Source organism: Nitrobacter sp. Nb-311A (assembly GCF_000152905.1).
Lineage (GTDB): Bacteria > Pseudomonadota > Alphaproteobacteria > Rhizobiales > Xanthobacteraceae > Nitrobacter.
In genome coordinates this window covers 52,850-110,520 of sequence record NZ_CH672419.1, presented here as the reverse complement: position 1 = coordinate 110,520, position 57,671 = coordinate 52,850, and the positions used below count along the sequence as shown (strand labels likewise).

The 57,671-nt window shown below is 59.8% G+C and carries 52 protein-coding genes (1 of these 52 cut by a window edge); 26 read left to right on the top strand and 26 right to left on the bottom strand.

Going from position 1 to position 57,671, the window contains the following annotated elements; genetic code table 11:
- Together sufB and NB311A_RS15355 are read right to left on the bottom strand one after the other, a co-directional pair.
- Positions 1-274 carry the start of a Fe-S cluster assembly protein SufB gene (sufB, locus tag NB311A_RS15360; RefSeq protein WP_009799539.1) on the bottom strand. The gene continues 1,208 nt to the left of window position 1, outside the view, so only the first 274 of its 1,482 coding nucleotides appear in the window; it begins with the start codon at positions 272-274; the stop codon falls past the left edge of the window.
- 81 nt (positions 275-355) lie between these two features.
- Positions 356-1,516, bottom strand: coding sequence for a cysteine desulfurase family protein (locus NB311A_RS15355; protein WP_040675609.1), 1,161 nt, complete (start codon positions 1,514-1,516; stop codon positions 356-358).
- A gap of 199 nt (positions 1,517-1,715) precedes the next feature.
- Between NB311A_RS15355 and NB311A_RS15350 the strand changes: the two genes are divergently transcribed.
- A complete protein-coding gene (locus NB311A_RS15350; protein WP_040675523.1) occupies positions 1,716-2,363 on the top strand; it encodes an alpha/beta hydrolase in 648 nt (215 codons plus the stop codon).
- Positions 2,364-2,474: 111 nt separating this feature from the next.
- On the opposite strand, the gene NB311A_RS15345 is transcribed toward NB311A_RS15350, so the two are convergent.
- Complete coding sequence (locus NB311A_RS15345) at positions 2,475-3,572, bottom strand: anhydro-N-acetylmuramic acid kinase (protein ID WP_040675607.1); 1,098 nt, start codon at positions 3,570-3,572, stop codon at positions 2,475-2,477.
- Between the two features lie 150 nt (positions 3,573-3,722).
- Here NB311A_RS15345 and tyrS point away from each other — a divergent pair, with 150 nt between their 5' ends.
- Entirely contained in the window at positions 3,723-4,979 is a 1,257-nt protein-coding gene (gene tyrS / locus NB311A_RS15340) for a tyrosine--tRNA ligase (RefSeq protein WP_009799544.1), read from the top strand.
- Positions 4,980-5,063: 84 nt separating this feature from the next.
- Here the strand turns inward: tyrS and NB311A_RS15335 are convergent, their stop codons facing one another.
- Positions 5,064-8,696: a DUF3971 domain-containing protein gene (locus NB311A_RS15335; protein ID WP_040675519.1), complete on the bottom strand. Its 3,633-nt coding sequence runs from the start codon at positions 8,694-8,696 to the stop codon at positions 5,064-5,066.
- A 202-nt stretch (positions 8,697-8,898) separates the two neighbouring features.
- Between NB311A_RS15335 and NB311A_RS15330 the strand changes: the two genes are divergently transcribed.
- The 4 genes from NB311A_RS15330 (at position 8,899) to NB311A_RS15320 (ending at position 13,406) form a co-directional block, all read left to right on the top strand.
- The gene (locus NB311A_RS15330; protein ID WP_009799546.1) at positions 8,899-9,555 is read left to right on the top strand and encodes a peroxiredoxin; all 657 of its coding nucleotides are present in this window, start codon (positions 8,899-8,901) and stop codon (positions 9,553-9,555) included.
- Positions 9,556-9,655: 100 nt separating this feature from the next.
- Positions 9,656-11,017, top strand: a complete 1,362-nt coding sequence (locus tag NB311A_RS15325; protein ID WP_040675516.1) for a M23 family metallopeptidase — start codon at positions 9,656-9,658, stop codon at positions 11,015-11,017.
- Positions 11,018-11,234: 217 nt separating this feature from the next.
- Positions 11,235-11,408, top strand: coding sequence for a hypothetical protein (locus tag NB311A_RS22100; protein WP_009799548.1), 174 nt, complete (start codon positions 11,235-11,237; stop codon positions 11,406-11,408).
- Between the two features lie 117 nt (positions 11,409-11,525).
- The gene (locus tag NB311A_RS15320; RefSeq protein WP_009799549.1) at positions 11,526-13,406 is read left to right on the top strand and encodes an ABC-F family ATP-binding cassette domain-containing protein; all 1,881 of its coding nucleotides are present in this window, start codon (positions 11,526-11,528) and stop codon (positions 13,404-13,406) included.
- 129 nt (positions 13,407-13,535) lie between these two features.
- On the opposite strand, the gene NB311A_RS15315 is transcribed toward NB311A_RS15320, so the two are convergent.
- The 3 genes from NB311A_RS15315 to NB311A_RS15305 all read right to left on the bottom strand — a co-directional run bounded on the left by NB311A_RS15315 (position 13,536) and on the right by NB311A_RS15305 (position 16,183).
- Positions 13,536-14,066 (bottom strand): hypothetical protein, encoded by a 531-nt coding sequence (locus NB311A_RS15315; RefSeq protein ID WP_009799550.1) that lies wholly within the window; start codon positions 14,064-14,066, stop codon positions 13,536-13,538.
- Between the two features lie 168 nt (positions 14,067-14,234).
- A complete protein-coding gene (locus NB311A_RS15310) occupies positions 14,235-14,687 on the bottom strand; it encodes a DNA polymerase III subunit chi (protein WP_009799551.1) in 453 nt (150 codons plus the stop codon).
- Positions 14,684-16,183 (bottom strand): leucyl aminopeptidase, encoded by a 1,500-nt coding sequence (locus tag NB311A_RS15305; RefSeq protein ID WP_009799552.1) that lies wholly within the window; start codon positions 16,181-16,183, stop codon positions 14,684-14,686. The genes NB311A_RS15310 and NB311A_RS15305 overlap by 4 nt, the downstream gene beginning before the upstream one ends.
- Before the next feature lie 360 nt (positions 16,184-16,543).
- On the opposite strand from NB311A_RS15305, the gene lptF reads away from it, so the two are divergent.
- The 7 genes from lptF to NB311A_RS15270 all read left to right on the top strand — a co-directional run bounded on the left by lptF (position 16,544) and on the right by NB311A_RS15270 (position 25,560).
- Positions 16,544-17,716, top strand: a complete 1,173-nt coding sequence (lptF, locus tag NB311A_RS15300) for an LPS export ABC transporter permease LptF (protein ID WP_009799553.1) — start codon at positions 16,544-16,546, stop codon at positions 17,714-17,716.
- Positions 17,713-18,810, top strand: coding sequence for an LPS export ABC transporter permease LptG (gene lptG / locus NB311A_RS15295; protein WP_009799554.1), 1,098 nt, complete (start codon positions 17,713-17,715; stop codon positions 18,808-18,810). Before lptF ends, lptG begins: the two co-directional genes overlap by 4 nt.
- A complete protein-coding gene (locus NB311A_RS15290; protein WP_009799555.1) occupies positions 18,810-21,305 on the top strand; it encodes an LPS-assembly protein LptD in 2,496 nt (831 codons plus the stop codon). Before lptG ends, NB311A_RS15290 begins: the two co-directional genes overlap by 1 nt.
- Positions 21,306-21,388: 83 nt before the next feature.
- Positions 21,389-22,348 (top strand): peptidylprolyl isomerase, encoded by a 960-nt coding sequence (locus NB311A_RS15285; RefSeq protein WP_009799556.1) that lies wholly within the window; start codon positions 21,389-21,391, stop codon positions 22,346-22,348.
- A 128-nt stretch (positions 22,349-22,476) separates the two neighbouring features.
- The gene (gene pdxA, locus NB311A_RS15280) at positions 22,477-23,535 is read left to right on the top strand and encodes a 4-hydroxythreonine-4-phosphate dehydrogenase PdxA (RefSeq protein ID WP_245257012.1); all 1,059 of its coding nucleotides are present in this window, start codon (positions 22,477-22,479) and stop codon (positions 23,533-23,535) included.
- Complete coding sequence (rsmA, locus tag NB311A_RS15275) at positions 23,532-24,386, top strand: 16S rRNA (adenine(1518)-N(6)/adenine(1519)-N(6))-dimethyltransferase RsmA (RefSeq protein WP_009799558.1); 855 nt, start codon at positions 23,532-23,534, stop codon at positions 24,384-24,386. Before pdxA ends, rsmA begins: the two co-directional genes overlap by 4 nt.
- 289 nt (positions 24,387-24,675) lie before the next feature.
- Positions 24,676-25,560, top strand: a complete 885-nt coding sequence (locus NB311A_RS15270; RefSeq protein WP_009799559.1) for a hypothetical protein — start codon at positions 24,676-24,678, stop codon at positions 25,558-25,560.
- A gap of 102 nt (positions 25,561-25,662) precedes the next feature.
- Here the strand turns inward: NB311A_RS15270 and gmk are convergent, their stop codons facing one another.
- The 7 genes from gmk to fabD form a co-directional block, all read right to left on the bottom strand.
- Positions 25,663-26,322 (bottom strand): guanylate kinase, encoded by a 660-nt coding sequence (gene gmk, locus NB311A_RS15265; RefSeq protein WP_009799560.1) that lies wholly within the window; start codon positions 26,320-26,322, stop codon positions 25,663-25,665.
- 3 nt (positions 26,323-26,325) lie between these two features.
- Positions 26,326-27,213: a YicC/YloC family endoribonuclease gene (locus tag NB311A_RS15260; RefSeq protein WP_009799561.1), complete on the bottom strand. Its 888-nt coding sequence runs from the start codon at positions 27,211-27,213 to the stop codon at positions 26,326-26,328.
- A gap of 350 nt (positions 27,214-27,563) precedes the next feature.
- Positions 27,564-28,778, bottom strand: a complete 1,215-nt coding sequence (gene mltG, locus NB311A_RS15255) for an endolytic transglycosylase MltG (RefSeq protein ID WP_009799562.1) — start codon at positions 28,776-28,778, stop codon at positions 27,564-27,566.
- 127 nt (positions 28,779-28,905) lie between these two features.
- Positions 28,906-30,171, bottom strand: a complete 1,266-nt coding sequence (gene fabF, locus NB311A_RS15250) for a beta-ketoacyl-ACP synthase II (RefSeq protein ID WP_009799563.1) — start codon at positions 30,169-30,171, stop codon at positions 28,906-28,908.
- Between the two features lie 94 nt (positions 30,172-30,265).
- A complete protein-coding gene (locus tag NB311A_RS15245) occupies positions 30,266-30,505 on the bottom strand; it encodes an acyl carrier protein (RefSeq protein WP_009799564.1) in 240 nt (79 codons plus the stop codon).
- 275 nt (positions 30,506-30,780) lie between these two features.
- The gene (fabG, locus tag NB311A_RS15240) at positions 30,781-31,518 is read right to left on the bottom strand and encodes a 3-oxoacyl-[acyl-carrier-protein] reductase (RefSeq protein ID WP_009799566.1); all 738 of its coding nucleotides are present in this window, start codon (positions 31,516-31,518) and stop codon (positions 30,781-30,783) included.
- Positions 31,519-31,536: 18 nt separating this feature from the next.
- On the bottom strand, positions 31,537-32,496 hold the full coding sequence (gene fabD, locus NB311A_RS15235; protein ID WP_040675511.1) for an ACP S-malonyltransferase: 960 nt from the start codon (positions 32,494-32,496) through the stop codon (positions 31,537-31,539).
- 376 nt (positions 32,497-32,872) lie between these two features.
- On the opposite strand from fabD, the gene rpsF reads away from it, so the two are divergent.
- From rpsF to rplI, 4 genes are all read left to right on the top strand, one after another.
- Entirely contained in the window at positions 32,873-33,292 is a 420-nt protein-coding gene (gene rpsF / locus NB311A_RS15230; protein WP_009799568.1) for a 30S ribosomal protein S6, read from the top strand.
- A 5-nt stretch (positions 33,293-33,297) separates the two neighbouring features.
- Positions 33,298-33,537: a 30S ribosomal protein S18 gene (gene rpsR / locus NB311A_RS15225; protein ID WP_009799569.1), complete on the top strand. Its 240-nt coding sequence runs from the start codon at positions 33,298-33,300 to the stop codon at positions 33,535-33,537.
- A gap of 128 nt (positions 33,538-33,665) precedes the next feature.
- Entirely contained in the window at positions 33,666-34,652 is a 987-nt protein-coding gene (locus NB311A_RS15220) for a DUF2232 domain-containing protein (protein ID WP_009799570.1), read from the top strand.
- 30 nt (positions 34,653-34,682) lie between these two features.
- Entirely contained in the window at positions 34,683-35,288 is a 606-nt protein-coding gene (rplI, locus tag NB311A_RS15215) for a 50S ribosomal protein L9 (protein ID WP_009799571.1), read from the top strand.
- Between the two features lie 225 nt (positions 35,289-35,513).
- Here rplI and NB311A_RS20745 read toward each other — a convergent pair whose 3' ends face one another.
- The 3 genes from NB311A_RS20745 to clpS all read right to left on the bottom strand — a co-directional run bounded on the left by NB311A_RS20745 (position 35,514) and on the right by clpS (position 39,144).
- Positions 35,514-35,810 (bottom strand): YdeI/OmpD-associated family protein, encoded by a 297-nt coding sequence (locus tag NB311A_RS20745; protein WP_245257017.1) that lies wholly within the window; start codon positions 35,808-35,810, stop codon positions 35,514-35,516.
- A gap of 360 nt (positions 35,811-36,170) precedes the next feature.
- On the bottom strand, positions 36,171-38,579 hold the full coding sequence (gene clpA / locus NB311A_RS15205) for an ATP-dependent Clp protease ATP-binding subunit ClpA (protein ID WP_009799573.1): 2,409 nt from the start codon (positions 38,577-38,579) through the stop codon (positions 36,171-36,173).
- A 232-nt stretch (positions 38,580-38,811) separates the two neighbouring features.
- Positions 38,812-39,144, bottom strand: coding sequence for an ATP-dependent Clp protease adapter ClpS (gene clpS / locus NB311A_RS15200; protein ID WP_009799574.1), 333 nt, complete (start codon positions 39,142-39,144; stop codon positions 38,812-38,814).
- A 362-nt stretch (positions 39,145-39,506) separates the two neighbouring features.
- Here clpS and NB311A_RS15195 point away from each other — a divergent pair, with 362 nt between their 5' ends.
- Entirely contained in the window at positions 39,507-41,360 is a 1,854-nt protein-coding gene (locus NB311A_RS15195) for a pilus assembly protein (RefSeq protein ID WP_245257011.1), read from the top strand.
- 192 nt (positions 41,361-41,552) lie between these two features.
- Here NB311A_RS15195 and NB311A_RS15190 read toward each other — a convergent pair whose 3' ends face one another.
- Positions 41,553-41,891 (bottom strand): phasin family protein, encoded by a 339-nt coding sequence (locus NB311A_RS15190; protein ID WP_009799576.1) that lies wholly within the window; start codon positions 41,889-41,891, stop codon positions 41,553-41,555.
- A gap of 366 nt (positions 41,892-42,257) precedes the next feature.
- Between NB311A_RS15190 and NB311A_RS15185 the strand changes: the two genes are divergently transcribed.
- The gene (locus NB311A_RS15185; protein WP_009799577.1) at positions 42,258-44,006 is read left to right on the top strand and encodes a serine hydrolase; all 1,749 of its coding nucleotides are present in this window, start codon (positions 42,258-42,260) and stop codon (positions 44,004-44,006) included.
- A 221-nt stretch (positions 44,007-44,227) separates the two neighbouring features.
- Here the strand turns inward: NB311A_RS15185 and NB311A_RS15180 are convergent, their stop codons facing one another.
- The 3 genes from NB311A_RS15180 to NB311A_RS15170 all read right to left on the bottom strand — a co-directional run bounded on the left by NB311A_RS15180 (position 44,228) and on the right by NB311A_RS15170 (position 46,617).
- Positions 44,228-44,953 (bottom strand): DnaJ domain-containing protein, encoded by a 726-nt coding sequence (locus NB311A_RS15180; RefSeq protein ID WP_009799578.1) that lies wholly within the window; start codon positions 44,951-44,953, stop codon positions 44,228-44,230.
- Between the two features lie 87 nt (positions 44,954-45,040).
- The gene (locus NB311A_RS15175; RefSeq protein ID WP_009799579.1) at positions 45,041-45,820 is read right to left on the bottom strand and encodes a hypothetical protein; all 780 of its coding nucleotides are present in this window, start codon (positions 45,818-45,820) and stop codon (positions 45,041-45,043) included.
- 386 nt (positions 45,821-46,206) lie between these two features.
- Positions 46,207-46,617 carry a cupin domain-containing protein gene (locus NB311A_RS15170; protein ID WP_040675593.1) on the bottom strand — a complete coding sequence of 137 codons (411 nt, stop codon included), beginning with the start codon at positions 46,615-46,617 and terminating at the stop codon, positions 46,207-46,209.
- 134 nt (positions 46,618-46,751) lie between these two features.
- On the opposite strand from NB311A_RS15170, the gene pxpB reads away from it, so the two are divergent.
- From pxpB to NB311A_RS15155, 3 genes are read left to right on the top strand one after another with little or no spacing between them, the layout of a single operon-like run.
- Positions 46,752-47,486: a 5-oxoprolinase subunit PxpB gene (gene pxpB / locus NB311A_RS15165; protein WP_009799581.1), complete on the top strand. Its 735-nt coding sequence runs from the start codon at positions 46,752-46,754 to the stop codon at positions 47,484-47,486.
- Complete coding sequence (locus NB311A_RS15160) at positions 47,483-48,520, top strand: biotin-dependent carboxyltransferase family protein (RefSeq protein ID WP_009799582.1); 1,038 nt, start codon at positions 47,483-47,485, stop codon at positions 48,518-48,520. Before pxpB ends, NB311A_RS15160 begins: the two co-directional genes overlap by 4 nt.
- A 26-nt stretch (positions 48,521-48,546) precedes the next feature.
- Positions 48,547-49,314 (top strand): LamB/YcsF family protein, encoded by a 768-nt coding sequence (locus NB311A_RS15155; RefSeq protein WP_009799583.1) that lies wholly within the window; start codon positions 48,547-48,549, stop codon positions 49,312-49,314.
- A gap of 8 nt (positions 49,315-49,322) precedes the next feature.
- On the opposite strand, the gene NB311A_RS22095 is transcribed toward NB311A_RS15155, so the two are convergent.
- The 4 genes from NB311A_RS22095 to pcsA form a co-directional block, all read right to left on the bottom strand.
- On the bottom strand, positions 49,323-49,469 hold the full coding sequence (locus NB311A_RS22095) for a hypothetical protein (protein WP_009799584.1): 147 nt from the start codon (positions 49,467-49,469) through the stop codon (positions 49,323-49,325).
- A gap of 178 nt (positions 49,470-49,647) precedes the next feature.
- Complete coding sequence (locus NB311A_RS15150) at positions 49,648-50,622, bottom strand: quinone oxidoreductase (protein WP_009799585.1); 975 nt, start codon at positions 50,620-50,622, stop codon at positions 49,648-49,650.
- Between the two features lie 95 nt (positions 50,623-50,717).
- Positions 50,718-51,443, bottom strand: a complete 726-nt coding sequence (locus tag NB311A_RS15145; protein ID WP_009799586.1) for a TerC family protein — start codon at positions 51,441-51,443, stop codon at positions 50,718-50,720.
- Positions 51,440-52,174, bottom strand: a complete 735-nt coding sequence (gene pcsA / locus NB311A_RS15140; protein ID WP_009799587.1) for a phosphatidylcholine synthase — start codon at positions 52,172-52,174, stop codon at positions 51,440-51,442. The genes NB311A_RS15145 and pcsA overlap by 4 nt, the downstream gene beginning before the upstream one ends.
- 150 nt (positions 52,175-52,324) lie before the next feature.
- Between pcsA and NB311A_RS15135 the strand changes: the two genes are divergently transcribed.
- Positions 52,325-53,545 carry a UbiH/UbiF family hydroxylase gene (locus NB311A_RS15135; RefSeq protein ID WP_040675589.1) on the top strand — a complete coding sequence of 407 codons (1,221 nt, stop codon included), beginning with the start codon at positions 52,325-52,327 and terminating at the stop codon, positions 53,543-53,545.
- Between the two features lie 233 nt (positions 53,546-53,778).
- Positions 53,779-54,111 carry a heat shock protein HspQ gene (hspQ, locus tag NB311A_RS15130; protein WP_009799590.1) on the top strand — a complete coding sequence of 111 codons (333 nt, stop codon included), beginning with the start codon at positions 53,779-53,781 and terminating at the stop codon, positions 54,109-54,111.
- A gap of 69 nt (positions 54,112-54,180) precedes the next feature.
- Here the strand turns inward: hspQ and NB311A_RS15125 are convergent, their stop codons facing one another.
- Positions 54,181-54,918, bottom strand: a complete 738-nt coding sequence (locus NB311A_RS15125; protein ID WP_009799591.1) for an invasion associated locus B family protein — start codon at positions 54,916-54,918, stop codon at positions 54,181-54,183.
- Between the two features lie 451 nt (positions 54,919-55,369).
- Here NB311A_RS15125 and NB311A_RS15120 point away from each other — a divergent pair, with 451 nt between their 5' ends.
- Positions 55,370-57,163: an extracellular solute-binding protein gene (locus NB311A_RS15120; RefSeq protein WP_009799592.1), complete on the top strand. Its 1,794-nt coding sequence runs from the start codon at positions 55,370-55,372 to the stop codon at positions 57,161-57,163.
- A 4-nt stretch (positions 57,164-57,167) separates the two neighbouring features.
- Positions 57,168-57,671: class I adenylate-forming enzyme family protein (locus NB311A_RS15115; protein ID WP_009799593.1), on the top strand; the 504-nt coding region annotated here is incomplete at its 3' end.

Here is a 57,671-nt window from a genome sequence, read left to right as displayed (position 1 = left end):
GCGCGGCGTAATAATAAAGATCCTGGTAGTCGATCTTCGGGTAGTCCACACGCGCCCAGGTCGGCTCCTGCATGGTGAGCCAGCGGCGGTAGGCCTCGAGCCTCCACTCCAGCATCCATTCAGGCTCGTTCTTCTTCGCAGAAATAAACCGGATGGTGTCTTCGGATAGTCCCTTAGGGGCTTTCTCGGACTCGATGATCGTCTCGAATCCATACCGGTATTGATCGACGTCGATCTGGCGAACCCGATCGACCGTCTCTTGTACGGCTGCCATCACTTACCTCCGCTCGCGGTTTCAAGGACCACGGTGGATTGAATTCTTGGCGCTTGCTGCAATTCTAAGGAAGAAACCGTCTTAGAATGGTTCAAGCCCTGTTTCGTCTCTCCTTAGTAGTGCACCTGAAAGCTTTCGCCAAGTCTTAATAGTTCGATCGATGTCCGCCTCCGTCGTCTCCCAGCCCAGCGAAAATCGTATGGCGCTCCTCGTTATTTCCGGACCGTATCCCATTGCCTTTAGGACATGCGAGGGCTGCACTTTGCCCGACGAGCATGCGGAACCTGACGAGACAGACACCCCTTCAAGGTCGAATCTGATCACGGCCGTCTCCGCTTTCAAGGTAGGAACTCCGAAAAGTGTCGTATTGGGCAGGCGCGCAATCTCCTGTGAGAAGATCACGCCGCCTTGCGTCTGCCCCAAGCCCTCCTCAAGCCGGTTGCGCAGGGTCTGAATTCGGGCCATATCAGTGACGCGGCTTGCTTCCGCAGCCATCACAGCGGCCCCAAAACCTACGATGCCGGGTACATTCTCGGTGCCGGCACGCCCGCCGCGCTCCTGACCGCCTCCTCGTATCAACGCACTTGGACGCATCTGGTTCTCTGCGAGGACCAACGCGCCCATCCCTTTCGGGCCGCCGACTTTGTGCGCAGACAGCGATAGAAAATCTGCATTTAATGCATTGATATCAATAGAAATCTTTCCGATTGCCTGAACCGCGTCGACATGCAGCAGACCACCTGCTTCGCGGATCAGGTGAGCGGCTTCGGCGACTGGCTGGATGGCGCCGGTTTCATTATTGGCCAGCATGATCGAGACCAGGACCGGAGGTCCCTGCGCAAGCATCGTCCGCAAGGCATTGAGATCCACCAATCCTGAGCGGTGGACAGGCAAATACCTAACTCGATCCGGCGCAAACCGTCCTCCTGCCAGGGCCGACGCGTGCTCTATGGATGAAATTATAATATTATCAATGTCTTGATTTGATTTTCTAACAATAGGAGTTAATGCCAGGGCGTTGGCCTCTGTTCCACCCGAGGTAAAGATAACGTTGCGGGGTTCGCCTCCTACAGCCTCCGCGACGATAGTCCGCGCTTCTTCTATCAGCCCCCGCGCTCGCCTGCCTTCCGCGTGAATGGATGAAGGGTTACCGAAGACCTCCCATGCCGCAGCCATTGCCGCGCGTGCCTCGCGCCGAAGCGGTGCGGTTGCATTCCAGTCGAGATAAGTTCGTTTCTGCATGTGGTTGCGACTATACGACATTTTCGGCGGATGCAGACAAAGTCGCGCAAGATGCTTGCTTTTCGCCCCTCGCCCTATGCTAGAACGCGGCGGTATTCACTGGCCACTTTCTGGACCGCCGTGCGGTAGGCATGATGCCCTCTCGTCAGGCTGTGAACAGAACCCGCCCGGTGAGCGGCCCGATTTGCCAAGGATTCCGATGCCTGAAGTCATATTTACTGGTCCCGCCGGCCGTCTCGAAGGCCGCTATCACCCGGCGAAGCAGAAAAATGCCCCAATAGCGATGGTCTTGCATCCCCACCCCCAATTCCGGGGCAGCATGAACCATCCGATCGTTTATCAGGTCTACTATGCTTTCGTGGCGCGCGGTTTTTCCGTGCTGCGTTTCAATTTTCGCGGCGTGGGCCGCAGCCAGGGCTCGTTTGACCACGGCACCGGCGAATTATCGGACGCTGCGGCGGCGCTCGATTGGGCGCAGACCATCAACCCGGAGGCGCGGGCTTGCTGGGTTGCCGGGTTTTCCTTTGGGGCCTGGATCGGAATGCAGTTGCTGATGCGCCGGCCCGAGGTGGAAGGCTTCATCTCGATCGCGCCGGAGCCCAACCGCTATGATTTCTCGTTTCTGGCGCCATGCCCGTCGTCAGGCCTCATCGTCCACGGCGAGAAGGATATCGTCGCGCCCGCCAAGGATGTCACGACGCTGGTCGAGAAATTGAAGACCCAGAAGGGCATTGTGATCGATCAGCAAACCATCGCCGGTGCAAACCATTTCTTCGAGGACAAAATGGAGCCGTTGATGGAAACGGTCACCAGCTATCTGGATATGCGGCTCGCCAACATCCGCTAGCGTGTGCGGTATTCATGCCGCATCGCGTCCAGGGCATAACATCGCAGACGAGGCTAATAACTTGCGCGTACTCTGATCGCAAAACCGGCATCCATTTTTGCGGAGTGCGCGCTAGGGCCGCACGATCACGCCGCCGGTCATCGGCACGGGCACCCCGGTGGTCGCAGGATAACTCAGCGGCAAGCCTTTCAGTCCTCTCGCCGCGAGATAGCCGAAGGCTTGCGCCTCCATCGCATCAATCGACCACCCGAGCGCATCCGCGGGCTCGACTGTTGCCGGCGCCACCCTTTCCCGCAGCGCCTCGAGCATGATCGGGTTGCGGGCCCCGCCGCCTGCGACGATCCATCTTTCTGGTTTCTTCGGCAGCAGCGGAACGATCCGCGCGATGGCCGCAGCGGTGAAGGCCGTCAGGGTGGCGGCACCATCGGCCGGCGTCATGTCGCGCGGGACAAGCGAGGCGAAATCGTTGCGGTCGAGAGACTTGGGCGGGGGCAGCGCGAAGAACGGGTGCTTCAAGGCGCGCGCGATCCAGTCCGCGTCGGGGCGGCCCTGCGCCGCCAGCCTGCCGTCGCGATCGAACGGTTCGCCCGTCACGCGCAGCATGAAATCATCGAGCAGCGCATTACCCGGGCCGGTGTCGCAGGCGATCAGTGAGTCGGCACCATCGATATAGGTGACATTGGAAACCCCGCCGATATTGACGACGCAGATCGGACCGCCGCCGAGCAACTGCGCCAGCGCGCGATGATAGACAGGGACGAATGGCGCTCCCTGCCCGCCGGCGGCGACGTCAGCCGCGCGAAAATCGTGCATCACCGGAACGCCGATTGCTTCCGCCAACGCAGCCGCATTACCGATCTGCACGGTCAGCCGCTGCGCCGGCCGATGCAAAACCGTCTGGCCGTGAAAGCCGACGATATCGAGATCCTCACGCCTGATGCTGTTCCGCGCGATGAAGGCCGCAACAGCTTCGGCGTGCGCCAGGGTCACGACGTGCTCGGCATCGCCGATCGCGTCCGGCCGCGCGTCGCGCTGCGAAAGGTTGACGGCCTCCGCGAGAGCCTCGCGCAACAGAATGCGTTCGCGATCCGTGTAGGAGCGGTAGTCGGTCGGCCCGAACGCCCCTACCCGCTCACCGTCGGTTTCGATCAAGGCGATATCGATGCCGTCCAGAGAGGTGCCGCTCATCAGACCGATCGCCTTCATCATCGCCTTGCTGTCTCCAGTGGTTGCCGGCTTGTGCAGAATGCGCACTTCTTATAATGGCACACAGCGAAGCCTGGCGGCGGCGTCCGGCCATGATGCACCGGAATCGCGTTTGCGACAGAGCCTAACAAGAACGATCAGGGTCCTATAGCCATGTCGGCCTTCAAGTCCGATTTTCTCAACATCCTTCAGGAACGGGGCTTCATCCATCAGTGCTCCGACTTCGCGGGTCTTGATGCATTGGCGGCAAAAGGCGAGGCAACGGCTTACGTCGGCTACGATTGCACCGCGCCGTCACTGCACATCGGCAACTACCTGACCATGATGATGCTCTACTGGCTGCAGCAGAGCGGCAACAAGCCGATCACACTGATGGGGGGCGGCACCACCATGGTCGGTGATCCCTCCGGCAAGGATGAATCGCGCGCGATCCGCAGCGTCGCGGAGATCGAGGCCAACAAGGCCAGCATTCGCGGCGTGTTCGACAAGGTGCTGCGTTACGGTTCGGGCCCGAACGACGCGGTGATGCTGGACAATGCCGAATGGCTGACCAAGCTCAACTGGATCGAGACGTTGCGTGACATCGGCCGGCATTTCTCGGTCAACCGGATGCTGACGATGGACTCCGTTCGCCTCCGCCTTGAGCGCGAACAGGAGATGAGCTTCATCGAGTTCAACTACATGGTTTGCCAGGCTTATGATTTCGTCGAACTATCGCGCCGGGTCGGCTGCCGGTTGCAGATGGGCGGTTCGGACCAGTGGGGTAATATCGTCAACGGCGTCGATCTCGGCCGTCGCATGGGAACGCCTCAGCTGTTCGCCCTGACGACGCCGCTGCTGACGACGGCGTCAGGCGCGAAGATGGGAAAGACCGCGCAAGGCGCGGTCTGGCTCAATGCGGATGCCTTCAGCCCTTACGATTTCTGGCAGTACTGGCGCAACGTCGAGGATGCCGACGTTGGCAGATTCCTGAAGCTGTTCACGATCCTGCCGATGAGCGAGATCGCGAAGCTCGCCGCGTTGCGAGACGCCGAGATCAACGAGGCCAAAAAGGTGCTGGCGACGGAAGCGACCGCACTTCTGCATGGGCGCGACGAGGCCGAGAAAGCCGCCGACACTGCGCGCACCACTTTCGAGCAAGGCTCGATCGCGGAGAGCCTTCCAACGGTGGACATTAAGCATGACGAACTCGAAAGAGGCATCGGCGTGCTTGTCGCCTTTTCCGAAAGAGCACGCCTCGTCGCCTCGAACGGCGAAGCGCGCCGCCAGATCAAGGGCGGTGGCCTTCGCGTCAATGATGTTGCCGTCGCCGATGAAAAGATGATTCTGACTCCAGACCATCTTACACCCGAAGGCGTGATCAAGCTCTCAATGGGCAAGAAACGCCACGTATTGCTGCGGCCTGCATAGAGTGTGCCCCAGCACCCGTGGCGCTGCGGATCAAAACGACCGGCGTTTCACCGCATGCGCTCGCGCGGCCAACCCGGCAAGCGATCAATTGCCGATCGGTGATGGAAACTCGATCTGGTTAGCCGATCGGCCGGTCTGGAATTCGAAGATCTTTCGCACCAAGCCAGGCGCCATGGCCGAGATCGGGTTGACGCGCAGTTGCGGTTGTCCCGGAGTTCCCACCACCTCATAGGTCACGCCGATCAATCCCTCGTCACTACCGCCACCAAGGATAAGCCCGACGACCGGAAGCTGTCCAAAAATGTTATTGAGTCCGTACATAGGGACGAACGTGCCACTCATGCGAACTTCGTTGGCGGGATAGTCGATCTGGCCTTCGATGGTCGCGCCGATTATCGGCCCCTTGACGACGCCGTCGCGGACGGTGAGTTGTCCGTTCTGCCGGGTGAACTCAGCGCGCAGACGCGAAAATGAAATACCGTTCTGAGCGGTCCGAGGGCCACTCGCCGCGGCGCGATCCAGAGCTGCCTCGCCCTTGATCGTAAAATCGCGAACGTTGATCAGCCCCTGCTTGGCGCGGGGCTCGGCGGTCGGCGGATCCATGGCTAGCGCGAGTTGACCGCCAAACATTTTTCCGTAGGTATCGGTAAAGCGGAAGAACGCGCCCGCGTCGTTGGTCTCGATCAGAATGACGTCGCGACCCTGCGGTCGCCCGCGCAGATCGCCCGAGAGGGATGTATTACGTCCGATTTTGCCGCTCATGGTGAAACTACGGACCGACCCGTTACGCCGGGCCATTTTCACGTCCGCGCTGCGAATGGCTTCGCCGTAAAATCCGGCGACGGCGCCGATCTTCAGGTCGATGTCGAAGTCGATGCTCTTGGCCTTGCTTTTTGCGTCGGCCTGCTTGCCTGAGATTGCTGATCTGAGAAAGCCGCGGCCGTCGAATACGTCGCCGCGCATGACGACCTTTAACACGCCGTCAGAGTTTCGCTCCGCCTTCAGAGTAGCTCTGTCGCCTTCTGACGGCGCGTAAACCGGAAAATTCACATTCAACAGATCGCCGTTCTGATCGATCTCCAGCGATCCCTTTATCATGACGCCGCTGCCGTCGATAACGATGTCCTCCAGCCGCGTGGACTGCGCTTTCTGCACAACATTAAACATCGCGTGTCCCGACTTTCCCGGTAACTTAACCCAACCGGGCAGAATATTGTCGAGTTTCAAGGATGTCAGATCGGCATCGATAGCGAACTTGTTATCCTTGTCGCCGCCAATCTTCCCGGCCAGCTTGATGGGAATCGAACCGGTCGCTCCCGCGCCGAGATCGATTCCCAGCTTTGCGCGGCTCGCATCATCCAGCGTGGCCTGCAACTTGATGTCTGCATCGCCATCGGCCGGCTTGCGGTAGTCCAGCGAAGCAGGTTGACCGTTGATCTTGACGTCGCCCTTGACCTGGTATCCTGCATTGTTGGCGGTCACTTTCAGCGTATTGGCTTCAAGCTTCTGATTCATGACGAGCCGATCGGCGGCGAAGCCCGTGAGATCGGCGGTGATGGAATAAGTCGTGTCCTCCTTGGTGATCTGTCGCGTGATCGGCAGGCCCAAAGCGATCTGCGCCGTAACCGTTCCCTTGCTGGAATTCGGGTCGATAAGATTATCGCTGAATTCGCTGAGGCGATCGGAGGCGAGAATTTCGGCGGCTGCGGGCACGGGAGCGTCAACCCTGAATTTTACTCTTGCGGGCGCCGGTTTGGGGGCCAAATCCGGCACTTCGAAAACGACGTCGGAAATGTTGAGCTTGCGGCTCGACGGGGTATCGGCAACGGCCTGCCCGATCGTTACCGTCGCCGTTCTTCCTGTCACCCGCGCCTTTAAGTCGGCATCGTGGACCGATGGCAATTCATCAACGGGATGCAGGGTCACATTGCGGGCAAGGATGTCAACCGAAAGCCCGTCATCCGGCATTGGCGGCCCGCGTCTCGACAGATTGTGAAGCGGCGAATTCACGCCGACTTCAATGCGCTGGAGAAAGCCTCGATCAATTCGCTGGATGACCCATTCGCGCAACTCCGGCACGATCAGAGCCGGCCACATACTCTTGAGGGTGCCGGCGGACATCGGCGTTCCGGCAAAGCCGAGTTTCAGCCGTGGCGCATCCGAATAGTCGATGCTGCCGGTGCCTGCGACGCCGATCTCGCCGTTGCTGATGTCGGCTTGAGTCAGAACGACCTGTCTGTGCTCGGTGTCGAAACGCAGGTTGATCGAAATGCGGTTGAAGATCAGAGGCGCCTCGCCGTCGAAGCCGGCGAGCACGATTGTGCCGCCGCTCAACCCCAACTGCCAGTCCGGAACATTGCCATTCGGCGGCTGGAGACGGGCAAGCAGCGTAAATCTATTCTCGCCGGACACGATCTTGAATGGCGCTACCAGAACACGCCGCCCCGAATCCCATTCCATGTTCATTTCGATCTGATCGATCGCCATGGGATAATCCGGCGTGTCAGAATCGATGATTGTGCCTTTGCCGGCGAACAGACTGCCGCGCAAATAGGTGGGCAAGCCGTCGCGACCGATTTCGCCCTTCAGCTCGCCGCTCAGCGGCATGTCGGCGCTGTAAGTGAGATCCTTGATGCGCAGAGCCAGCAAAATGTTCTTTGCGGGAATACCGGCGGCCTGGAGATCAACCGGACGGACACCATTCGCGGGCGGTCCGACCGTGAGGTGAAGCGACCACCCCTTACTGCCGCCTTCGCTGACAGTGAATGAAACGCCGCCCCCGCTTGGCCGGCGAAGGCTCAGACTGATGTTGCTAAAGCTCCAACGGTTGCCGCGCTGCTGGTCATCAACCACCAGCCTCCCGTTCTTCAGACCGATCTCGTTGAGGTTCTGGCCGTCAAGCCCTTTTACGCCCAGGCTATCGAGCCAATCCAATCCCGCCAACATTACGCCTGCATTGCCGCTGTTTTCGGAAATCGGCGGCTCTGCCGTCGGGGACTCGGAAAATGGTTGCGTTCCCTGTTTCGGCAACGATGGTCCGGCGGATACGGCCGTCGACGGCAGGTCGGATCGTCGCGTTGGCGCGACGCCCGCGGCAAGCGGCTTGGCGTTATCACCTGTCGACACAGTGACGTGGCCGTCCGGCGTAATCCGGACCGCAAGTTCAGCGTCGACCAGATTGAGACTTTCCGCACGCAACCGGCCGGTCAACAGCGCTATACCGGACAGTCTAACCTCGGCCTTGGGAGCACTCGCGATGATGACATGATCGCGGTCGCGGACGACAACGTCACGAATACGAACCGCGATACGAATTCTGCCAGCGCGCTCGATCTGCGTGCCGCCAATTTCCACCGTGTTGTCGTGGCCAATATTTTCCTCGATCGCGGCGACAAGCCAGGGCGTCACTATGTTGAGATTGACGGGACCAGCGCCGAGACGCCACCAGAGCGCGCCGAAGCCACCCGCAAACATGACCGTCAGGATCAAGATGGTGACCGCAAGCCGTCTGACCCAGCGTTCTCCCGCCAGCCAGTTTCTGAATCTCACGAGTCGGTCGCCTAGCCTGTGGAACCTCGAATCCGACCGCGACAGTAACCGACGTACGCGACGGCTTTCGAGTTCGTCGTCGTGCTCATTCCAGCCGGCACCTTCTCCTTGCGAGACCTGATGACCGCCGTGCAAATTTGGATTTCGTGTCGGCGTCTTTTTAGTCATTGCCCATTAGTGCCCGCCTGGTCCGGAGCTTTCGCCCTTATCGGTATCGGTCCGCGCGCCGCTTCCGGAAAAACATTCCTGTGACGGCCCCTCGGCTGGTCCCCGATCTAGCGTGTTACGCGTCATCCGGCCCCTGGTGCATATTCGCGCAGAAAGTCGGGCGGACAATTCGTCGAATCCCTTGTAACCGTGGCCGGCAGTCATGCACAGCGGCGGCAGTCTGATCGATTCGCCCTTGGTATCCGCAGCAAGTCGAACGGATATTGAGCGTTGGAAAGCGACGAAAGGAAGGCGTATGTCCAAGAAGATACGCAAGAAATCCTCCAAGCCGGACAATTTTGGAACAACACGGGCTGCAACGGTCAACCGCATAAAACCAGCCCGCAAGGTCAACCACTCACTCGCGGAAGGCTCCCCGGCACCGCCATTCAGCCTGCCTCGGGAAGACGGCACCCTAGTTTCGCTCGCCGATTTCGCCGGAAGGAAGATTGTGATCTTTTTCTATCCGCGCGCAGGCACGCCGGGTTGCACCAGGGAAGCCATGGATTTCACCCGGCTGGCAAAAGCGTTCGCGGCCAGTGGAACGATGGTGATGGGCGTGTCAGCCGACTCCGTAAAGGCACAGGAATCGTTTCGAAACAAGCATAAGCTCTCCATTCCTCTCCTATCGGACGAAGAGCACGACGTGCTGGAAGCATATGACGCCTGGGGCGAAAAATCTATGTATGGAAAGACCTTCATGGGGGTTCTTCGCACAACGGTGCTGGTGGACGCGGCCGGACGGATCGCTCGTATCTGGCGCGGTGTCAAGGTTGACGGTCACGCGGATGACGTGCTCGCGGCAGCGCGGAAACTGTAAGGACGCACAGCCATTTTCTGAAAATTAACCATGAACGGTTCAAATCAGCATCGAAGTTGAGCCGCCTGAAGCCTGTTTCAAGGTCGGCACAGGAGTGTCGATGTCGTACCGTTCCAGTCAATTTGCCGAGTATCCGCCGCATCACGCTCACCACCATCATCCATCCCGCCACGCGACAGCGGCTGGCTTGTCGTCAAGAACAAAAGGAAAGCGGAGCGGCTACACTTTTGCTCATGGCGGCAGACAGGTTCGATTTGGCCCCGTCGTGTTCTGGATTGCGGTTGGAACAGTTACGCTGCTCGGGATCTGGTCGGCCGCGACTGCAACATACTTCGCCTTCCGTGATGATGTGCTGACGCGGCTCATCGCGCGGCAGGCGGACATGCAATACGCCTACGAAGATCGCATTGCCGCATTGCGCTCGCAGGTCGATCGCACCACCAGTCGTCAATTGCTCGATCAGGAACAGTTTGAAAGAAAGCTCGACGAACTCATGCGCCGTCAAACGGTGCTTGAGTCTCGCGCAGGTGCCTTGAATGCCCTATCCGAGGTTTCAGTAACAGGGTCGATCAGAGGATCGGTCCGGAAGGCGGGACGCGACGCTGATGCCGGCTCCGCGCAGTCTGGAAAGCCCTCCCCGATCAACGATACTGCTACTTCCGAGGCGCCACCCGATCGAAACGCGCCTTTTGACTTTCGCCAGCCGGCCAACAATCGTCCAAAACCGGTTCCGCTAACGAACGTCACCGGCGACACCAACAGACTGATGCAACTGGAATCCTCGCTCGATCAGGTTGAGGGCCGCCAGATCGCCGAGTTGAATTCGATCGCGGATGGCATGGATTCCCGCCTGCGCCGGATGCGTGGAGTTTTCTCCGATCTCGGACTAAACGTAGCGAAGATGGCCGCCGGCACGCTGTATCCCGGCACGGGCGGACCCTATGTGCCTGTCAAGTTACGATCCGATTCGGGTCCGTTTGAGCGCCAGCTTCACCGTATCAACCTGACGCGTGCGCAGATCGATCGGCTCGATCGAGCTCTCGCCCTGGTTCCCTATCGCAAGCCGGTCGTGGGCGAACTCGAATTCACCTCCGGCTTCGGCGTTCGCGTCGATCCGTTCGTCGGACGACCTGCAATGCACACCGGGCTCGATTTCCGCGCTACGACAGGAGATTCCGTACGTGCGACGGCGAACGGAAAGGTCATCGCCGCGAACTGGACGGGTGGTTACGGCCGGATGGTCGAAGTGAATCATGGCAATGGCTTGTCGACCCGCTACGGACACCTTTCGGCGATCAACGTGAAGGTGGGCCAATCCGTCAAGGCCGGACAGGTGGTGGGAGAGGTCGGGTCGACGGGCCGCTCGACCGGTCCCCACCTGCACTACGAAACAAGGATCGAGGGGGACGCGGTCGATCCTCAGAAATTTCTGCGCGCGGGCGCGCGCTTGAACAATGGCTAGCCGAAAATAACGACTTGCGGTCTCGTGCGCGAAAGTCCGACCGGCCTCTTTCGATTTGCGGGACCCTGACATTTGAACCGTGATTTCCACATCGGCCGCGATCTTCGGGCTTGCAGATCCTTCACCTCAGAGGCATACCCCGAAACAATTTACCGCTCCGGGACTTAACACCACAGCGCCCTCTCGCGCGCGCGCCCTGTACGGACACGGAACCGAAATGCCCGACCAAATTGCTCAAACGGCCGATCGAATTGATCCGCAGACCAGCAAAGTGGTCGTGAAAGCGATCGGCGAGCGGCTGCGCACGGACGTGCGGCCGGAAGATTCAGAATTGCCCATCCGACTCCAGGCTCTGTTGCAGCAGCTGCGTGCCCAGGATGACCCCAACTGAGGTCCTTCCGCGTCGTTTTGGCAGCTTTCGCCGTCTTTACTCCCGAACAATCATGCCTTTACGCCTGAATAATCATAAATGAATTGCGTTTGGCCGACGCAGCGGTGAAAAACAAACATGCTGTCCATCACCGATATTTCGATCCGTATCGCCGGACGGCTGCTGATCGACCATAGCTCTGTTCAGATCGTGCCCGGCGCTCGCGTCGGCTTCGTCGGGCGTAACGGCGTCGGAAAATCGACGCTGTTCCATGCCATACGCGGTGAACTGCCGACGGAAACGGGGACCATTGCCATTCCGCCACGCTGGCGCGTCGGTAGCCTCGCGCAAGAAGCTCCCGACGGCCCTGAAAGCCTGATCGAGGTGGTGCTTAGGGCCGACGTCGAACGCCATACGCTGCTGCGTGAAGCCGAAACTGCCCGCGACCCGCACCGCATCGCGGACATCCAGACGCGTCTGGTCGATATCGACGCCCATTCCGCACCCGCACGGGCGGCGTCGATCCTGAGCGGTCTCGGGTTTTCAACCGCGGATCAGGCCCGCCCCTGTTCCGAATTCTCAGGCGGCTGGCGTATGCGCGTCGCGCTTGCGGCCACCCTCTTTGCTTCACCCGATTTATTGCTGTTGGACGAGCCGACCAATTACCTCGATCTTGAGGGAACGCTCTGGCTGGAAGACCACCTCGCGCACTACCCGCGCACGGTGATCGTCATCAGTCACGACCGCGATCTGCTCGACACGTCCGTCGATCAGATTCTGCACCTCGATCGCGGCAGGCTTTCGCTCTACAAAGGCACCTATTCCTCCTTCGAGGAACAGCGCGCCGCCCGTGAGATGCTCGACGCCAAGCACGCCAGGCGTCAGGCTGATGAACGCAAGCGGCTCCAGGCTTTCGTCGATCGCTTCAAGGCCAAGGCTTCGAAAGCGCGCCAGGCGCAGTCACGCGTGAAGATGCTCGAACGCATGAAGCCCGTGACCGCGCTGGTCACGCAGGACGTGCGCGAGATTTCCTTTCCCGTGCCGGACAAGCTGTTGTCGCCGCCGATCATCGCCGTTGACGAGGCGGTCGTAGGTTACGATCCGAAATCGCCGGTTCTCAAACGCGTGACCTTGCGGATCGACGAGGACGATCGCATCGCCCTGCTCGGCGCTAACGGCAACGGCAAGTCCACGCTCGTGAAGCTGCTCGCCGGCAAGCTGCAACCGTTCGCCGGCAAGGTAGTGCGCGCCGACAAGCTATCAATCGGCTATTTCGCCCAGCACCAGACCGACGAACTGGACCTCGACGGCTCGCCCTATGATCATGTGCGGCGGCTGATGCCGGATGCCCCGGAAACGAAAATCCGCGCCCGCGTGGGGGGCATAGGCTTTTCCGGCAAGGCGGGCGACACCCTCGTTCGAAGCCTTTCAGGTGGCGAAAAAGCGCGCCTTCTGCTCGGACTCGCGACGTTCTTCGCCCCCAACATGATCATTCTTGACGAGCCGACCAACCATCTCGATATCGACAGCCGAGCCGCGCTTGCCGAAGCGATCAACGAATATCCCGGCGCTGTCATTATGGTCTCGCATGACCGCTATCTGATTGAGGCCTGCGCTGACCGGTTATGGGTTGTGGCGGACCACACCGTCACTTCTTACGACGGCGACCTCGACGATTACCGCCGCGCGGTTTTGTCGGCACGAGGCCTCCGCATAAATAGCCGCGACCGCGGGTCGTCCGGCGAGCGCGACGACGCCCGTGACAAACCGCGGCGAGAGAAGATCGAGCGGCGGGCGCCGCTCAAACAGAAGATCACGGCCGCCGAGGCAGAGATCGAGCGAATCACCGGAATCATCGCAAAAATCGACGTCGCGCTTGCATTGCCGGACCTGTTCAAGCGTGAGCCGAAGCAGGCGGCGCAACTCACAAAGGCGCGCTCTAGCGCAGCCGACGCCCTGCGGCGGGCGGAAGAGGAATGGCTGGAGGCCAGTTCGTCTTACGACAAAACCCCGGGTTGACGAAAAACCGCCGCGGAAGAACTCGTAGCATTTTCAAGCGAAGTCGATACCGGTTCGCGTGAGGAAAACGCGTCGGATTGAACCCTGTTTCTGATTCCATCAGAAACAGAAAGGCTCTGTTCCCCGCCCTTACCGTCTTTTCGCTCGCCGCTCCAGCTTCGGAGATGCGGCTGGTTCTGGCGCTCGCTCGATCGAGGACAGACGTCCCGCCGTAAAGGTGTAGATTCCGGCGCGGGGTCCCTTCAGGAACGTCAAGACCGCAACACGATCGCCTCCCGGGTTGTTGGAAAGATGGACATTGTCCGGCGCGGCGCCGATGCCGCGCGTTACGTCGCATTCGGTATGACCCAATGCCACCGTACCCGATGCTGCGAACGCCGGGGTTGTCGGAGCATCTGCGGAGCTATCGGAGAGCGCGCTGGATTCACCTGTTCCGATCGGCGGCGCCATGCCGGGGCAAAGACCGTCCGCGCTGATGAGGTCGTCCGGCGTGACCGGCTTGTCCGGCGTAAGCGGCGGCGCTTCAATCGAAACGTTCTTGATGAACACCCTGCCGGATCGCGAAAACCATTCGGCGTCCTTCGATAGCAGACCGGTCGAAAACATATCCGATGCGCTGCCGCAGCCCGACACAAGCGGCGCCATCAGAAGGAGCGACATCAGGGCCCTTCGGCAAAATCTGGGCTGTCCCACGACGAATTCTATCCCGGCGGATCGTAAATCGTAAAAAGCCTGTCCCAACCACGAATTTGCGGCGCGACCATGGCTGGACCTTAGTGTCAGATCAGAAAGCTTCAAGTCTCATTAAATTACAACCGCTCTAGTTGACTATTTGTAACGCTGCCAGCGTCCTCTTTCGTCGGGCTGCCAGTAGGTTGCCTCAAATCCACGCGATTTGCATTCTGTCCAGACCGCTCTCGCGGCGTCCAGCGCGACACTGTCGTCGCCATCGAAGATCAGCACCAGCCGCTCATAGGTATCAGGACTTTCCGGAAGCGGGGCGCTGTCGATTAAAAACCTGACGGTGGCCCCGTTGGGATTGCGGCCGTCGACTGTCAGCACAATCGGCTGTTCGCTTGCGTCCTCGATCCGCCATGTCGCATGCGGCAGGAAAGAATCGTCACGATAGGACCATAGATGCGCATCGAGCGCATCGGCGCGCTCCTCAGACGTTGTGTGGACGACAGCCCGCCATCCGCGCTCGAAGGTTTTCTCGAGCAGCGGTGGCAGAACCTTTTCAAGCGACGTGTTCTGCAAATGATAAAATAGTACTTCCGTCATCGCTGCGTTTCGTAATGCTCCGCGACGAGGCGATCCAGCAACCGCACGCCGAATCCGGATCCCCAGCTTTGATTGATGTCGGATTTGGGAGCTCCCATCGCCGTCCCCGCGATGTCAAGATGCGCCCACGGCGTACCGTCGATGAACCGTTGCAAGAATTGAGCAGCCGTGATCGAGCCCCCATAGCGCCCGCCCGTGTTTTTCATGTCTGCGAACTGCGAGTCGATCAGCTTGTCGTATTCAGGCGCAAGCGGCATCCGCCAGACCCGCTCGCCGGTCTCCAAACCCGCCTTGGTCAGTCGCTCGGACAATTCGTCGTTGTTTGAGAACAGGCCGGCGTGCTGGGTGCCGAGCGCCACCATGATCGCGCCGGTGAGCGTTGCGAGATCAACCATCACCTTGGGCTTGAACTTGCGAACGACGTACCAGAGCACGTCTGCGAGAACCAGCCGGCCCTCGGCATCGGTGTTGATGATCTCGATGGTCTGTCCAGACATTGACCTCACGATATCGCCGGGCCGTTGCGCCTTGCCGTCCGGCATGTTCTCGACAAGCCCGATGACGCCGACGGCGTTCACTTTGGCTTTGCGCGCGGCGAGCGCGTGCATCAATCCCACCACACAGGCCGCTCCGCCCATGTCGCCCTTCATGTCCTCCATGCCGCCGGCGGATTTGATCGAGATTCCGCCGGTGTCGAAGCAGACTCCCTTGCCGACGAAAGCGACTGGCGGTTCGCCCTTTTTGCCGCCATTCCAGCGCATGACAACCGTCCGGCTGGGCCGCGCCGATCCCTGCCCCACGCCCAGCAGCGCCCCCATGCCAAGTTTGGTCATGGCCTTGACGTCAAGAACGCCGATACTGACTCCCACTGCGCGCAACCGGCTCGCGCGCCGGGCGAATTCCTCTGGATAGAGTATATTCGGCGGTTCGTTCACCAGATCACGCGCGATAATGACGCCCTCGACAACGTGATTGACCGGCGCGAAAGCTTTCTTCGCCGCGGCGACGTCGGCGACCGCGATCGATATATCGGCGTGCAATGCCGCTTCGTCGTCCTTCTTCCGCGTCTTGTAACGATCGAATTTGTAAGCCCGCAACCGGATGCCGGAAGCCAGTGACGCCGACTGATCCGGAGTCATCGTTGCGGATGGCAGTTCTGCAATGATCGTGACGCCGCCGTTATCGCTCCGAATCTTTCCCGTAAGGACACCGCCGAATTTCAGGAAATCGCTGCTCTTAAGAGCCGACGTTTTGCCGGCGCCCACGACGATCAGCCGATTAGCCTTGAGCCCCTCCGGCGCGAGAATATCGAGCGTGGTCGCGCTTTTGCCTTTGAACTGATTGGCTGCAGCCGCCCGTTTGACAAGTCCGGCTGACGATCCAAGCGCCTTGCTCGCGGCCTGGCCAAACTTCAGCGCATCATCGCAGAATACCACGAGGGTCCCGCGCGAAGCGGTCGAAAAGAGAACAAAGCCGACCTTGACGGCGTCGGGCATCGGAAAACCTCCAGGATCAGGGGTGGGGCAGCGTCGGAATCGGGCCAGCGTGTGAGTTACCGACTATGGCCTGTCAAAGGCAACGCTGCCAAGGTCCGCCATCGGATCAGCGTTCGGCGCCGTTGCTGCAATTCGCCTCGGAGCGCAATTTAGTTTTGCGCCGTCGTGGCCCCAGGGTCACATATCTCGGATTTTAACTATAATCGCCGGACATTAAGGCTCAGCCATTTTGTTGACAGATCAAAGGGATGGTACTGAGAGACGAGTCAGGTAAAACATGCAGGATGCAGGGGGAAGCCCCGGTTGCGGCCTGATCGCTTCCGGATGTTCTGCCTGAGGGATTGGGGATCGTTCAGACCGATGGGGTCTATCGACAGGTATATCTTCCGGACGACGCTGGCGTCGTTTGTGGTAGTCCTGGTCAGCCTGACGGGCGTGATCTGGATTACGCAGGCGTTGCGCGGGATCGACCTGATGACAAGCCAGGGACAGACCATTCTGACGTTCCTGGGGATTACTAGCCTTGCCATCCCGGTACTGGTGCTGATCATCTCCCCGATCGCGCTGATGATCGCGATTTCGCACACCCTCCACAAGCTTGCTACGGATTCGGAAATCATTGTGATGAATGCCGCCGGCCTGTCGCCGTTCCGGCTTTTCCGGCCGTTCATCTACGCAACGGTGATCGTGGCCTTGCTGGTGGCATTCATCGCGGCCTACCTTGCACCTGACGGGATGCGTCGGTTGAAGCGATGGGACGCCGAGATCACCGCCGACGTTCTGGCGAACGTTTTGCAGCCCGGCCGATTTGCGCAACTCGATCCGAATCTGACAATTCGTATTCGGGAACGACAACCTGGTGGCCAGCTCGCCGGAATTTTCATTGATGATCGCCGTAATTCGGATGAACGCCTCAGCATCATCGCTGACCACGGAACGGTGATGAAGAACGACAAGGGCTCGTTCCTCGTCCTGGAAGACGGGCACTTGGAGAGATTCGAGACCGGCAAGCGCGAACCGGCCATGGTCGCGTTTGACCGCTATGCGTTCGACATGTCGAAATTCTCCAATCGAGGGCATGACGTTGTTTATGGCATTCGCGAGCGTTATCTTTGGGAGTTGATCGTTCCCGATCAGAACGACCCGGTGGTTCAGCAGCTACAAGGCCAATTCCGCGCCGAGCTTCACGATCGATTCACCGCCCCGATCTATCCGTTTGTCTTTGCCGCGCTGACCTTCGCGTTCCTTGGAACACCGCGTACCACGCGTCAGAGTCGCAATTTCTCCATGGGGGCGGCAATTGCAGCCGTGTTCGGGCTTCGTATGGCCGGTTTCGCGCTTTCCGTCATGACTGTGAAATCGCCCCTCGCGGCGCTCCTGCAATACCTGCTTCTTTTCGGGGCAATTGGCATCAGCCTGCGGGTGATCGTTGCTGGAATAGTGCTCGAACCACCCGCTGCGTTAATAGAGGCGATCAACAGATCCAACGCGCGGCTCCTCCGCCTGCTGGGGAAGAGACCGGCCGTCGCATGAGCATGTTGACGAACACGTTGGGTCGTTATTTTGCTGGCCGCTTCTTGGTGGCTGCGCTCGGCGTGTTCGTCAGCATTTTTCTGCTACTCGTTCTTGTCGATTACATCGAAATGGTCCGAAGGACGTCCGGGCTCGCATCGGCATCGGCGCTCGTGGTTGCGGAAACATCGCTTTTCAGGGTGCCTCAACTCCTTGAGAAACTGACTCCGTTCTGTGTCCTGATCGGCGCCATGACGTGCTATCTCGCATTGTCGCGGCAGCTTGAACTGGTGGTGGCCCGCGCCGCTGGCGTTTCGGCGTGGCAATTCATCTCGCCGGCGCTCGCATGCGCGATCGTGCTCGGCGCCCTCGCCACCACGGTCTACAATCCGCTATCCGCCAACCTGCGGGAATTGTCCAAGCGCATGGAGGCCGAACTGTTCGGCGGTGTCTCCGGAGGCGGTCTTCAGGACGCATCCGGCTTCTGGATCAATCAGGTGACCGACGACGGCCAGGCCATCATCAACGCGGCGCGCAGTGAGCAGCAGGGCGTGCGCTTGACAGGGCTCACCGTGTTCAGATTCAATCCCCATTCCAGGTTCGAGGAACGTATCGAGGCGCGCGAGGCAGCCCTGGAGGACGGCCGCTGGCTGTTCAAAGGCGTTCGCCGGTTTACGCTCGACAACCCGCCGGTCGAACAGGAAACCTTCGTCCTTTCGACCAGTCTGACGCCAGCGCAGGTCCAAAACAGTTTCTCCACCCCCGAAACTGTGTCATTTTGGCAACTTCCGGGTTATATCAAGTCTTCCGAGAGTTCAGGGTTTGCCACCGCAGGATACCGGCTCCAATACCACAAACTCATCGCACAGCCGTTTTTGCTGGCTGCAATGGTGATGCTGGCGGCCTCGGTAAGCCTCCGGTTCTTCCGCTTCGGCGGGGTGCAAAAGATGGTTTTAAGTGGCGTGGGTTCGGGCTTTCTGCTCTATGTCCTGTCCAAGGTAACTGAGGATTTGAGCAAGGCCGAGCTGATGAATCCAATCGCTGCGGCATGGCTACCCGTCTGCGTCGGCGGGCTCACTGGCTTTTTGGTCTTGCTGTATCAGGAGGACGGATAGTGGCTGCAATCGCCACCCTCCGTAAATGTTCGACCGCTCGCGAGCGGCGCGTCTTGCCGCGCCGCCGTCGGTCCGGCGCGTCCGTGATTCCGGCGTCGCTGACGGCGGCCGTTCTCGGACTGATTGCAGCCGCCGTGACGGACGTCGTCGCTACCACTCCGGCCGTGGCGCAAAGCTTCACTTACAATCCTCGTCCGCCCAAGCCCGCGCCGGCGCCAAGGCAGAGCGATGGGCAGATGCTCGTTCAAGCCACCGAGCTCGACTACGACTACAACAATTCCCGCATATCGGCCGTCGGCAATGTGCAGATGTTCTACAACGGCACGAGCGTCGAGGCAGACAAGGTCATCTACGATCAGAAAACCAAGCGGCTCCATGCCGAAGGCAACATCCGCATGACCGATGCGGACGGCAAGGTGACCTACGCCAGCATCCTCGATTTGAGCGACGACTACCGGGATGGATTCGTCGATTCGCTGAGAGTTGATACGGCTGATGCGACCCGCATGGCCGCAAGCCGCGCCGATCGGACCCAGGGCAACTACACGGTTTTCGAGAACGGCGTCTACACAGCCTGCGCGCCCTGCAGGGAGAATCCGAAAAAGCCCCCGCTTTGGCAGGTCAAGGGTGCCCGCATCATTCACAATCAGACCGAGAAGATGTTGTACTTCGAGGACGCCCGATTGGAATTCTACGGCGTGCCTATGGCCTATATGCCTTTCTTCTCGACGCCAGATCCGACTGTGAAGCGCAAAAGCGGCTTCCTGATGCCGGGCGTGAGCACCTATAGCTTCTTCGGGGTCGGGGTCGAGGTCCCCTACTATTTCGCGCTGGCGCCAAACTACGACCTCACCCTCTCCCCCCGGTTCACCACGCGGCAAGGCGTGTTGATGCAAGGTGAGTTTCGGCAGCGTTTCGAGGACGGCGCCTATCAGATCCGTGCTTATGGCATCAATCAGCTTGATCCGGACGCCTTCGGTTCGCGTCCCGGCAACCGGGACTTCCGCGGTGGTGTGGATACCCAAGGCCAGTTTGCCTTGAACGACAAATGGGTTTGGGGTTGGGACGGCGTCCTGTTAAGCGACTACTTCTTCTTCTCCGACTACCGGCTGAGGCAGTACAGGGACCCGATGCAGTCGTTCCTGACTCTGCCGACCGAAGCGATCTCGCAACTCTATTTGACCGGTGTCGGCAACCGTAGCTACTTCGACGCTCGCGCGATCCACTACCTGAGCTTCTCGGGCAATCAGAGCCTGGTTCCGGTGGTCGCGCCGGTCATCGACTATTCGAATGTCATCAACCATTCGGTTATTGGCGGCGAGTTCAGTTACAAGTTCAACTTCGTCAATCTCGCCCGTGATCAGCCGCAGTTCGATCCGATCTCGACGCTGGCGAACACCTCGTTCGTATGCGCGCCGACGTCGGCTGACCCGGCGGCGAGAACGCCAACCAATTGTTTGCTTCGAGGCATTCCGGGGACCTATACGCGTCTGACCGCGCAGGCGCAGTGGCGGAAGTCGTTCACCGATTCCTTCGGCCAGATCTGGACGCCGTTCGCGTCACTTCGCGCCGACGCGATCAACGCCGATATTTCGAACCAGCCGGGCGTGTCCAATTTCATACAGCCCGGCACCACGCAGACAGTCCGCCTCATGCCGGTGGTTGGCGTCGAATACCGCTATCCGTTCATCAACGTTCAGCCGTGGGGCACCACAACGATCGAGCCGATCGCACAGGTCATCGTCCGCCCCAACGAAAGCTATGCCGGCAGGCTGCCGAACGAGGATGCGCAAAGCCTCGTCTTCGACGCCAGCAACCTGTTCAGCGTGGACAAGTTTTCCGGTTATGACCGTGTCGAGGGCGGCGGCCGCGCCAACGTGGGCGCACAGGCGACGACTCAATTCGATCATGGCGGCGCAATCAACTTTCTGTTCGGACAGTCCTATCATCTGTTCGGCCTGAACTCGTTCGCCGTCGCGGATATCACCAATACCGGCGTCAATTCCGGCTTGCAGCGTGCGCAATCCGACTACGTAACGAGCGTCAATTATTCACCTAACAGCATCTTCACGTTCAGCACCCGCGCGCGAATCGATGAAGCGACCTTGAACGTGCAGCGCTTCGAGGCCGAAGGCCGCGCCAGCTTCAACCGGTGGTCCGGGAGCGTGTTGTATGGCGATTATGCGGAGCAGCCCGCCCTCGGGTTTCTCGCAAGGCGCCGAGGTATTCTGGGCAGCGGTTCCATAAAGGTTGCATCCAACTGGGTCGTGCAGGGTGCGGCGCGCTGGGACCTGGAAGCCAATCAAATCAATCAGTATGCGGTCGGTGCGGGATATGTGGACGATTGTTTTGTTCTCGGTCTCAACTACGTGACCTCATACATTTATTCCGCGGGGGCAACTCCGCCCCAGCTTAACCATGCTTTCATGCTTCAGCTTGGGCTGAGAACCCTGGGTCAGACCCGCGGAGGGTCGACCGGATCTGGCATCCGCTAATTTCAAGTGGTGGCACTTTGAAGAAGCAGGCTGTGCCCGACGAACTCAGACATCGACGACAATAGACCTGCTAGTGCATTGACATGAAAATGACCTCGCTCTTCCGGCCGTTCAGCCGTCTCGCCGTATTCGCGTTTCTTTCGTTCGTGAGCTTTAACTCGCCGCTGTCTGCACAGTCGGTCGCGGTCATGGTCAATGGCGAGCCGATCACGACTTTTGATATCGAGCAGCGCAGCCGCCTGATTAAGATATCCACCCACAAATCTGCGTCACGGCAGGAGGTGATCGACGAGTTGATCGGCGAAAAGGTGAAGATCAAGGAGGCCAAGAAGTTCGGCGTGAACCCGACTTCAGCAGATATTGATCGTGCATACGCCAATATGGGCGCGCGTATGGGGATGTCGCCCGAACAACTGACGAAATCGCTCGCCTCTCAGGGCGTTCGCCCGGACACGATCAAGGCGCGCCTGCGAGCTGATCTGGTCTGGGGAAGCCTCGTGCGCGGCCGCTTCAAGGAAAGCCTGCTTGTGAGCGATCGTGATGTCAATGAAGCGCTAAAAAATAGCGGCGAGGATCAATCGAAAATCGAGGGGGTCGAATACCAGATGCGCCCGGTCGTCCTGATCGTTCCGCGCGGCGCGGCGGCTTCCGTGATGGAGGCGCGGCGCAACGAGGCCAATTCCTTGCGCGAGCGTGTTCAGTCCTGCGCGGACGCTATTCGCATTGTCAAGGCGATGCGGAACGCCACCCTGCGCGATAGGGTCACGAAAACGTCCGCCGACCTCCCGCCTCCGCTTCGTGATTTACTCGACAAGACGCCAGTGGGGCATCTGACCCCGCCGGAAATCACGCGGCAAGGCATCGAAATGGTAGCGGTATGCGAAAAGAAGGTCACAAGCGTGGACACTCCGAAGAAAAGGGAAATCCGGGAAAAAATGTTCGCCGACAAGTATGAGAAGCGATCCAAGTCCTACCTGGAAAATATTCGAAGATCCGCGATGATCGAATATCGCGAGGGTCGCCCTGAGAACGGCAACAAATGACGTCCGCCTGGTCTGTAGGAATTAGTGGATTGAGTTCGACATTCGCGACCTGCCTGGAACGTTTTCAAGCGAAGTGGATAACGGTTCGCGCGAAACGGTAGAATGCGGCGGATGTCATGAACGGCGGCATGAGTTTGGATCAAAAGCCGCGCCGGAGCCACAGCGTGGTGAAACCGATTGCATTGACCTTGGGTGAGCCGGCCGGCATCGGACCGGATATCACGATCGCGGCCTGGCTGCGCCGCAATAGCGATGCCGTTCCTCCCTTCTATCTTCTTGGCGATCGCACCTTCATCGCAGCCCGAGCAAAACTGCTCGGACTAGATCTTCCCTTGCTTGATCTTCCCTTGGCGGAGGTCGGCCAGAGAGACGTCTCCGAGATATTCACTGAAGCGCTTCCGATTGCCGCCACGGGTCATCCGGCAACCGCGCAACCCGGCGATCCTGACGACAATAGCGCCGGCGCTGCGATCGGATCGATCCGGCAAGCGGTCAATGACGTTGTGGCAGGCCACGCGGGAGCCGTGGTTACTAATCCGATTGCCAAGAGCGTGCTTTACCGGGCGGGCTTCGCCCATCCTGGCCACACCGAATTTCTCGCCGAACTGGCGGCAGCGAACGCCAGCCCGCCGCAACCGGTAATGCTGTTGTGGTCGCCTGACCTTGCGGTAGTGCCCGTCACGATCCACCTGCCCTTGCGGGACGCGATCACAACGCTGTCGAGCCGCATGATTGTTGATACCGTCCGCATTGTCGTTGCGGACCTGCGCTCGCGGTTCGGAATCTCCAACCCTCGCATAGCCGTATCCGGATTGAACCCTCATGCGGGAGAGGACGGTTCGCTCGGAACCGAGGATCAGACGATCGTTGCGCCGGCTGTCGCAACCCTGCGCACTGAGGCAATCGACGTCAAAGGTCCGCTTCCAGCCGACACAATGTTCCATGAGGCCGCGCGCCGGACTTATGACTGCGCCATTTGCATGTATCACGATCAGGCTCTGATTCCGGTCAAGACGCTGGCTTTCGATCGCGCGGTCAATGTCACGCTTGGACTACCGTTTATCCGCACATCGCCTGACCATGGCACTGCATTCGACATCGCCGGCACGGGACGCGCCAACCCGTCGAGTCTGATCGCTGCGCTACAGCTCGCCGCCCGGATGGCGGCTTCGACGCATTCGGCATGAGCGTGATTGATGACCTTCCGCCACTACGCGACGTCATCAAACGTCACGCGTTGTCGGCGCGAAAATCGCTGGGGCAGAACTTTCTGCTTGATCTGAATCTCACGGCCAAGATCGCGCGTGCTGCCGGTCAGCTTCAGGGTGCAACTGTTATCGAGATCGGGCCTGGCCCCGGCGGATTGACGCGGGCGCTGCTTGCGGCCGGCGCGAAGCATGTTATCGCCATCGAACGTGACGAACGTGCGCTCGGCCCGCTGGAAGAAATCTCGGATCGCTATCCCGATCGCCTCACGATCGTCAACGGGGACGCGACGAATTTCGATCCACAGCCCCTGCTCGGTACGACGCGCGCAAAGATCGTCGCCAACCTGCCTTACAACATCGCCACCGCGCTTCTGATCCGCTGGCTCAGCATAGAGCCCTGGCCGCCATGGTACGATGCCATGGTTCTGATGTTTCAGCGCGAGGTGGCCGAACGGATCGTTGCCCGCGAAAACGACGAGGCCTATGGCCGCCTCGCCGTGCTGTCGAACTGGCGCGCAGAGACCAAAATTCTGTTCCACATTTCGCCCGCGGCTTTTGTTCCGCAACCCCAGGTCACGTCTTCCGTGGTGCGGCTGATACCCCGCGAAAGTCCCGAGCCCTGCGACCGCCGGCTGCTGGAGCAAGTTGCCGCCGCCGCGTTCGGGCATCGCCGGAAAATGCTGCGGCAAAGCCTCAAATCGCTGCCCGCCGATCCGGCGTCGCTGGCGGCTGCCGCAGGCATCGACCCCGCGCGGCGAGCGGAAACGGTTCCTATATCCGGATTCGTTGCGATGGCTCGCGAATTGGCGGGCCTACGTTCGAATTCGTAAGGCCGCGCGGCGCCCGGTGCGCATCGAACGTCGGCCAGCTAAATTGCGCCGCTCCGACCTGCCTCGATAGAAACTTGGGCTGCCGCTGTCCTCCTGAAAAAATGGACGGGAAGAAGGCGATTAGCCTCAATTCCGCCTCGACCATTCCGGATTTGCGGCGCAATGCGACCCAAGTCTTTCCCGACAATTTAACGAAAAAGCATTCTGAATCTTGTCATCGGGGATATGCATGTCAAACCGCGCGGGAAAACGTCTCTCAACCTTTTGGGTTGCTTTATTCACGGGTGGCATGCTTGCGGTCGCCGTCCAGGGTCGGGCCTACGCAGACGATACATGCCTGGCAAAGCCTGGCGCCACAACGCCGCGCGGAGATCACTGGTACTATCGCGTCGAGCCGGGAACGAAGCGTCACTGTTGGTATCTCGGCAAAGGACGCGGAAAGACAGCGCAGGAAACCGCAGCAAAGCCGGCGCCGTCCGTTCCCGCGCCGGATAAGCCGGCGCTGACGTCGTCCCCACCGCCTCTCCGGCCGTCCATTACGAATGCACATGCGGAGTTCGATGACGCGACAAGCGCGAACGATCCAGCCGACGCCAATCCCCCGCCCTCCACGACGGATTCTTCCGCCGAGGCTGCGCAAAATGCGAGTATCTCGCAGCCTGCTGCCACGCAGTGGCCCGATCCGGCGCCCCCTCCAGCACCGGTCGTCAATGCGGCGACGCAACCGCCGGAACCAGCCGCTGTCACGCCTGATCCGCAGGCTCCGAACGATCCGCCGGTTCCTTCGGCAACAGTCGAACCTGCTAAACAGGCGTTCGGCGAACACAGCGAGCCAAGCTTAGCTTCAGCCGTTGTCAGCGCTCCCGAGGAGGAAATTCAGTCTCATTCGTCATCAATGCTGCTGGGTGGGCTTGCTGGCGCGCTAGCCTTTGCAGGGTTCCTTGGATTCGCAGCTATCAAGTTCGGGAGCCTGAGCAGCTTCTTGCACGTCGGGCGCTCGGGGTTGATCGAGGATTTGATCCGCCAGGGTAGTCCTCCGCCAGGGAAGCAAAAGGAGGCCGATACAGCGCAGACGTCCCGTAGCGACGTGCAGCGCACACGCCGGGAGATCGAGGCGCAATCGCGCGACATCATGGAGATTTTGGCGCGCGCCTCACGTGGAGCAACGACGTAGGATCGGTCCTCGGACTTGACCCGAGGATGGGGCCGCGTGAAGAAAACGCGCCAAATCAAAATCTGAGAGCCCCGCTTCTGATTCAATCGAAGCGAAACGGCACTAAGTCTCGAGTTGCCGCTGCAATTCGCGTACAAACGCCGTCAATCCGGTTTGGCGTTCGCGCTTGAGCCTTTCCGCCTTCAGAATCGATTGGACCTCGGAGAACGCTTCGTCGACATTCTTGTTGATGACGATGTAATCGTACTCGGCCCAGTGGCTGAGTTCATGTGTAGCGCGGTCCATTCGCTCACGGATGACATGGTCGGCATCCTGGGCGCGGGTATGCAGACGTCGTTCCAGATCAGCGGCAGACGGCGGCAGAATAAAGACGCTGACCACGTCAGCTCGTGCCTTCTCCCGCAATTGCTGCGTGCCTTGCCAGTCGATATCGAACAATACGTCGCGGCCAGATGACAGGGCCGCCTCTACTGGAGCGCGCGGCGTGCCGTAGCGATTGTCAAACACCACAGCCCATTCCAGCAGATCGTTGTGCTTGACCATGGTTGCAAAGGTCGCCCCGTCGACGAACTTATAATCACGACCATCGACCTCGCCCGGCCGCATCGGTCGCGTGGTCGCGGAGACCGACAGGCTCAGGCCTTTGACGCGCTCGATCAGCAGCCTCGACAGTGTGGTCTTGCCGGCACCGGAAGGCGACGATAGCACGAACATCAGGCCACGCCGTTCGACTCCATCGAAATTCCGGTCGTGAGCAGTCATCGATCACTCCAGATTCTGGACCTGTTCGCGAAACTGTTCGACGACGTTTTTCAGTTCGAGCCCGACATTAGTCAGCTCAATATCGTTCGACTTCGAGCAGCAAGTGTTGACCTCTCTGTTAAATTCCTGCGCAAGGAAATCAAGCTTGCGCCCGATTGGACCGCCCCCGCAGATCAATTCGCGCGCCTGCGAAATATGCGAGGCAATGCGGTCCAATTCCTCGCGGATATCAGCTTTCGTGGCGATCAGGATCGCTTCCTGATGGAGCCGATCCTGGTCGAAGCGGTCCGATGCATCGAGTAGCGCGGCGATCTGCTCGGCAAGTCGAGCCATCACTGCGCCCGGTTGGCGACCGGGGGCGGCTTCTGCCCTGCCCGCGAGACGCTCGATCTCATCCATGCGCTGCATCAGTACGCGACCGAGCGTAGCGCCTTCACGCTCGCGCATATCCATCAGGCTGCGCAACGCCTGCTCGAAAGCTTCAGCGGCGGAGATCTTCACCGCATGTTCCTCGGCATCGTCGGGCTCCGGCTCAACGACTTCCAGAACTCCCTTTATCGCCAGCAGACCATCAACACTCGGCGCGAGCGCGTCGATCTTGCCGCATAAATCCCGAGCGGCCTTCAGCAGCGATTCCAGGACCTGCTCATTGATACGAACGAGGGGAGCCGCGTTGCTGCGCTTCACCGTCAGATTGGCATAGATCGTCCCGCGGGATAGCACTTGCGCCGCGCGCTTCCGTATCGTCGCCTCCATATCGTCCCAGCCGGGCGGCAGCCGGGGTCGAAAGTCGAACCCTTTGGCGTTCACCGACCTCAACTCCCATTCGAACGCATACGGCCCACTTGCGCCGTGGCTTCTTGCAAAGCCCGTCATGCTCGACAACGCCATCGCGTAATTTCTCCGAAGCGCCCAGAATGTGAGATTCGGCCAGACAGATCGTTTTGACGTTAGAGAACTTTTGTGGCCGAGTGAAATCTGTTCCTAGAGCCTTTCCGCTTCTGATGGTATCAGAATCGAAGCTCCACGCTCCGGGTTGAGGCGTTCTCCAGTGAACGGCACTTTGGTTGAAAAAACGCTATAGAGCATGACCCAGCCCCGAGGGGCCGCACCGACGCAAAGAGATCGGTTCGGATGAAATCAAGCTCGATCAAAAAAGTGAGTCAGATTCCAGCCGGCACCTGAGCCGGCCTGAATCGGATTTCTGTTGCGGATGATGTGCCGCGAAGGATCGGCGGCTCCTACCGGTCAGGCCGGGTTCGCTTCCGCGGGATAGGTTTCGGGGAAGGTTCGACTTGAGCCGCCGGGTCGGCCTCCATTCTGGCCGGCGCGGCAGCCGGCGGCGGATCGTCGGTCGGCTCAACCGCATCGTTCTGAATCTGCTTCTCCATGGTCCGCAACCGGGCGACGTTCTTCTGGTGCTGCTCGTAGGTCTCGGTGAAGCTGTGCCCCCCGTTTCCGTCGGCGACAAAGAACAAATCGCGGGTTCGCGCCGGATTCGCCGCCGCTTCGAGCGAAGCCCGGCCGGGATTCGCGATAGGTCCCGGCGGCAATCCCTCGATCACGTAGGTGTTGTAGGGAGAGGCTTGCATGATTTCGCTGCGTTTGATCGGCCGCCCAAGCGTTCCTTTGCCCCCGACCAGGCCATATATGATTGTCGGGTCGGACTGGAGTTTCATCTTCTGCTTTAAACGGTTGACAAACACGGCTGCAACTCGGCTGCGCTCATCCGCCTTGCCTGTTTCCTTTTCAATGATCGACGCCAGTGTAACGAGTTGCTCCGGTGTTTTGACGGGCACATCCGAGGCACGACGCTCCCAGATCTCGGCGAGCACGCGCTTCTGTGTCTGCTGCATGCGCTGAACCGCTTGCTCGCGGCTGGTGCCGCGCGGGAACTTGTATGTCTCGGGCAGTAACGTGCCCTCGCGCGGGATCTCCCGAAGGGAGCCTGAGAAAATCTCGTTCTCCGAAAGTCGCTCCACAATCTGTTCGGAGGTCAGGCCCTCTGGAATAGTCACCGGATGCTGCACCACCTTGCCCTCGACAATGGTGCCGATGACTTCGCGCAGACTGGCTTGCTTTTGGAACGCGTATTCTCCTGGCTTCAGATCCGCTCGCGCCTTCAGCGCAAGTACGCTTCCCATAAATGCCCAGCGATTGTCGTCGATCACTCCTTCACGCTGGAGAATTTCGGCGATGTCGTTCATCCCGGCGCGGGCCGGAATGTTGACGATCTTTTCTTCCTGAAGCGGCCCCGGCGCTTCGATCTTCTGCTTGCCGTAGATAAAAATTCCGCCGGCACCAAGCATACCTATCAATAAGACAGTAATGATCGCATTGCCTGCAACCACCAGCGGGCTTCGCACGCGTGCGGAACGCTTAGGCGGCGGCGGCACCTGTTCGGGCTCAAGCGCGGCGCGCGGACTGCGCGGAGAGATGGGCGGCCTTTCAGTCATCGATGCAACCTGAATCCTGTCGGTTCAATCGCGGCCGGCGAATTCCCTGCCCCGGCCAACAGCATGCGCCCTTGTCTAGGATTTATCATCGAATGCGGCGAAACAGTGGATTTGCTTCCATCCCGCGTTAATTGGCGAGGCGCCGCATGATAATTGACGCGTTGGTGCCGCCGAACCCGAACGAATTCGACAACACGACATTGATTTCCCGTTGACGTGCCTTGTGCGGGACGAGATCGATCGCTGTTTCAACCGATGGATTATCAAGGTTGATCGTTGGTGGAGCGATGTTGTCGCGAATCGCAAGGATGCTGAAAATCGCTTCGACCGCGCCCGCAGCACCGAGCAGATGGCCGATAGAGGATTTTGTCGAAGACATCGATGTTCTTGATGCAGCATTGCCCAGCAACCGCTCTACCGCCTTCAGTTCGATTTCGTCGCCGACCGGGGTCGATGTACCATGGGCATTGATATAGTCGATATCCGATGGAGATATGCCAGCGCGCTTCATGGCCGCGGTCATGCTTCGGAACGCACCGTCGCCATCCGGGGACGGCGATGTGATGTGATAGCCATCCCCCGACAGGCCGTATCCCGTAATTTCGGCATAGATTCTGGCGCCGCGCTGCCGTGCATGCTCATACTCCTCGAGCACAACGATACCGGCGCCTTCTCCCATGACGAAGCCGTCGCGATTGGCGTCGTAAGGGCGCGATGCCTTTTGCGGCGTATCGTTGAAGCCCGTGGACAGTGTCCGCGCGGCGCAGAAGCCGGCCATGCCGATGCGGCAGATCGGCGACTCAGCGCCACCAGCCACCATGACATCGGCATCGCCGAGCGCGATCAGGCGGCTCGCATCGCCGATTGCATGCGCGCCCGTTGAACAGGCCGTCACCACCGCATGGTTCGGTCCCTTCAGTCCGTGTTCGATCGACACGTATCCCGAAGCAAGATTAATCAGGCGTCCCGGAATGAAGAATGGCGACACTTTGCGCGCGCCCCTCTCCTTCATGAGGACAGCAGTGTCGGCGATACCCGAAAGGCCACCGATGCCGGAACCGATCAGGGTACCGGTCGCGCAACGATCCTCCTCGGTTGAAGGATGCCAAGCCGCATCGTCGAGCGCCTGCCTGGCGGCGCTCATTGCGAAGATGATGAAGTCGTCGACCTTGCGTTGGTCCTTCGGCTCCATCCACTGATCAGGATTGAAGGTTCCGTCAGCACCGTCGCCGCGCGGGACGACGCAGGCGATTCGGCACGGCAAGTCGGTGACGTCGAACGTCTCGATCTGCTTCGCGCCGCTCTTGCCGTCGAGAGTGCGTTTCCAGGTCGGCTCGACTCCGCAGCCAAGCGGCGACACCATGCCAAGTCCGGTGACGACGACGCGCCTCATCTGGAAAACTCCAGCTTCCTTACAGATCATAAGGAAAAGCCGGTGGGCCGTTCGAACACGACCCTTCCGGCTTAACTAGGACCGCTGAAGAGCGTCAGCTTTTCGCGTTCTTCTCGAGAAACTTTGTAGCATCGCCGACGGTCAGGATCGTCTCCGCCGCATCATCGGGAATCTCACAACCAAACTCTTCCTCAAAAGCCATCACGAGCTCGACCGTGTCGAGACTGTCTGCGCCAAGATCGTCAATGAAGCTGGCGCTCTCGACGACTTTCTCGGGCTCTACGCCAAGGTGCTCGACCACGATCTTCTTAACCCGCTCGCCAATCTCGCTCATCATTAAACCTCGCGCTTGTTCAATTGGACCCGACCGCAAACCGAGCCATCGTGGAGCATTAAACTAGCTAATTCCTGTCGCTATTTGCAGTCGTGTAGGATCTCGGTCTTTTCCGCCTTGTGCGGGTGCGGACCGGCAAACGACGGCAGCCGCCGCACCGCCATATACAGGGTTTCAAATTCCTGCAATGGCGTTCTTTGCCCACCCGTTCTTGGTCCGGTTATCACACATCGAAAGCCTTGACCACAAGCCCCGGTGGACGGGCCAAAAGCGCCTCAAATCATTGCCATTCCGCCGTTGACATGAATCGTCTGGCCGGTCACGTAGGCTGCTTCATTCGAACTCAGATAGACCGCAGCCGCAGCAATATCTTCCGGCGTTCCGAGGCGGCCCGCAGGGACTTTCGTCAGAATCGTCTCTCGCTGCTTCTCGTTCAGTGCGTCAGTCATCGGTGTTGCGATGAATCCAGGCGCGATACAGTTGGCCGTCACCCCGCGCTTCGCATATTCCGCGCCTAGCGTTTTGATCATGCCGATCAGCCCGGCTTTCGATGCGGTGTAATTCCCCTGGCCCGGGTTTCCAGTAACGCCGACCACGGAGGTGATCGCGATGATGCGGCCGAAGCGTTTGCGCATCATCAGTTTTGTCGCTGCGCGCGCCAGGCGGAATGTCGCTGTCAGATTAATCCTGATCACATCATCCCAGTCCTCGTCGCGCAACTGCACAAACAGGTTGTCCCGTGTGACGCCCGCATTGGCAACGAGAATGTCGACGCGCCCCATGGCCTTTTCGGCATCCGGCACCAATGCCTCGACCTCCGCCGTATCCGACAGGTTACAGGGCAGCACATGAACGCGCTCGCCAAGCGTACCCGCCAGTGCGTGCAGCGCCTCCTGGCGCGTACCGGAAATCGCGACCGTCGCCCCTTGCGCGTGCAGCGCTTTCGCAATGGCGCCGCCGATACCGCCGGTCGCGCCTGTCACAAGCGCAGTCCTATCGGTCAAGTCGAACATTGCTCCTCCCTGTCTTCTTTAAGCCGAGTGCGCGGCAGCCAGCGCGTCCCTCGCCTGCGCGATGTCGTTCGGTCCACCGACGGCCACGCCGATGGCGCCGTCCGCTATGCGCTTGACGAGCCCGCTCAGAACCTTGCCGGCTCCGATCTCGAAAAAGCGCGTCACGCCGTGTTCAGCCATATAGGCGATCGACTCACGCCAGCGTACGGTCCCTGTCACCTGCTCGATCAGGCGCTGGCGGATTTCATCAGGGTTCGTGATCGGAGCGGCCAGCACATTGGAAATGACCGGCACCACCGGCGTGCTGATGGTCACGTCAGCCAGCGCTTTCGCCATTACGTCGGCCGCGGGTTGCATCAGCCTGCAATGAAACGGCGCCGACACCGGCAGCAACATCGCGCGCCTGGCGCCTTTGGCTTTTGCGATCTCGACCGCCCGATCGACTGCTGCCTTGTCGCCGGATACGACAACCTGTCCGCCGCCATTGTCGTTCGCGGCCTGGCAGACCTGACCCTGGGCGGCTTCGTCGGCAACGGCCATCGCGGCCTCATAATCGAGGCCTAACAGCGCCGCCATAGCGCCGGCGCCGACCGGGACCGCCTTCTGCATGGCGAGGCCGCGCGTCCGCAGCAGGCGCGCCGTGTCGGCGATGCTCAGGCTTCCCGCGGCCGCCAGCGCGGAATATTCCCCGAGCGAATGTCCGGCCACGAAGGCGGCATCCCGCTCCACGGAAAATCCGGCCTCGGCTTCGAGTACGCGGAGAGCGGCAATAGAAACCGCCATCAAGGCCGGCTGAGCATTCTCAGTCAATTGCAGGGTTTCAGCTGGCCCATCCCAGATGGTGGCGGTCAATTTTTCGCCGAGGGCGGCATCCACCTCGTCAAAAACGACTTTGGCGACGGGAAATGCCTCGGCCAGCGCCTTGCCCATGCCTACGGTCTGGGACCCCTGCCCCGGAAAAGTGAATGCCGCTGTCATGCGCGCGCCCCTGGAAACCCCGGCCGGAGAGACACCGCAAGCCGGATGATGTCAAGACGCGTGGCTGCAACGGCCTTCAACTGCGGCGGCGGCGTACGGACCGCGTGGTTCGACGGCTTTCGATTGCCGCGAGCCGCAGGCCGGCGTTATCTCTTGCAACCGGCCCGGAAATCCGTATAACCCGCGCCATCCGCAGATCCCGGCCGGGAGCTGAACGGACGGTCTCAGCAATTTCACCTGTCAGGCGATATTGATGTGGCAGGGCCCATCGGTCCGTCGTCCCGTGCTTCCGCCTTCTGAGCTTATCCCGAGTCCTTTCCCAAGGTCTCGAAGGGCTTGCCGTCGGGATCCGCGCCAACTTGAGGAAAGGACATCCATGCCTCTCTATGAGCATGTTTTTCTCGCGCGCCAGGATGCGAGCTCCCAGCAGGTCGAGGAATTGACCAACCAGATCACCGGCGCGATCACGGGTTTGGGCGGCAAGGTCACCAAGACCGAGAACTGGGGCGTACGTTCGCTCACCTATCGGATGAAGAAGAATCGCAAGGCGCATTTCGTGCTGCTCAACATCGACGGACCCGCCACGATCGTCAATGAGATCGAGCGCCAGGAACGCATCCATGAAGACGTCATCCGCTATCTCACCGTGCGGGTAGACGAACATGAGGAAGGTCCGTCGGCGATGATGCGCAAAGCCGATCGCGACCGTGAGCGCGACGATCGTGGTGGTGGTTTCCGCGGTGACCGCGGTCCGCGCAGACCGCGCGAGGAATCCGCCGCTGTGGTTGAGGAGTAAGAATCATGGCTGATGCCGGTGCACGCCGTCCCTTTTTCCGCCGCCGCAAGACCTGCCCGTTCACGGGCTCGAATGCGCCGAAAATCGACTACAAGGATTCCAAGCTGCTGATGCGTTACGTCTCCGAGCGCGGCAAGATCGTGCCGAGCCGCATCACCGCAGTATCGGCCAAGAAGCAGCGCGAACTCGCGCGCGCGGTCAAGCGTGCGCGTTTCCTCGGCCTGCTTCCTTACGTTATCCGTTAATTCCCGGTCGCCGGCGGCATCGCCGGCGTCCATCATCGTTATGTTTCATAAGGCTTCCGGTTACCCCTGAGGCCGATGGTTGGGGCTCGAACGAGACCTCTAACCGCTCGGAAGGAGCGGGACAGCTGATGAATATGAACCCCTTCATTGCGATCGCAGCCGGCTGCGCGTCGGCGCTGATGTTCGCATCGATCATTTCGGACGCGCTGATCTCGCTGTTGCTGTTCTACCTGGCTCCATTGCCGCTGATGGTCGCGGCAATGGGCTGGGGGCCTGCCTGCGCTGCTCTCGGCGGCGCTTTCGCCGGCGCCAGTCTGGGCGTATTGTTCGGCCCGTCCTATTCCGCAGCTTTCGTGCTGACAGTCGCGCTGCCGGCGTGGTGGCTGGGGCATCTGGTGCTGCTCGGCCGCCCGGCCACCTCGGATACGTCGCCGCAAGGGGTGGACGCAGCGCCGGGCGATCCGCCCCCGGTCGACTGGTATCCGCTCGGACGCATACTTATCTGGATCGCCTGCTTCGCTGCGCTGACCACGACCGCCGCGCTTCTCACGCTCGGTTCCGACGCGTCGACGATTGCGGATACCCTGCGGCGCGGGCTGCTGCGCATCACCAATGTGCGGGATACGGCCTCAGGCGATCGCGCCTCGGAGGTCGTCGATGTGTTTGTGGCCATCGCTCCCGCCGCTGCCGCAACCATCGCGATGGCGACCCTGACGCTCAATGTGTGGCTCGCCGCCAAGGTCACCGCAACCTCCGGACGCCTGCGGCGTCCATGGCCTGACGTGAGGACAATGACGCTGCCGCCGATGGCGCTGGTTGCGACGATGGTCGCGCTGGCACTGTGCTTCATCGGCGGATTGCCCGCGATCCTGGCCCAGATCGTTACCGCTTGCCTGATGATGACATATGCACTTGTGGGTTTCGCCGTGCTGCACACGATCACCCTGACGATGCGGAACCGTGGGCTATGGCTCGGTTCGGTCTACGCCATCGTGCTGATGTTCGTATGGCCTGTCATCACGATTGTAGGCATCGGCATAGCGGACGCAATTTTCGGATTTCGGCAACGTTACATGCAACGGCACACGCCTCCGCCGATCGTGCCGAAATCGTGAGTTCACACAGTACGAACAAGAGGATCGATCATGGAAATTATTCTGCTGGAACGCGTGGCCAAACTCGGGCAAATGGGCGAGGTCGTGAAGGTCAAGGACGGTTTCGCCCGCAACTTCCTTCTCAGACGCGGCAAGGCCCTGCGTGCGACCGCCGAGAACCGGGCCAAATACGACGGCATGAAAGCCGAGCTTGAAGCCAACAACATCAAGGCCAAGGGCGAAGCCGCCAAAGTGGCCGAGAAGATCAACGGGCGCGACATCGTCGTCCTCCGCCAGGCTTCCGAAACCGGGCAGCTATTTGGCTCGGTCACGGTCCGCGATATCGTGGCCGCGCTGGCCGCCGATGGCATTATCGTGAGCCGCCCCCAGGTCTGGCTGGATGCGCCGATCAAGACAATCGGCCAGCAGAAGCTGACGGTCGCGGTTCATCCGGAAGTCGAGGCCGAAATCACGGTCACGGTCGCCCGCAGCATGGACGAGGCCGAGCGCATCCAGCGTGGGGAGGACATCAGCACCCGTCAGGAGGATCGCAACGCTGCCGCCGAAGCGATCGCCGCCGCTGGCGAATTCTTTGATCCGGAAGCACAACATGACGAGCCAGCCACGGAAGACGAGCAGAGCGCTGAGGAAAAGTGAATCTCGTTCTCGCGAGCGACACGCGAACTCTCCGCTTCCATCGGAAGCGGGAGGCCCGCCATTGAGTAACCCGGGGTCCTTCACCGCTTCACGGAAAACGGTGGAAGACTCTCCGATCTTGATCTGACGCGTTTTCTTCACGCGAACTGAAGTTCATCCTCGGGTCAAGCCCGAGGCTATGCTTTGTTCGAAAACGCTATTTCAAGAATAAAAGATAAGTATTGCTCAGGCCGGTTTACGGCCTTTTCTTCCTCGCTGCTCAATCAAGACTGCCTGTTGCCATCGGCCGGGCGCCTTGTCGGTGCGATGAACGCAGCCCGCCCAACAGCACGGACGTTTCTTGCCCTCCAACAGTTCGTCACAGGTTCGCTCAATGCGACGCTGGCGCGTCTTTGGTTGTTTTGCGTCATCTACCCAGCAGATGAACTCATTCCGACCGAGCGGCGTCAGACTTTCCCACAGCGCAAGGACTTTCGGATCCGATCGCAAGGCGGCTTGAAGGTCTTCTCGTGCTTCGTGCACTGTGCCGTGTAGAAAAGTATTCGCCACGCAACCTCCAAACGATCGGCCAGCACGCCTCAAATTTTTCTGGTTCTGATGGGTACCAGAAGCAGGGTTTCGCGATTTTGGTTTGACGCGAACCGGTCATCCGTCCCCAGTCAAGCCCGAGGACCTGCCTTGCTCGAAAGGACCAGCGGGGGGACCCGGTTGTTATGCGTCCCGCAGCCAGCCAGCCGCCACGCCTGTCCACAAACAAACGGCCGGCACTTGGCGTACCGGCCGTTTGTTTTTACCCGTTGAACCGGATTCGTCGCTCATCTTTTTGTTGGAGCATGATCTTTTCCGAAAACCGGTTTCCACTTTTCGGGATCCTGCTCCAGGTCAGGCCTTAAGAAGCGGCTCCTCCGACGCAAGGCCTCCGCCGCCTGGCCTGGGTTTGCGCGGCGGTGTTCGCTTGCGGGCGCCGGGCAGTTTCTCCGGCTTGGGGGTGACCGGCCCGTCGAGGAACTCAAAACCGATCTTCTCGAGATCAACGCCCGCGACAGTCTCGTCTTTGACAAGAACGACGCGCACATGGCCACCGCCCTTAAGCTTGCCGAACAGCACCTCGTCTGCCAGCGGCTTCTTGATGTGCTCCTGGATCACCCGCGCCATCGGCCGGGCGCCCATTTGCTCGTCGTAGCCGTGTTCGACCAACCAGGCCTTGGCCGGATCAGAAAGATCGATCGTCACAAAACGATCCGCAAGCTGCGCCTCGAGCTGCAACACGAATTTCTCTACCACCAGGCCAATCACGTCGGTGCTGAGATGACCGAATGAGACAGTGGCGTCGAGCCGGTTACGGAACTCAGGCGAGAACTGACGGTTGATCGCCTCGCGATCATCCCCTTCCCGCTTGTTACGCGTGAAGCCGAACGCAGCCTTCGCCATATCGGAAGCGCCCGCATTGGTGGTCATGATCAGGATCACGTTACGGAAGTTAACCTGCTTGCCATGGTGATCGGTAAGCCGCCCGTGGTCCATGATCTGCAACAGCACATTATAGACATCCGGATGCGCTTTCTCGATTTCGTCGAGCAGCACCACCGAATGCGGATGCTGATCGACGCCGTCAGTCAGCAGGCCGCCCTGATCGAAACCGACGTAGCCGGGAGGCGCGCCGATCAGCCGCGAAACGGTGTGCCGTTCCATATACTCGGACATGTCGAAGCGCAGCAGCTCGACGCCAAGCGCCTCCGCCAGTTGTTTGGCCACCTCCGTCTTGCCGACGCCGGTCGGACCGGAGAACAGGTAGGCGCCGATCGGCTTTTCCGGCTCGCGCAAGCCGGCGCGTGCAAGCTTGATCGACGCGGTCAGCGCTTCGATCGCGCGATCCTGTCCGAACACCACACGCTTGAGGGTCTGCTCAAGATGCTTGAGGACCTCCGCATCGTCCTTCGACATGCTCTTGGGCGGGATCCGGGCCATGGCCGCAATCGTAGTCTCAATTTCCTTGATGCCGATGGTCTTCTTCCGCTTGCTCTCGGTCACCAGCATCTGCGCCGCACCGGACTCGTCAATCACGTCGATCGCTTTGTCGGGCAGCTTGCGGTCGTGAATATACCGCGAAGACAGCTGCACCGCCGCCTCGATCGCGTCATTGGTGTATTTCAGCTTGTGGTAGTCCTCGAAATAAGGCTTGAGGCCCTTGAGAATGGCAATGGCATCCTCGACCGAGGGCTCGTTGACATCGATCTTCTGGAACCGGCGGACCAGCGCGCGATCTTTCTCGAAATGCTGCCGGTACTCCTTGTAAGTGGTGGATCCCATGCAGCGGATCGTTCCCGCAGCCAGCGCCGGCTTGAGCAGGTTGGAAGCATCCATCGCGCCGCCGGAGGTCGCTCCCGCGCCGATCACCGTGTGAATCTCGTCGATGAACAGAACCGCGTTCGGGTGCGCTTCCAGTTCCTTGAGAACCTGCTTCAATCGTTCTTCGAAATCGCCGCGATAGCGCGTGCCGGCCAGCAGCGTTCCCATGTCAAGCGAGAACACGGTTGCGGCCGCCAATACCTCGGGGACTTCGCTGTCGACGATGCGCTTCGCCAATCCTTCGGCGATCGCGGTCTTGCCAACGCCCGCGTCGCCGACGAAGAGCGGATTGTTCTTCTGCCGGCGGCACAGCACCTGGATCGCTCTGTTGATCTCGGCGTTTCGCCCCACTACCGGGTCGATCTTGCCGTCGCGCGCCTTCTTGTTCAGATTGACGCAGTAAGTCTCAAGCGCATCGCCCTTCTTCTTGGCGTCGTCGCCACTTTTCGTTTCGGTCTCTTCGTCCACGCCCCGCACCGGCCGCGCTTCGGAGACGCCGGGGCGCTTGGCAATGCCATGACTGATGTAATTCACCGCGTCGTAGCGTGTCATGTCCTGCTCTTGCAGGAAGTAGGCCGCATGGCTTTCGCGCTCCGCGAAAATCGCAATCAGCACGTTCGCGCCCGTCACTTCCTCGCGGCCGGACGACTGCACATGGATTACAGCCCGCTGGATCACGCGTTGAAAACCGGCGGTCGGCTTGGCATCGTCAGCAGCTTCGGCCGTGACCAGATTCTCGAATTCAGTCTCGAGATAGTTCACCAGGCTGCCGCGCAGCTTGTCGAGATCGACACTGCAAGCCCGCATGACCGCCGCCGCATCCGAATCGTCGACCAGCGAAAGCAAAAGATGTTCGAGCGTGGCGTATTGATGGTGCCGCTCGTTGGCGATTGCGAGCGCCCGATGAAGGGATTGTTCCAGGCTTTGAGAAAAAGTTGGCATTCCGCGTCCTCTAGGGTCTCTTGGCCATCATGGTCGCCATCGCCCCGTCAGGCAACAACAACATTCGTCAATAATATAGTAATACACCACCCGGGGGGAAGGTCCGTCTTGCGCGAACAAATAGCACGCTGCAGCCGCGAATCATTCGCGGTTGGGCCAAGCGGCGCGCGAATTGAGCCTGCCGGCCGGAAATCGCATAAAAATGCGTTCCGAATTAACGGGACCAGTACAGTTATTTTTTTTCCATCACGCATTGCAGCGGATGCTGGTGCTTGCGCGCGAAATCCATCACCTGCGTGACTTTGGTTTCGGCAACCTCATAAGTGAACACGCCGCATTCGCCGATGCCGTGATGATGGACATGCAGCATGATCTGGGTGGCCGCTTCCAGGTCCTTTTGAAAGAACTTCTCGAGGACGTGAACGACGAACTCCATTGGAGTGTAGTCATCGTTCAATATGAGCACACGATAGAGATTGGGACGTTTCGTCTTCGGTCTGACCTTGGTGATGACTGAAGCGGCTGGATCGCCCCGGCCACCGGCGCGGTCGTCGTCTTCACTCATTCTCGTTCTCGGTGCTGAAGGGGCATCCCCCACCGACAGCACGGACGTTCCGGTTATTTGAATGACAGGCGGCTTCAACATGGCTCAAGCGTTCGATGTCTTCCCACAATCAACGATGGGCTCAACCAAGCAACCGCGCTACGTCGATCCTAGCCGCGGTAGGCCGCTTATCCCGTTACGACTGTCGGCTGGCCCGGACGGTTTAAGTATGGGTTTGTATCCGCCTCGCCGCAAGATCGCAATTGCCGCTGAACGGCTGGCGGTCCGAAACCAACTGCCGGGCCGATGGTTAACCGGCCCTTCCTGCCCCTCCCGGAATATCCGATAAGCCCGTTTAAGCTCCATTGACGATAGAGAGGCATTTGGAAGCGGTTATCGCAATTTGTGCGGCTATTTACCTGCTTTCTCAGGACAACTTTACCACCCGTTTAGCCCAGGGGTTCGAAATACGGCTGGAACCAACGGGATCGGTAACAGCCATGTCTGGTAGCTCAACTTGCAAACGGATTCGCAATTCGCTGGAGCGTTTCGGTCGAGATTTTCAAGGTAATATCGCACCAATTTTCGCGATCGCCCTGCTACCGGTATTGGGATTCGTGGGGGCCGCCGTCGATTATACGCGAGCGAACGCGGCACGCTCCTCAATGCAGGCCGCCCTGGATTCGGCGGTGCTGATGGTTTCCAAGGACGCTGCGGCCAACCCGACCATGACGTCCCAACAGATTACGAACGCGGTGCAGCGTTATTTTACGTCACTTTACAACGACAAAAGCGCATTCGGCGTTACCGTAAGCGCGACCTATACTCCCAGCAGCTCATCAGCGGCGGCAAAGATCCTCGCCTCCGGACAGGGCGCGATCCAAACCGATTTCATGAAGATCGCCGGCTTTCCGCAACTCAGTTTCGGCACCAGTTCCACATCCACATGGGGCAACTCGCGCATGAGGGTGGCGCTGGTGCTCGATAACACCGGCTCGATGTCGTCCAACGGCAAGATGTCCGCGCTGCAAAGGGCGGCAAAGGACATGATCGATTCGCTCTCGGCTTTCGCCAAAAAAACCGGTGACGTCTATATTTCAATCATTCCGTTCTCAAAGGACGTCAACGTTGACACGTCCAATTACAACGCAGCTTGGATCAACTGGGCCGAATGGCTGGGCGAGCCTCCGGTCCTCGACCCAGCCTCGTCTTACGGGGGCTCGAAGCCAAGTAATTGGGATGACATCGTTGAAGACTCGAACTGCCCCTTTAAAAAAAATAGCCACGGGTTCACCTGCGCCGACCGTCCGGCAACTTTAAGCGGAGCCAAAAGCGACACCAAAAGAATTCCTTCCAGCGGAAAGTATGCCGGGTACATTTGCCCCAGCGTAGATAGCGGCAGCAAAATCCCGGGCAAAGCCGGCGTTTTTTACAACGGGTGCTACCGGACGGTGAAAAACACCATCGCTACGGGATCAGGCGCGAGTTGCGGATCCACCCCGCACTGTGATTGCAGCGGGAGTGGCCGGAACAAGGTTTGTACCCAGGTGCTCCACCCTTGGCGCGATACGGACAACCCGGGAGCGGCAGCGGCCGCCCCAGCCGCTCCGCAGCCGTCCGCTGCGGCAAACGATGGCGGCTGGACTGGCTGCATCAACGACCGCGACCGGGAATATGATATTTCAAATACCGCGCCCTCTACGGGCAGCGACGGAACGCCCTCCACGAAGTTCTATGCCGAACAGTGGAAAGACTGTCTGCCGGCCACCATCACGGCCATGAGTTCTCAATGGAGTACTCTGAAAAACCAGATCGATGCGATGACGCCCAGCGGCAATACCAACCAGTCGATCGGTCTCGCCTGGGGATGGCAATCGCTCAGCACGACCAACGGTCCGATCGCCGCGCCGGGGAAAGAGTCGGGATACGTCTATCAGGACTATATCGTCCTTCTGTCCGACGGACTGAACACGCAGAACCGCTGGTACAGTTGCCCCCCCTCAGGCCCCTGTCCGACGATCGATGCGCGGCAGGCGCTGCTATGTCAAAAGGTCAAGGACAGCGGCGTCACCATCTTCACGATCCAGGTCAACGTCGGCAGCAAAGATCCTCTGTCGCAAGTGCTGCAGAACTGCGCCTCCGACGGGAATTTCCAGATGATCACGTCGGCCACCGAGACTGCCGACGCCTTTCAGAATATTCTCACGCAAATCTCTCAGCTCCGCCTCGCCAAATAACGCGTTCGGCAGCCCAGCAAAAATTCGGCCGATGCACGGCCTTTTCGAGCGAAGCATGTCCTCGCGCCTGGCCCGAAGGATAGATACCGGGTCGCGTGAAGAAAGCGCATCAAGTCTACATGCTAAAGTTTTCATCGCTTTCAGGAAACGGTGAAAACTTTAGGTGGCCGGGTTTTTGTTTTTCGCGAATTATCAGCGAGCCGTTGGCACGAACTTCGCGGCAAAATCTTCAAGCGGCTTATAGGCTTGTTTGGCGAGATCGACGTAAAGGCTGCCTATCTTCTGGGACTCATTGACGAGCGTCTCGTAGGCCGTTCTGGCATATTCGGTCTGCGCCTCCATGGCTTGTTCCCACGATTTCGCTCCGGCGAGTTTCTCGGTGAATGCTTTGCCGTCTTCAAAAGACTTTCGCGTGTAATCGCCGAAGGCTACAGCGATTGCCTGAACGCCCTTTTGAACGCCACCCGCAGCTGTCGTCGCAGCGTCGAATTGTTCCTTACCCTGCTGCTGGATATCGTCGACCCTAATCATAATAATTTCCTTTCATTACAGGCGGGTAGCCGCCGATTTTGTGTATTTATTTTATAGTGCATCGCACAATGAAATTCAAGCATTATTGTGCGACGCAAAACAAGCATTCAACTTAAATCCGCCAGGTGCCATCAAGAGTTGCTTAACTCTTTGGAAACTCCGGCCCCCTACCCTGATGTCCACATCTTGAGCGTTCCTGGTGACAAAGAAAAAGCACCATGGGGTCAGGCTCTTAGCCAGAACGGCAATCCGACCTGCCACTTCGCCTAGGGAACCGGTTGCGCCGAACGTTCAGATCAGACGGTCCCGGCACAATTTTGCCTCACGAACCGGTGACTAAAAGTCGAAATGGGGACGGGGAAGTACATGCTTCGCACCACCTTGGCTTCGCACACTATGCGAGTTGGCGCGCTCGGACTTGCAGCGATGGTCGCCGTCGTTTTTACGATCGATCAGGCGGATGCGCGGCGCGCTCGTCATCATCATCGCCACCATCAGCAGGTGCGGCAGAGCTACAATCCGCCATTCGCTTCGATCGTGGTGGACGCCAATTCGGGAGCAACGCTGTCGTCCGTCAATCCCGACAGTCCTCGTCATCCGGCATCTCTCACCAAAATGATGACGCTCTACATGCTTTTTGAACGTCTTGACGCCGGCAGGATCAGCCTCGACTCAGAAATGCGCGTCTCAGCGCACGCGGCGGCGCAGGATCCGACGAAGCTCGGTTTGCGGCAGGGCCAGACCATCCGCGTCGAAGATGCGATCAAGGGACTGGTGACGAAATCCGCCAACGACGCCGCGGTCGTCATCGCCGAGGCGATCGCGGGCGACGAAGACGACTTCGCCAGAATGATGACGCGGAAGGCTCGCGCGCTCGGCATGACGCGGACGGTCTATCGGAACGCTTCCGGTCTTCCCGACGACGATCAAATCACTACCGCGCGGGATCAGGCCACGCTGGGCCGTGCATTGCAGGATCGTTTCCCGCGCTACTATCGTTACTTCGCGACCACCTCCTTCACGTTCCGCGGCCGCACCGTTCGGGGCCACAACCGCCTGATCGGCAGCGTCGATGGCGTCGATGGCATCAAGACCGGTTATATTCGATCCTCCGGATTCAACCTCGTCACCAACATCAGGCGCGGTAATCGCCATCTCGTCGGCGTCGTTCTCGGCGGTCGCAGCGGCAGTTCACGCGATGCGACCATGCGTAAACTGCTGGCCGAGAATCTCGACAAGGCCGCGACGCGGCGGACGGTTGCCGCCATTGCCGAACGCAGTACTGCGGAGGCCAATGCGAAGGCGGCCGAAGATCAGGCCCGCTCACGACCCAATAGCCTGAGGCAGGTGGACGGCGCCGTTCAAGTCGCATCCACGGCGCCTGAACCCGTCGCACTGCCGACTGAACGTCCCGCCCGCTCGCTGACAACGGCCTCGACCACCGCGTTGCCCCCCAGGCGGCCCACATCTGAACCCGCTCCGTTGACCAGCGGCGTTATCGAGACCCAGCCTATCGACGCCGTTCCCGGTTCCACCGAACCGATGAAGCCGGTGCGGGTCAAGACTGTGCAGGTCAGGGCGAAATCGGTCAGGTTGGCTTCGGCCGGCCCGGCGCCTTCTGTCTCGCCAGCCGCCGGCAACACCACAACGGATCACGACAGGACACCGGAAACGTCGGGCTCCATCGTAGCGCGGGCGAACATGCCACCGCAACCCGCCAACTTTGGCACCGGTCAGGGCATCCTGGGCGTCCTTCCGGCTTCGAGTCTTCCCTCTTCGACAAAGCAGGCGATGGCTCATACGGATTCCGGATCGGCGATTCAGCCGCGGACAGTTCAGAAGAATGGCGCGCTCAAACCGGTGCCGTCGCATTCGGGCTGGATCATTCAGGTCGGCGCACTGGAAACGGAGAGTCAGGCGCGTGAACGTCTCGAGGCGGCCCGAGGTCGCGCGCCCAAGGTGTTGGGCAAGGCCGATCCCTTCACTGAGTCCGTCGCCAAGGGTAACAAGAAACTGTATCGCGCGCGCTTCGCCGGTCTCGACCGCGACGAGGCCGAAGCCGCGTGCCGCACCCTGAAGCGTTCGGATATATCCTGCATCACGATCAAAAACTGATCGCAGCCCGCATTTTTGTTCATGCGACGTCAGGATCGATCCAGGCGTAGGTGATCCACGTCCTGTCCCCGAAATCATCCCGCGCAAACCACTCGTCAAGAATTGGCGGATAATGTTCAAAACAACGATCGACCCGACGGACAACGGCGGGCGAAAATGGGGCCTCGTCCGACAGAGAATAGTAGCAACTCGCAGTGTAGCGTTTGGTGGCGTTGTTGGAGTTAACTGCGATGAGTGCGAAGCAAAGTATCCTTGGCCGCGTTTACGCGGGCCGCCAGATACGTCGACCCCCCCTGGTCGGGATGCAGTTTCTTCATCAACCCCCGATGCGCGCGACGAATCTCGTCCCTTCCCGCCCCCGGCTGCAAGCCAAGGATCTGATAGGCCTCCTCGTCAGTCATTTTTCCGCCAGGCGGCGCGTCGCTCCTCCCCCCTGCCGGATCGCCTTGCGCGTTATGACGCCAGGCGGGAAACCGGCGGTCCAGATAAGTTTCAAGTAACGCGCAGCTCTCCGCGTCGAAGCCGGCCATCATTGCAAGAAGCCGAGGCAGGTCGAAATCATCCAGTGAACGGCCGGCGTCTGGTCCGTCGATGATCTGTCCGCCGAGACGACCGCTGTCGTGATCCAGGACCATATCGAGAAACTGCGAACGAACCCGGGAAGTATGTCCGGTGGTCGTATGCTGCTGCATTCCCACGCCCAGAAGTCTGGCGAAAAAGGACATGCCCGACGGCGACCACCCCAAAAGTCCGACGCCGAGGGCCGCCAGCGGCAGCGCAAGCGCCAATTCGCCCTTGATGCCGATAAAAGCCGCCATCGCAAACGCTATGATGCCGCCGGCGAGCCTGATAGCTCGCGCCAGTACCGCTGGATTTGCTGCTCGCAGCAACTGGAGCAGCAAATACAGAAAAAGGAAGGTGAAGAGGCCTGCTATCAGGGTCGGCATGGCGAATAAATAGTAGTTTGTCGCAGGCAACGAAAGCGGCTGTATGCAGCGGCCTACGGCGGCATAGCGACGCTACGACAATGCGAGCTACGGTGCCAACTTCATCTGGCCCAATAACCGGGTCGCACTTGTTACAGTTGTCGACAACCGCTGCAAGGCCTCCCGGCCGCCCGCGGCGTAAGCTGCGGCCGCACGGAGCAATTCGCGCAACTGGGTCGCTGCGCCAGGATCGAACCGACACCATGCGCCTCCGGTCAGCCGCGCGATTTCGCGAAAAGCCTGCTCGGCGACCGCATCATGTCCTTCCTGGAACATGAACATAGGGACTTTCAATAATCCCAATTCTCCGGCTTTCGCACAAAGATTGTCGATCGACTCTTCCATTGCGTCGCCGACAAACACAACAGCCTTGATACCGGAAGCAACCGCTTCACTGCGCGCATGCGAGAGAACCTTGCCAATCTGAGTATTGCCGCCGCGGCAATCGATGGTGCTCATCAACCTTGCCAGCTTTGCACTGTCGGATATCCAGCCGCTGGAACGACATTCGTTGAGTCCGCGATAGTAGACGAGGCGAATGTCGAGGCTGCCGATGCCGACCGCTTCGCGAAACATATCGGCTTGTAGAGCGCAGGCCATGTCCCACGTCGGCTGCCGGCTCATGGTAGCGTCGAGCGCGAACATCAGCCTGCCGTGGCCACCTGCCGCCGCGTAAGGCGACATGGAACGCGCCTTGGCCACGAATGCAGCTATATCGGACGACGACGACGATTTCAGATCGGGCAGCGAAGCATCTCTGTCGGACAACTGGCTCCGGCAGGTCGACGGCTTCAGGGGACGTTTCGGCGGCTCCGGATCGTAGGACATAGAGACTCGCAAGGGATTAAAGGCACTATGTGGCGCAAACCGCTGATAATTCAAGCGGTATGCATGTGGCAGAGAGCCGGCTGCCCGATCAAAACCAGACCCTGTCTGTTCCACCGTTGTCGGCCACTCCTGAGTGGGGAATCGAGCGATTCAGCGATCCAAACTCTTCCGGACTTTTTGAGAGTATAAGGTCATATGTTCGTGATGTGAGGTTATAGCCGTGGGGCAAAATCGTTTGGCTAGAGCCTTCCGCTTATGCAAACCAGTTCCCTCCTCGGGTCAGGCCCGAGGGCATGCTTCGCTCACGACGATCTCAAAAGGCCGGAGTCTATTTTTGTTTTTGCGTCCTGAGCCCTGCCGCATCAGCATGACGGGCTTTGATTTCGTCAGCCGCCAACCTTGCCGGCATATTGCTCGTCCGTGACGTGTTCCATCCAGGTGACGGCGCTCCCGTCCAGAGCTTCATGCACCGCGATGTGAGTCATGGCCGTGGCTGGCGCCGCGCCGTGCCAGTGCTTTTCACCCGGTGAAAACCATACCGTATCGCCGGGGTGGATTTCGCGGATCGGCCCGCCCTCGGACTGGACCAGCCCGACGCCGGAAACCACGTAGAGCGTCTGGCCGAGCGGATGAGTGTGCCATGCGGTGCGCGCACCCGGCTCGAATGCGACGCTCGCGGCGAGGACGCGCGAGGGTGCGTTCGCGGTCGCGATGATTGGTTCGACCGAAACCGTGCCGGAAAAATATTCCCTGGGCCCAGGTTTTGCCGGCCGCGAACCTGCCTGATGGATATCCATTTTTTGACCTCCCGGGTTGTCGCGCACAATGCGCGCCGCCGACAAGAATTTATTGGAATTGCATACGTCCTTCATGTCAACTCGGTATCTGAAACGCTTTTTCATCCGTCACGAACGAAACTTATTGATCGGCCATGGCTACGCCGCCTCCGCCCCCTCCCCGCCTGCTGCCGAGCGGTGACGCCGCCGTTACGGTGGAATTCGGCCGCGTCATCGATGAACTGGCCAACCGTCGCGTTCTTGCGCTTGATCGCGCGCTCGCGGACACCCCGATCGACGGCGTTACGGAAACGGTGCCGACCTATCGATCGCTGCTCGTTCACTACGATCCCGTTCGGATCGATGTCGAAGAACTTGCGGAACGCCTGTCCATGCTCGCGCGGCTGCCCGTTCCACCGACAAGCTCGGCCCGGCGCTGGCGCATTCCAGTTGCCTATGGCGGCGAGAACGGCATCGATCTGGAAGATATCGCGAACACGTTGAACATGACGCCTGACGACGTCGTGGCGCGCCACGTCGCCGGCGACTACCGTGTCGCCATGCTCGGGTTTACGCCGGGCTGGTCCTATCTGAGCGGCCTCGATCGTTCGCTGCATATCCCACGGCTGCGGAGCCCGCGTCTGCTTACGCCATCGGGCGCAGTTTCGATCGGAGGTCTTCAGGCTGGCATCCAGTGCCTTGCCGGACCCAGCGGCTGGCGCCTGTTGGGACGAACCGCCGTGCGCACTTATCAACTCCATCGCAATCCTGTTTTCCTGCTCGAACCCGGAGACGCCATTACCTTTTATGCGATCGACGGCAAGCAATTCGTGGAACAGGATCGCGCTGCCGAACGCGGCGAGATTGTCGCTCAATTGGTGGCGCCGTGAGCAAACTCGTCCTCACGGCTGTCGGGCCCGCGACCTCGGTTCAGGACGGCGGGCGCTACGGCGCGCAGCGCTATGGGCTGACGCCGAGCGGCGCGGTGGATCGCCTCGCGCTGGCTGCAGGTAACTGCCTGGTCGGCAATCCGCCCTTTGCCGCAGCGATAGAAATCGGCCCATTCAGCACAAGCTTCGCTGTTCGCGAAGGCACGGTGCGTGTGGCGCTCACGGGAGCGGTGCGGGATGCTGAAGTTTCGGGACGATCGGTTCCGTTCAACGAATCGTGCACGCTCGTCGGCGGCGACAGCCTGACACTCGGCGCGGCGCGTGACGGCATGTTCAGCTACCTTGCGATCGAAGGCGGAGTGAAGGGTGAGCCGATGTTTGGCAGCCTCGCTGTCAATGCCCGCGCTGGCCTAGGCAGCCCATTTCCGCGGCCGTTCCAGGCCGGTGACGTACTCGATGTGGATACGGCAAGGGCTGGGATCGAACACGGAATCGAACTGCCCATTCAAGCCGACGGCCCGATCCGCATCGTGATGGGTCCGCAGGACGATGAATTCGGCGAGGCTACGGAACTATTCCTTGGCAGCGAATGGAAAATCTCCGCGGCGAGCGATCGCATGGGCTATCGTCTCGAAGGCCCGACCATCAAACATCTTCACGGCCATAACATCGTTTCCGATGGCACCGTGAATGGCAGCATTCAGATTCCCGGCAGCGGACAACCGATCGTTCTGATGCCAGATCGTGGCACCACCGGTGGCTATCCAAAAATCGCAACCGTCATTACCTCGGACCTCGGTCGCTTCGCCCAAATTCCTGTGGGCCGCAGCTTTCGATTCAAGGCGGTCACCATCGCCGAAGCGCAGACTGTGGCGCGCTCCATGGCGGACCTGTTGCGAACGCTGCCTGACCGTGTGTTCGAGATACGCAACGCGAACATCAATGATGCATTGCAGAACGCCAATATCGGCGGAACCGCGGTGAATGCATTCGACAGCGGGACGTGGCAGACTTGGCCGCCATTGGAGCAATAAGAACCGCTCTTCATATCGGACGAATCATGACCATCGACCTCAACTGCGATCTCGGCGAAAGCTTCGGCGTCTGGCCGATGGGCGACGATGCCGCCATGGTCGAGCTTGCGACCTCCGTTAACGTTGCCTGCGGCTTCCATGCCGGCGATGCGGACACTATGAAGAAGACCGTCGATCTCGCCAAGGCGCACGGCGTCAGCATCGGCGCACACCCCGGCTATCGCGATCTGCATGGCTTCGGGCGACGTCCGATCGCCGGCATTACGCCGAGCGAAATCGAAAACCTCGTCGCGTACCAGATCGGCGCGCTTCAGGCGATCGCCACTATGGCCGGGCACAAGGTCACGCATGTGAAGGCGCATGGCGCGTTGGCCAATGTGGCCTGCGAGGACGACACGACCGCGCGCGCAATCGCTTCCGCGATCAGGGCTGTCGACCCCGATCTCATCTTTGTGGCGCTTGCAAACTCGCGCCTTGTTACGGCCGGCGAAGCTGTCGGCCTGCCGATGGTGCACGAAGTGTTCGCAGACCGCGCCTACGAAGACGACGGATCGCTGGTGTCGCGGCGCAAGCCCGGCGCGGTGCTGCATCATGCGGATGATATCGCTCGCCGCGTTGTGAGAATGCTTCAATCCGGAGAGATTATTTCAATCACCGGCAAGGCAATAAAAATGCGCATGGACACCGTCTGCATTCATGGCGATACGCCGGGCGCGGTCAGTATCGCGCGCGCAGTGCGCAAGGCGCTCAAGGATAATGGAATCGAGGTCGCGCCCTTCAGGGCAATGAAATAGCCGTTCCGTCAGAACGGATGGACAGCGAGCGAGCCGAACACCACCGCGGCGATCAGGGCGAGCGAGCCATAGAGCGCGAATGTCTGGAGCCGCACCACCGTTCGCTCGTTCAGGCTACGGGCGCTAACGTTCAGGCGCTCGGATCGTTGTTGCATCTTTGGCCTCCGGCTCAACACGGACCAACAATGAACGACGGTTCCCATCATGGGCAAGATCGCGGAAGAAAATAACGATGGGATTCTTCAGAACGCGGCTTATCCAGACAGAAATTCTCTTCTTACCCGTTACGGGAAAAATTCCATTCGCGGGTGGTCCGGATGCTGCGGCGCAGCTTTACGGCTTGAGGATTATGGCTCCCGTCGTCCGACGGCCTTCCAGGTCCGTCTGAGCTTTCGCCGCGTCCTTCAGCGCGTAGGCATGATTGATCTGAACGTGCAGCCTGCCATTGATGACGGCGGCGAACAGCGTATCGGCGCCTTCAAGAAGCTCACTGCGCGTCGCCACATAGTCATTCAGTTTCGGGCGCGTGGCGAACAGTGAACCACGACGACCAAGTTCAGCCAAAGCAAACGGCGGCACTGGACCGGAGGCGTTGCCGAAGCTGACGAACGACCCGCGAGGTCGCAAACAGGATAGCGAGCCTGGAAAGGTGGTCTTGCCGACGCCGTCATAGACCACGTCGCATAATTCGTTGCGGCTGATCTGCTTGACGCGTGAGACGAAGTCCTCCTCATTATAGAGGATAACGTGATCGCAGCCATTGGCCAGCGCGAGGTCCGCCTTGGCCTTCGACCCAACGGTGCCGATGACGTTCGCACCCAGCGCCTTCGCCCACTGGCAGGCGAGAAGCCCAATGCCGCCCGCCGCGGCATGGATCAACACACGATGGCCGTGCTCGACCTTGAAGGTCTTGTGCAGGAGATACCAGACTGTCAGTCCCTTGAGCATCAGCACGGCACCCTGCTCGTACGTGATGTGGTCGGGCAGCTTGACCAGTTTGTCGGCCGGAATGTTGCGCTCGGTCGCATAACCGCCGAGATCGAAATAGTAAGCCACGCGGTCGCCGGGATGAAAATCGGTGACGCCTGGTCCAACGGACACGACTTCGCCGGCTGCCTCATTGCCGACGATAAACGGCGTGGCCGACGCCTTGTAGAGCCCACTCCGATAATACACATCGATGAAATTCAGGCCGATCGCATGTTGTTTGATGCGAACCTCGCCTTGCGCCGGTGCAGGTAAGTCCACGGCCTCATAGACCAGCGCCTGGGGACCGCCGACGTGATGAACGCGTACCGCCCTGGTCATCGTCCCTTCCTCCCTGCCGCCTGCACTCCTGAAAAGGAACGGCATCGGGATTATGTTGTCAACTCGACCGCCCAGATAACTGAACTTCACGCGGTTCAGTGGCTCGTCCTATCGCGATTGCGTCTCGCCAGCACATTGAACATTTCCACCGACGCGGAGAACGCCATCGCAAAGTAGATATAGGCGCGCGGGATGTGAAAATGGAATCCGTCGGCGACGAGCGCGACCCCGATCAGCACCAGAAACGCCAGCGCCAGCATCTTCGTTGTTGGATGATTGCTAACAAACCGGGACACCGGCCCCGACGACAGGTACATGACGAAGCATGCGATAATGACGGCTGCGATCATAATCGCGAGATCTTTCGCCATGCCGATCGCCGTGATGATGGAGTCCAGAGAGAACACCAGGTCGATGATGATGATCTGCACGATGACTAAAAGGAACGCGCGTGGTTTCGGTGTTTCGTCCGCCTCGTGTTCACGCGCTTCTACCTCGCCATGGATCTCGTGCGTAGCCTTGGCGATCAGGAACAAGCCGCCACCGATCAGGATGATGTCGCGCCAGGAGAATGCGAAGTCCAGCACTGTTAACACCGGCGTGGTCAGGCCGATCAACCAGACCAGAACGGTGAGCAGAGCAATGCGGAAGACCACCGCCAACGCGAGTCCGATCTGGCGCGCTCGCTTCGCCTGCTTCGGCGGAATCCGCGAAACAATCACTGACAGGAAAATGACGTTGTCGATGCCCAGCACAATCTCGAGCACAGTCAATGTCACGAGTGCAGCCCATGCTTCCGGGCTGGTCAGCAATTCAATCATCGGTTCTCTGGCCTCAGGAGACGGATCACGGCATCGCCACAGACGACGTAAAGCGCAATGGCGCAAAGCGCGGCAGTGACCGGCATCGCCACATTGAAATCGTTGATAACGGCCACCATCGCAAGCGCAGCCCATACTGCGATCAAGGACAGATTGAAACCGCGAAACCGCTTCACCCGTACCGGATGCAACACCCTGACAGGAACGAACGTCAGCGCGATGAGCGCAGCGATGGCAAACGCTGATACCGCAGGCGATGGATGCAGCAGGAACAGATAGAACGCCACGGCGTTCCAGAGCGCCGGAAAACCGCGAAAGTGATTGTCCTCGGTTTTCATCCGGCGATCGGAAAAATAGAGCGCGCTGCTGATCACGATGCCTACGCCCAGCAAGGGCGCGGCGAGCGGAAGCAGCAGCCCGCTCGCGATAATGGCATAGGCAGGAACAAACACGTAGGTGAGGAAGTCGACAACCAGATCAAGTATCTCCCCGGACCAGTTTGGCTGCGCTGCCTCGACATTCAACCGCCGCGCCATTGGCCCGTCCAGGCCATCGATCAGGAGCGCAAGCCCCAGCCAGGCAAACATGGCCGCCCAGTGCTCCCGCACGGCTTCGAGCATGGCGAGCAGCGCAATTCCGGCCCCAGTCGCTGTGAAAACATGGACGAACAGCGCGGCAGCGCGCGACGTTCGGGATCTGGATAGCGGGTCCTGCCGGCTTGGTTGGCTCATTTGCACATCTTGCTAACAGGAATCGAACCGGTTTGTATAATGCTCGTTGCGGCGGTCCGCCGCGCGAGCGACAGGGAACGGCTCCTGCCGGTTCTGACCCTGCTCGTCTGCGGGCTTGAAAATGTCGCTGCGAATGCCGATTGTCGATCCATGAATGAGAGCACGAAACCGGCCTTTGATGTCGCGGTGGTGGGCGGGGGGCCGGCCGGATTGGCTGCGGCGATCGCCCTGTCCCATGCCGGGGCGCGGACAGCGCTGATCGCGCGGCGCGTTGGCTATGGCGATAATCGAACAACGGCGCTACTGGGCGGTTCCGTCGATCTGTTGCGGCAGCTTGACATATGGCCACGTTGCGAGGCCGATGCCGCGGCGCTTCGTGTCATGCGGCTCGTCGACGATACCCGGCGTCTTATCCGGGCTCCGGAGGTACGTTTCTCCTCTGCCGAGATCGGATTCGATGCGTTCGGCTATAATATTGAAAACCGCTCGCTGATGGCCGCCATGGAGGCGCGAGCCGCGGAAGCGGGAAGCCTCACGCGGATCGACGGCGAAGCTGAGCACGTAACGCCGGACGAAGCCGCAGTCACCATCAGGACGTCGCAGGGAGAGACGTTGACCGCTCATGTGGTCGTCGGCGCCGATGGACGGCAGTCGCATTGCCGCAAGGCCGCGGGAATCGGCATTACACGTCGTGCGCTCGATCAGGCTGCATTGACGTTCAATGTCGCGCATAGCCGGCCGCACAAAAACGTCTCGACCGAATTTCACACGCCGCATGGTCCCTGCGTTTTCGTACCATTGCCCGGCAACCGCTCCAGCGTCGTCTGGGTCGCCTCTCCAACGGAGGTGACAAGGCTTTCCGCCCTAAGCGACGCTGATTTGGCCGAAGCCGCCGAACGGCAGTCGCATTCGATCCTTGGACGGCTTCAGGTCGGCCAGGGGCGAAATCTGTTTCCGCTGGGGATCGAGCGCCCGGCGCGCTTTGCAAGCAACCGCATTGTACTGGTCGGCGAAGCGGCCCACGTTCTACCGCCGATCGGTGCGCAGGGGCTGAACCTTGGTCTGCGCGACGCCGCCGACATCGCGGATGTTGTCCGTGACGCTCTCGCTTGCGGCGAAGACCCAGGCGCATCCCGGACTCTCGCGCGATTTGAAACGGCCCGGCGCAGCGACGTCCTAAGCCGGACGTTCGCGATCGACATGGCGAACCGGTCGCTGTTGAGTGATTTCCTGCCGATCCAGACCGCACGCGCGCTCGGGTTGCACTTGATCAGCAAGGTCGGCCCGCTCCGACGTCTTGCCATGCGCGAGGGTCTTTCGCCGTCGTGGCGGCAACGTTCATACAAAGAAACCCGATTCGGGTCGCCGTGAACGAGTCGGATTCAACTGCGCTGAATCAGACTCTAACCTTAGCTTTTTGATCGAGCATGATCTTCTCCTCCGAAAGCCGGTTTTCCCTTTTCGGGATCATGTTTTCGAGCGAAGTGGATACTGGTTCGCGCGACGGAAACGCGTCAAATCAGAATCCGAGAACCCCGCTTGCAATTCAATCAGGAGCAGAAAGGCTCTAGCTTCGACCGCAGTCCTGGTCTATTCGGTCAAGGATGATCAAAGCGCGTATCGCCAAATTCCAGATCGGCCAAATCGTTAGCCATCGGATTTTTTCATTTCGTGGCGTGATCTTCGATATCGACCCGGTCTTCAACAACACGGAAGAATGGTGGCTCTCGATCCCGGAGAATATCCGGCCCCATAAGGACCAGCCTTTCTACCATCTGCTTGCAGAGAGCGCGGATTCCGAATACGTGGCTTATGTGTCCGAGCAGAACCTTCTGTCGGACGACTCCGGTGAGCCGATCCGGCATTCGCAGGTTACGAAGATTTTCGTCCAGGACGAATCCGGCGGCTATCGTCCTCGCAATCCCTCCCTGAACTGAAGGCGCGGCTACCCATCAATAAAAAAGCGCCCCGCGAGGAGCGCCCTTTTATTCGTCCTTTCGAGAAAGCTATTGCTTGGCGGTAGGTGCTCCAGCATTCCGCTGAGTGGCTTCGAGTTTCGCGCGCGCCTCGGCGGCCCGCTTCTGCAGCTCTTCCTGCAGCTTCTTGTTGCTCTCTTCGAATGCCTTCGGATCGGTCGGCGGCCCGTCATAAGCCTTGGCGAACTCAGCCAGCGGGAGTGGCAATGTCAGCGGTGCGCCGTTGGAATTGATCGCCTGCACGATCAGGTTCTGGCCCTTCTTCAGGTGCGCGAGCATGTCTGCCGTCAGTTCATAATCCGACATGCAGCCATTGGTGAAACAGATCACGTAAGGGCTCTGCTGCGGCGGATTGCTGTCGATGATGATCCGTGTTCCATGGACGAGTTGCATGCCGAGCGGCAGCGTCACGCGGAGGATCTTCTTCGGCTCGCCTTCCGGCTCGATGATGACCGCTGCGATCACGACTTGGCCGGATTCGATCCGCCCATCCTTGCCAGTAAAGCAGATCTGCTTGGCCTTTGCATCCTGACCCTTCAGGCAGAACTTGGTCCAAGGCGCATAGATCAGCTGCACCTGCTGGTCGGCCGGCGCTGACGGAGTCGCTGGCGCTCCCTTTGCGGCTTCCGCCTTGCCTTTGGATGAGGCGGGCGGATGCTGGGCAAAAGCGTCCGACACAAATGGAACGGCCACAAGCGTCACCGCGGCGAACAGGGCAAAGGCCCGCCCGCGAAGCAAGGCGGACGCGGTCAAGAGACGAAAATTCATTGCGGAAAACCCTTTCCTGAACGCCAGTGGTCCTATTCTAACATTCGCGGTTTCGTATCAGCGGGCCTTCTGCGAATGTGAAAGCGAAGGACCGCTTGCAAACCCAATTGCTGTTGGAGTTCCGAATTCGACACTCGTGTTCCCGACGCGGTCGGCTGGCAAAAATGTCGATTTCACTCCACTAGACTCGCCCCCGAAGGGCAGGCGTCGGCGCAGACCATCTGGCGGCTGTCTCTTAGTGAAATGAGGCGGTTACGTGACGGTTCGCGCTATCATGGTCAATTGCCGGCTTTCAATACAAGGGCTCAGAAAAAGATCAATGGCAACATACGTTTTCGACATCCCTTTCATACGAGGTCGGGGCAATTGTGATAAAATTTCTTGTGAGTAAGTTCGAATCAAAACGGACCCGGCGTTTTCGATGAGACCGCGTCACCGCAGCCGGACAGGAATGTGTCTGACGCTGGCGGTCGGGCTGATCGCTGCCGGATGCCAAGATGTTCGGGCGAATCCAGGCTATGCCATCGCAATGCATGGCAAACCAGTCTTGCCGCCTGATTTCAGCGAGATGCCATATGTCAATCCGGACGCTCCCAAGGGCGGGAAGCTGGTTCAGAGTGTTTCCGGCAGCTTCGATAGCCTCAATCCCTTCATCGTCAAAGGCGTCGCGCTCCAGCAAATTCGGGGTTTCGTGGTCGAAAGCCTGATGGTCCGAGGCAACGACGAACCCTTCACACTCTACGGTCTGCTGGCGGACAAGATCGAAACCAACGATGCCCGCACCTACGCCACCTTCCATCTCAATCCGCAGGCGCGCTTTTGCGACGGAAGGCCCGTCCGCGTCGAAGACGTACTCTTTTCCTGGCAACTCCTCCGGGACAAGGGCCGCCCCAATCATCGGCAATATTATTCGAAGGTTGCAGCGGCAGAGGCGATCGATGAGCGCACAGTACGTTTCGATTTTGGTGGAACCGAGGATCGCGAACTGCCCTTGATTCTCGGTTTAATGCCGATTTTGCCGAAACATGCCATCGATGCCGCTACTTTCGAGCAGACCTCGATGACCGCTCCTTTGGGGTCCGGGCCGTATCGCGTGACCGCGGTCAAGCCTGGAGCCAGTGTGACGCTGACTCGCAACCCGGACTACTGGGGGCGCGACCTGCCGGTCAATCGCGGCCTGTGGAATTTCGACGAGATCAGGTTCGACTTCTATCGGGAAGCCAACAGTCAGTTCGAGGCGTTCAAGCGCGGTCTATATGATTTTCGTGTCGAGACCGAACCGCTGCGCTGGCACGAGGGGTACGACTTTCCGGCTGCGGGCAATGGCCAGCTCGTTCGGGAAGCTCTCAAGACCGGCCTGCCCGCACCCTCGGAATATCTGGTGTTCAATACGCGGCGGCCGATATTTTCCGATGTTCGCGTCCGCGAGGCGCTGACGCTGCTGTTTGATTTCGAGTGGATCAACCGCAACTATTTTTTCGGACTTTACAGCCGCGCCGGCGGCTTCTTTGCAGGATCGGAGCTATCCGCCTACGCACGCGCTGCGGACGAAGGAGAGCGGTCGCTGCTGAAGCCGTTTCCGTCCGCCGTGCGCGGCGACATTCTCGACGGCAGCTACCGCCTTCCGGTGACCGACGGTTCAGGCCGGGACCGCGAGACCCTGCGCATTGCCCTCGCGCTTCTGACGCAAGCGGGTTATGAGTTCGACGGCACGGTTTTACGTCATCGCTCGACCAAGGCACCCCTCGCCTTCGAAATGCTGGTGACCACCCGCGATCAGGAGCGCATCGCGCTCACTTACGCGCGTGATCTCAAGCGGGCTGGCATTAAAGTGTCCGTGCGCTCGGTCGATGGCGTGCAGTTCGATCAGCGCCGGCTCGGGTTTGATTTTGACATGATCCAGAATCGCTGGGATCAATCGCTGTCGCCCGGCAACGAACAGTCCTTCTACTGGGGTAGCGAAGCCGCCGACATCCACGGCACCCGAAACTACATGGGCGTCAAGAACCCGGCGGTCGATGCCATGATCGCAGCCATGCTCAAGGCCCGGCGGCGGCCGGATTTCGTCGATGCGGTTCGCGCGCTCGACCGGGTCCTGATGTCCGGATTTTATGCAATTCCGGTCTACAACGTTCGAGAACAATGGATCGCGCGCTGGAATCGGATAGAACGACCAGTAGCGACCGCGTTGACTGGATACCTCCCCGAAACATGGTGGCGAAGGCCGCCGAAGCCGAGCAAGTGATTTCGTGCTCCAGAACAATCCATCGCCCACGCTGGATGAACTCTTCGACCGCATCCTCGCCCGGCAGCCGGATCGACCGGCGCTGATCGATCCGCCCGACAAGCTGCGGGTGACGGGACAATCGCCGCAGAGCCTGACCTTTGCTCAGGCGGATCGGGCCGTATCGGCATTGGCGGCCCACTTTATCGACGCCGGTTTGCCGGTCAATTCGGTCATAGCCGTACAATTGCCTAACACCATCGAATTGGTGCTGACGGTGCTTGCCGCTTATCGCGCCGGTCTGATTGTCGCGTTATTGCCCCAGCTTTGGCGTCAGGCCGAACTCACTGTAGCGATCAATCGTACGGGGGCGCGCGCGATCGTCGCCATGGGCAACATCGACGGCGTCGATCATGCCGATCTCGCAATGAACGCGGCCGCGGAGGTATTTTCCGTCCGGCATGTCTGCGGTTTCGGCAGCAATTTGCCGGAAGGAATGGTTCCGCTGGACATTGCCGCCGACAGGAAA

Coding starts and splice junctions, on each gene's coding strand:
- clpS (WP_009799574.1), bottom strand. CDS start 39,144: ATGAGTGAAGACGACGACCGCGCCGGTGGCCGGGGCGATCCAGCCGCT.
- NB311A_RS15270 (WP_009799559.1), top strand. CDS start 24,676: ATGCTTGCGGTCGCCGTCCAGGGTCGGGCCTACGCAGACGATACATGC.
- tyrS (WP_009799544.1), top strand. CDS start 3,723: ATGTCGGCCTTCAAGTCCGATTTTCTCAACATCCTTCAGGAACGGGGC.
- NB311A_RS15180 (WP_009799578.1), bottom strand. CDS start 44,953: ATGCCGACCCTGATAGCAGGCCTCTTCACCTTCCTTTTTCTGTATTTG.
- NB311A_RS15155 (WP_009799583.1), top strand. CDS start 48,547: ATGACCATCGACCTCAACTGCGATCTCGGCGAAAGCTTCGGCGTCTGG.
- lptG (WP_009799554.1), top strand. CDS start 17,713: ATGAGCATGTTGACGAACACGTTGGGTCGTTATTTTGCTGGCCGCTTC.
- pcsA (WP_009799587.1), bottom strand. CDS start 52,174: ATGAGCCAACCAAGCCGGCAGGACCCGCTATCCAGATCCCGAACGTCG.
- fabG (WP_009799566.1), bottom strand. CDS start 31,518: ATGTTCGACTTGACCGATAGGACTGCGCTTGTGACAGGCGCGACCGGC.
- pxpB (WP_009799581.1), top strand. CDS start 46,752: ATGGCTACGCCGCCTCCGCCCCCTCCCCGCCTGCTGCCGAGCGGTGAC.
- hspQ (WP_009799590.1), top strand. CDS start 53,779: ATGATCAAAGCGCGTATCGCCAAATTCCAGATCGGCCAAATCGTTAGC.
- NB311A_RS15125 (WP_009799591.1), bottom strand. CDS start 54,918: ATGAATTTTCGTCTCTTGACCGCGTCCGCCTTGCTTCGCGGGCGGGCC.
- NB311A_RS15260 (WP_009799561.1), bottom strand. CDS start 27,213: ATGGCGTTGTCGAGCATGACGGGCTTTGCAAGAAGCCACGGCGCAAGT.
- rsmA (WP_009799558.1), top strand. CDS start 23,532: ATGAGCGTGATTGATGACCTTCCGCCACTACGCGACGTCATCAAACGT.
- NB311A_RS15150 (WP_009799585.1), bottom strand. CDS start 50,622: ATGACCAGGGCGGTACGCGTTCATCACGTCGGCGGTCCCCAGGCGCTG.
- gmk (WP_009799560.1), bottom strand. CDS start 26,322: ATGACTGCTCACGACCGGAATTTCGATGGAGTCGAACGGCGTGGCCTG.
- NB311A_RS15345 (WP_040675607.1), bottom strand. CDS start 3,572: ATGATGAAGGCGATCGGTCTGATGAGCGGCACCTCTCTGGACGGCATC.
- rpsF (WP_009799568.1), top strand. CDS start 32,873: ATGCCTCTCTATGAGCATGTTTTTCTCGCGCGCCAGGATGCGAGCTCC.
- NB311A_RS15190 (WP_009799576.1), bottom strand. CDS start 41,891: ATGATTAGGGTCGACGATATCCAGCAGCAGGGTAAGGAACAATTCGAC.
- NB311A_RS15355 (WP_040675609.1), bottom strand. CDS start 1,516: ATGCAGAAACGAACTTATCTCGACTGGAATGCAACCGCACCGCTTCGG.
- clpA (WP_009799573.1), bottom strand. CDS start 38,579: ATGCCAACTTTTTCTCAAAGCCTGGAACAATCCCTTCATCGGGCGCTC.
- rplI (WP_009799571.1), top strand. CDS start 34,683: ATGGAAATTATTCTGCTGGAACGCGTGGCCAAACTCGGGCAAATGGGC.
- NB311A_RS22100 (WP_009799548.1), top strand. CDS start 11,235: ATGCCCGACCAAATTGCTCAAACGGCCGATCGAATTGATCCGCAGACC.
- NB311A_RS15135 (WP_040675589.1), top strand. CDS start 52,325: ATGAATGAGAGCACGAAACCGGCCTTTGATGTCGCGGTGGTGGGCGGG.
- NB311A_RS22095 (WP_009799584.1), bottom strand. CDS start 49,469: ATGCAACAACGATCCGAGCGCCTGAACGTTAGCGCCCGTAGCCTGAAC.
- NB311A_RS15320 (WP_009799549.1), top strand. CDS start 11,526: ATGCTGTCCATCACCGATATTTCGATCCGTATCGCCGGACGGCTGCTG.
- NB311A_RS15170 (WP_040675593.1), bottom strand. CDS start 46,617: ATGGATATCCATCAGGCAGGTTCGCGGCCGGCAAAACCTGGGCCCAGG.
- pdxA (WP_245257012.1), top strand. CDS start 22,477: ATGAGTTTGGATCAAAAGCCGCGCCGGAGCCACAGCGTGGTGAAACCG.
- NB311A_RS15185 (WP_009799577.1), top strand. CDS start 42,258: ATGCTTCGCACCACCTTGGCTTCGCACACTATGCGAGTTGGCGCGCTC.
- NB311A_RS15120 (WP_009799592.1), top strand. CDS start 55,370: ATGTGTCTGACGCTGGCGGTCGGGCTGATCGCTGCCGGATGCCAAGAT.
- NB311A_RS15220 (WP_009799570.1), top strand. CDS start 33,666: ATGAATATGAACCCCTTCATTGCGATCGCAGCCGGCTGCGCGTCGGCG.
- lptF (WP_009799553.1), top strand. CDS start 16,544: ATGGGGTCTATCGACAGGTATATCTTCCGGACGACGCTGGCGTCGTTT.
- NB311A_RS15330 (WP_009799546.1), top strand. CDS start 8,899: ATGCACAGCGGCGGCAGTCTGATCGATTCGCCCTTGGTATCCGCAGCA.
- rpsR (WP_009799569.1), top strand. CDS start 33,298: ATGGCTGATGCCGGTGCACGCCGTCCCTTTTTCCGCCGCCGCAAGACC.
- NB311A_RS15325 (WP_040675516.1), top strand. CDS start 9,656: ATGTCGTACCGTTCCAGTCAATTTGCCGAGTATCCGCCGCATCACGCT.
- NB311A_RS15335 (WP_040675519.1), bottom strand. CDS start 8,696: ATGACTAAAAAGACGCCGACACGAAATCCAAATTTGCACGGCGGTCAT.
- NB311A_RS15310 (WP_009799551.1), bottom strand. CDS start 14,687: ATGACGGAAGTACTATTTTATCATTTGCAGAACACGTCGCTTGAAAAG.
- NB311A_RS15350 (WP_040675523.1), top strand. CDS start 1,716: ATGCCTGAAGTCATATTTACTGGTCCCGCCGGCCGTCTCGAAGGCCGC.
- NB311A_RS15245 (WP_009799564.1), bottom strand. CDS start 30,505: ATGAGCGAGATTGGCGAGCGGGTTAAGAAGATCGTGGTCGAGCACCTT.
- NB311A_RS15285 (WP_009799556.1), top strand. CDS start 21,389: ATGAAAATGACCTCGCTCTTCCGGCCGTTCAGCCGTCTCGCCGTATTC.
- NB311A_RS15145 (WP_009799586.1), bottom strand. CDS start 51,443: ATGATTGAATTGCTGACCAGCCCGGAAGCATGGGCTGCACTCGTGACA.
- fabD (WP_040675511.1), bottom strand. CDS start 32,496: ATGACAGCGGCATTCACTTTTCCGGGGCAGGGGTCCCAGACCGTAGGC.
- NB311A_RS15175 (WP_009799579.1), bottom strand. CDS start 45,820: ATGTCCTACGATCCGGAGCCGCCGAAACGTCCCCTGAAGCCGTCGACC.
- NB311A_RS15305 (WP_009799552.1), bottom strand. CDS start 16,183: ATGCCCGACGCCGTCAAGGTCGGCTTTGTTCTCTTTTCGACCGCTTCG.
- fabF (WP_009799563.1), bottom strand. CDS start 30,171: ATGAGGCGCGTCGTCGTCACCGGACTTGGCATGGTGTCGCCGCTTGGC.
- NB311A_RS15315 (WP_009799550.1), bottom strand. CDS start 14,066: ATGTCGCTCCTTCTGATGGCGCCGCTTGTGTCGGGCTGCGGCAGCGCA.
- mltG (WP_009799562.1), bottom strand. CDS start 28,778: ATGACTGAAAGGCCGCCCATCTCTCCGCGCAGTCCGCGCGCCGCGCTT.